The 57671-nt window shown below is 39.1% G+C and carries 51 protein-coding genes and 3 pseudogenes (1 of these 54 running past the window's edge); 31 read left to right on the top strand and 23 right to left on the bottom strand.

Features of this window, described 5'->3' with window-relative positions:
• Positions 1 to 88, bottom strand: partial view of a LysR family transcriptional regulator gene (locus AC1PJ9_RS08045; protein WP_311086953.1) — the beginning only. Its footprint begins 797 nt before the window's first position; the window shows 88 of its 885 coding nt (coding positions 1-88); its start codon is at positions 86 to 88; the stop codon falls past the left edge of the window.
• A 115-nt stretch (positions 89 to 203) separates the two neighbouring features.
• Here AC1PJ9_RS08045 and AC1PJ9_RS08040 point away from each other — a divergent pair, with 115 nt between their 5' ends.
• A complete protein-coding gene (locus tag AC1PJ9_RS08040) occupies positions 204 to 1109 on the top strand; it encodes an AEC family transporter (RefSeq protein WP_311086954.1) in 906 nt (301 codons plus the stop codon).
• A gap of 128 nt (positions 1110 to 1237) precedes the next feature.
• Positions 1238 to 2254, top strand: a complete 1017-nt coding sequence (locus AC1PJ9_RS08035) for a molecular chaperone DnaJ (protein ID WP_311086955.1) — start codon at positions 1238 to 1240, stop codon at positions 2252 to 2254.
• A gap of 117 nt (positions 2255 to 2371) precedes the next feature.
• Here AC1PJ9_RS08035 and AC1PJ9_RS08030 read toward each other — a convergent pair whose 3' ends face one another.
• Together AC1PJ9_RS08030 and AC1PJ9_RS08025 are read right to left on the bottom strand one after the other, a co-directional pair.
• Positions 2372 to 3484 carry a hypothetical protein gene (locus AC1PJ9_RS08030; protein WP_311086956.1) on the bottom strand — a complete coding sequence of 371 codons (1113 nt, stop codon included), beginning with the start codon at positions 3482 to 3484 and terminating at the stop codon, positions 2372 to 2374.
• A gap of 75 nt (positions 3485 to 3559) precedes the next feature.
• Positions 3560 to 3705: pseudogene (locus AC1PJ9_RS08025) on the bottom strand (hypothetical protein); the annotation flags it as partial.
• Between the two features lie 85 nt (positions 3706 to 3790).
• Here AC1PJ9_RS08025 and AC1PJ9_RS08020 point away from each other — a divergent pair.
• A complete protein-coding gene (locus AC1PJ9_RS08020; RefSeq protein ID WP_311086957.1) occupies positions 3791 to 4369 on the top strand; it encodes a class I SAM-dependent methyltransferase in 579 nt (192 codons plus the stop codon).
• Between the two features lie 66 nt (positions 4370 to 4435).
• Here AC1PJ9_RS08020 and AC1PJ9_RS08015 read toward each other — a convergent pair whose 3' ends face one another.
• Entirely contained in the window at positions 4436 to 7333 is a 2898-nt protein-coding gene (locus AC1PJ9_RS08015) for a valine--tRNA ligase (protein ID WP_311086958.1), read from the bottom strand.
• Between the two features lie 196 nt (positions 7334 to 7529).
• Here AC1PJ9_RS08015 and AC1PJ9_RS08010 point away from each other — a divergent pair, with 196 nt between their 5' ends.
• The 3 genes from AC1PJ9_RS08010 to AC1PJ9_RS08000 are packed head-to-tail and all read left to right on the top strand — an operon-like array spanning position 7530 to position 9530.
• Positions 7530 to 8207, top strand: a complete 678-nt coding sequence (locus AC1PJ9_RS08010) for a hypothetical protein (protein ID WP_275289763.1) — start codon at positions 7530 to 7532, stop codon at positions 8205 to 8207.
• A gap of 27 nt (positions 8208 to 8234) precedes the next feature.
• Positions 8235 to 9041 carry an SDR family NAD(P)-dependent oxidoreductase gene (locus AC1PJ9_RS08005; RefSeq protein ID WP_263614470.1) on the top strand — a complete coding sequence of 269 codons (807 nt, stop codon included), beginning with the start codon at positions 8235 to 8237 and terminating at the stop codon, positions 9039 to 9041.
• Positions 9042 to 9095: 54 nt separating this feature from the next.
• Complete coding sequence (locus AC1PJ9_RS08000; protein WP_311086959.1) at positions 9096 to 9530, top strand: nuclear transport factor 2 family protein; 435 nt, start codon at positions 9096 to 9098, stop codon at positions 9528 to 9530.
• Here AC1PJ9_RS08000 and AC1PJ9_RS07995 read toward each other — a convergent pair.
• The 9 genes and pseudogenes from AC1PJ9_RS07995 to AC1PJ9_RS07955 form a co-directional block, all read right to left on the bottom strand.
• Entirely contained in the window at positions 9527 to 9961 is a 435-nt protein-coding gene (locus tag AC1PJ9_RS07995) for a YbjQ family protein (RefSeq protein WP_311086960.1), read from the bottom strand. The genes AC1PJ9_RS08000 and AC1PJ9_RS07995 overlap by 4 nt on opposite strands.
• Positions 9962 to 9968: 7 nt before the next feature.
• Positions 9969 to 10319: a YbjQ family protein gene (locus tag AC1PJ9_RS07990; RefSeq protein ID WP_002051367.1), complete on the bottom strand. Its 351-nt coding sequence runs from the start codon at positions 10317 to 10319 to the stop codon at positions 9969 to 9971.
• Positions 10320 to 10428: 109 nt separating this feature from the next.
• Positions 10429 to 11883: a multidrug efflux RND transporter outer membrane channel subunit AdeK gene (gene adeK / locus AC1PJ9_RS07985; RefSeq protein WP_263614919.1), complete on the bottom strand. Its 1455-nt coding sequence runs from the start codon at positions 11881 to 11883 to the stop codon at positions 10429 to 10431.
• Complete coding sequence (gene adeJ / locus AC1PJ9_RS07980; RefSeq protein WP_263614466.1) at positions 11883 to 15059, bottom strand: multidrug efflux RND transporter permease subunit AdeJ; 3177 nt, start codon at positions 15057 to 15059, stop codon at positions 11883 to 11885. The genes adeK and adeJ overlap by 1 nt, the downstream gene beginning before the upstream one ends.
• Before the next feature lie 12 nt (positions 15060 to 15071).
• A complete protein-coding gene (gene adeI, locus AC1PJ9_RS07975) occupies positions 15072 to 16322 on the bottom strand; it encodes a multidrug efflux RND transporter periplasmic adaptor subunit AdeI (RefSeq protein ID WP_263614465.1) in 1251 nt (416 codons plus the stop codon).
• A gap of 24 nt (positions 16323 to 16346) precedes the next feature.
• Positions 16347 to 16973, bottom strand: a complete 627-nt coding sequence (locus tag AC1PJ9_RS07970; protein ID WP_311086961.1) for a phosphatase PAP2 family protein — start codon at positions 16971 to 16973, stop codon at positions 16347 to 16349.
• 183 nt (positions 16974 to 17156) lie between these two features.
• On the bottom strand, positions 17157 to 19217 hold the full coding sequence (locus AC1PJ9_RS07965; RefSeq protein WP_311086968.1) for a site-specific recombinase: 2061 nt from the start codon (positions 19215 to 19217) through the stop codon (positions 17157 to 17159).
• A 14-nt stretch (positions 19218 to 19231) separates the two neighbouring features.
• On the bottom strand, positions 19232 to 20209 hold the full coding sequence (gene sdsA, locus AC1PJ9_RS07960) for an All-trans-nonaprenyl-diphosphate synthase (protein ID WP_079548933.1): 978 nt from the start codon (positions 20207 to 20209) through the stop codon (positions 19232 to 19234).
• 46 nt (positions 20210 to 20255) lie between these two features.
• Positions 20256 to 20555, bottom strand: a pseudogene (locus AC1PJ9_RS07955) (hypothetical protein).
• Between the two features lie 96 nt (positions 20556 to 20651).
• On the opposite strand from AC1PJ9_RS07955, the gene rplU reads away from it, so the two are divergent.
• The 7 genes from rplU to AC1PJ9_RS07920 all read left to right on the top strand — a co-directional run bounded on the left by rplU (position 20652) and on the right by AC1PJ9_RS07920 (position 26476).
• Complete coding sequence (rplU, locus tag AC1PJ9_RS07950) at positions 20652 to 20963, top strand: 50S ribosomal protein L21 (protein WP_000271409.1); 312 nt, start codon at positions 20652 to 20654, stop codon at positions 20961 to 20963.
• 18 nt (positions 20964 to 20981) lie between these two features.
• On the top strand, positions 20982 to 21239 hold the full coding sequence (rpmA, locus tag AC1PJ9_RS07945) for a 50S ribosomal protein L27 (RefSeq protein ID WP_000201632.1): 258 nt from the start codon (positions 20982 to 20984) through the stop codon (positions 21237 to 21239).
• 240 nt (positions 21240 to 21479) lie between these two features.
• On the top strand, positions 21480 to 22175 hold the full coding sequence (gene lolA, locus AC1PJ9_RS07940; RefSeq protein ID WP_311086962.1) for an outer membrane lipoprotein periplasmic chaperone LolA: 696 nt from the start codon (positions 21480 to 21482) through the stop codon (positions 22173 to 22175).
• Positions 22176 to 22308: 133 nt separating this feature from the next.
• On the top strand, positions 22309 to 23097 hold the full coding sequence (locus tag AC1PJ9_RS07935) for an RsiV family protein (protein WP_086496276.1): 789 nt from the start codon (positions 22309 to 22311) through the stop codon (positions 23095 to 23097).
• A 118-nt stretch (positions 23098 to 23215) separates the two neighbouring features.
• A complete protein-coding gene (serS, locus tag AC1PJ9_RS07930) occupies positions 23216 to 24487 on the top strand; it encodes a serine--tRNA ligase (RefSeq protein WP_004705874.1) in 1272 nt (423 codons plus the stop codon).
• A 67-nt stretch (positions 24488 to 24554) separates the two neighbouring features.
• Positions 24555 to 25928, top strand: a complete 1374-nt coding sequence (gene cysG, locus AC1PJ9_RS07925; protein WP_311086963.1) for a siroheme synthase CysG — start codon at positions 24555 to 24557, stop codon at positions 25926 to 25928.
• Between the two features lie 74 nt (positions 25929 to 26002).
• Positions 26003 to 26476, top strand: coding sequence for a tRNA (cytidine(34)-2'-O)-methyltransferase (locus AC1PJ9_RS07920; RefSeq protein WP_002051239.1), 474 nt, complete (start codon positions 26003 to 26005; stop codon positions 26474 to 26476).
• Between the two features lie 58 nt (positions 26477 to 26534).
• Here AC1PJ9_RS07920 and AC1PJ9_RS07915 read toward each other — a convergent pair whose 3' ends face one another.
• Positions 26535 to 26915 carry a winged helix-turn-helix transcriptional regulator gene (locus AC1PJ9_RS07915; RefSeq protein ID WP_032010152.1) on the bottom strand — a complete coding sequence of 127 codons (381 nt, stop codon included), beginning with the start codon at positions 26913 to 26915 and terminating at the stop codon, positions 26535 to 26537.
• A gap of 115 nt (positions 26916 to 27030) precedes the next feature.
• Here AC1PJ9_RS07915 and AC1PJ9_RS07910 point away from each other — a divergent pair, with 115 nt between their 5' ends.
• Positions 27031 to 27591, top strand: coding sequence for a flavodoxin family protein (locus AC1PJ9_RS07910; protein WP_002051305.1), 561 nt, complete (start codon positions 27031 to 27033; stop codon positions 27589 to 27591).
• A gap of 38 nt (positions 27592 to 27629) precedes the next feature.
• Here AC1PJ9_RS07910 and AC1PJ9_RS07905 read toward each other — a convergent pair whose 3' ends face one another.
• From AC1PJ9_RS07905 to rpoD, 6 genes are all read right to left on the bottom strand, one after another.
• Positions 27630 to 29015 (bottom strand): APC family permease, encoded by a 1386-nt coding sequence (locus AC1PJ9_RS07905; protein WP_080961315.1) that lies wholly within the window; start codon positions 29013 to 29015, stop codon positions 27630 to 27632.
• A gap of 264 nt (positions 29016 to 29279) precedes the next feature.
• Positions 29280 to 30464: an iron-containing alcohol dehydrogenase gene (locus AC1PJ9_RS07900; protein WP_004705881.1), complete on the bottom strand. Its 1185-nt coding sequence runs from the start codon at positions 30462 to 30464 to the stop codon at positions 29280 to 29282.
• Between the two features lies 1 nt (position 30465).
• The gene (locus tag AC1PJ9_RS07895) at positions 30466 to 30999 is read right to left on the bottom strand and encodes a hypothetical protein (RefSeq protein ID WP_002051257.1); all 534 of its coding nucleotides are present in this window, start codon (positions 30997 to 30999) and stop codon (positions 30466 to 30468) included.
• A gap of 80 nt (positions 31000 to 31079) precedes the next feature.
• Positions 31080 to 31733 (bottom strand): lipoyl(octanoyl) transferase LipB, encoded by a 654-nt coding sequence (gene lipB / locus AC1PJ9_RS07890; RefSeq protein ID WP_107972837.1) that lies wholly within the window; start codon positions 31731 to 31733, stop codon positions 31080 to 31082.
• A gap of 183 nt (positions 31734 to 31916) precedes the next feature.
• Positions 31917 to 32204, bottom strand: coding sequence for a YbeD family protein (locus AC1PJ9_RS07885; protein WP_200001848.1), 288 nt, complete (start codon positions 32202 to 32204; stop codon positions 31917 to 31919).
• A 97-nt stretch (positions 32205 to 32301) separates the two neighbouring features.
• Positions 32302 to 34188: an RNA polymerase sigma factor RpoD gene (rpoD, locus tag AC1PJ9_RS07880; protein ID WP_311086964.1), complete on the bottom strand. Its 1887-nt coding sequence runs from the start codon at positions 34186 to 34188 to the stop codon at positions 32302 to 32304.
• A gap of 358 nt (positions 34189 to 34546) precedes the next feature.
• Here rpoD and AC1PJ9_RS07875 point away from each other — a divergent pair, with 358 nt between their 5' ends.
• Entirely contained in the window at positions 34547 to 34753 is a 207-nt protein-coding gene (locus tag AC1PJ9_RS07875; protein ID WP_000099358.1) for a PA3496 family putative envelope integrity protein, read from the top strand.
• 73 nt (positions 34754 to 34826) lie between these two features.
• Positions 34827 to 35351 (top strand): YecA/YgfB family protein, encoded by a 525-nt coding sequence (locus AC1PJ9_RS07870; protein ID WP_001274941.1) that lies wholly within the window; start codon positions 34827 to 34829, stop codon positions 35349 to 35351.
• 121 nt (positions 35352 to 35472) lie between these two features.
• Here AC1PJ9_RS07870 and trhO read toward each other — a convergent pair whose 3' ends face one another.
• Positions 35473 to 36405, bottom strand: coding sequence for an oxygen-dependent tRNA uridine(34) hydroxylase TrhO (trhO, locus tag AC1PJ9_RS07865; RefSeq protein ID WP_311070066.1), 933 nt, complete (start codon positions 36403 to 36405; stop codon positions 35473 to 35475).
• A gap of 111 nt (positions 36406 to 36516) precedes the next feature.
• Between trhO and AC1PJ9_RS07860 the strand changes: the two genes are divergently transcribed.
• Positions 36517 to 37002, top strand: coding sequence for a DUF1289 domain-containing protein (locus AC1PJ9_RS07860; RefSeq protein WP_311086965.1), 486 nt, complete (start codon positions 36517 to 36519; stop codon positions 37000 to 37002).
• Positions 37003 to 37072: 70 nt separating this feature from the next.
• Here the strand turns inward: AC1PJ9_RS07860 and gltA are convergent, their stop codons facing one another.
• Positions 37073 to 38347 (bottom strand): citrate synthase, encoded by a 1275-nt coding sequence (gene gltA / locus AC1PJ9_RS07855; protein WP_001287579.1) that lies wholly within the window; start codon positions 38345 to 38347, stop codon positions 37073 to 37075.
• Between the two features lie 954 nt (positions 38348 to 39301).
• Between gltA and sdhC the strand changes: the two genes are divergently transcribed.
• The 10 genes and pseudogenes from sdhC to sucD all read left to right on the top strand — a co-directional run bounded on the left by sdhC (position 39302) and on the right by sucD (position 50960).
• Positions 39302 to 39703 (top strand): succinate dehydrogenase, cytochrome b556 subunit, encoded by a 402-nt coding sequence (gene sdhC / locus AC1PJ9_RS07850; protein ID WP_001984863.1) that lies wholly within the window; start codon positions 39302 to 39304, stop codon positions 39701 to 39703.
• Complete coding sequence (gene sdhD / locus AC1PJ9_RS07845) at positions 39703 to 40068, top strand: succinate dehydrogenase, hydrophobic membrane anchor protein (protein WP_000833672.1); 366 nt, start codon at positions 39703 to 39705, stop codon at positions 40066 to 40068. The genes sdhC and sdhD overlap by 1 nt, the downstream gene beginning before the upstream one ends.
• A gap of 12 nt (positions 40069 to 40080) precedes the next feature.
• Positions 40081 to 41916: a succinate dehydrogenase flavoprotein subunit gene (gene sdhA, locus AC1PJ9_RS07840; protein ID WP_227062829.1), complete on the top strand. Its 1836-nt coding sequence runs from the start codon at positions 40081 to 40083 to the stop codon at positions 41914 to 41916.
• A gap of 14 nt (positions 41917 to 41930) precedes the next feature.
• Positions 41931 to 42641, top strand: a complete 711-nt coding sequence (locus tag AC1PJ9_RS07835) for a succinate dehydrogenase iron-sulfur subunit (protein ID WP_004705893.1) — start codon at positions 41931 to 41933, stop codon at positions 42639 to 42641.
• 283 nt (positions 42642 to 42924) lie between these two features.
• A pseudogene (locus tag AC1PJ9_RS07830) lies at positions 42925 to 43053 on the top strand (hypothetical protein).
• Positions 43054 to 43210: 157 nt separating this feature from the next.
• Positions 43211 to 46051 carry a 2-oxoglutarate dehydrogenase E1 component gene (locus tag AC1PJ9_RS07825; RefSeq protein ID WP_263614459.1) on the top strand — a complete coding sequence of 947 codons (2841 nt, stop codon included), beginning with the start codon at positions 43211 to 43213 and terminating at the stop codon, positions 46049 to 46051.
• Positions 46051 to 47244 (top strand): 2-oxoglutarate dehydrogenase complex dihydrolipoyllysine-residue succinyltransferase, encoded by a 1194-nt coding sequence (gene odhB, locus AC1PJ9_RS07820; RefSeq protein WP_200027436.1) that lies wholly within the window; start codon positions 46051 to 46053, stop codon positions 47242 to 47244. Before AC1PJ9_RS07825 ends, odhB begins: the two co-directional genes overlap by 1 nt.
• Positions 47245 to 47306: 62 nt before the next feature.
• The gene (gene lpdA, locus AC1PJ9_RS07815; protein WP_002051272.1) at positions 47307 to 48740 is read left to right on the top strand and encodes a dihydrolipoyl dehydrogenase; all 1434 of its coding nucleotides are present in this window, start codon (positions 47307 to 47309) and stop codon (positions 48738 to 48740) included.
• A 148-nt stretch (positions 48741 to 48888) separates the two neighbouring features.
• Positions 48889 to 50055 carry an ADP-forming succinate--CoA ligase subunit beta gene (gene sucC, locus AC1PJ9_RS07810; RefSeq protein WP_001048573.1) on the top strand — a complete coding sequence of 389 codons (1167 nt, stop codon included), beginning with the start codon at positions 48889 to 48891 and terminating at the stop codon, positions 50053 to 50055.
• Positions 50056 to 50069: 14 nt separating this feature from the next.
• On the top strand, positions 50070 to 50960 hold the full coding sequence (gene sucD / locus AC1PJ9_RS07805) for a succinate--CoA ligase subunit alpha (protein WP_000114637.1): 891 nt from the start codon (positions 50070 to 50072) through the stop codon (positions 50958 to 50960).
• A gap of 411 nt (positions 50961 to 51371) precedes the next feature.
• Here the strand turns inward: sucD and trpS are convergent, their stop codons facing one another.
• Entirely contained in the window at positions 51372 to 52385 is a 1014-nt protein-coding gene (gene trpS / locus AC1PJ9_RS07800) for a tryptophan--tRNA ligase (RefSeq protein ID WP_000072941.1), read from the bottom strand.
• Positions 52386 to 52591: 206 nt separating this feature from the next.
• Between trpS and AC1PJ9_RS07795 the strand changes: the two genes are divergently transcribed.
• The 4 genes from AC1PJ9_RS07795 to AC1PJ9_RS07780 form a co-directional block, all read left to right on the top strand.
• Positions 52592 to 53515: a DUF808 domain-containing protein gene (locus tag AC1PJ9_RS07795; protein ID WP_311086966.1), complete on the top strand. Its 924-nt coding sequence runs from the start codon at positions 52592 to 52594 to the stop codon at positions 53513 to 53515.
• Positions 53516 to 53544: 29 nt separating this feature from the next.
• Complete coding sequence (ypfJ, locus tag AC1PJ9_RS07790) at positions 53545 to 54444, top strand: KPN_02809 family neutral zinc metallopeptidase (protein WP_311070069.1); 900 nt, start codon at positions 53545 to 53547, stop codon at positions 54442 to 54444.
• Positions 54445 to 54679: 235 nt separating this feature from the next.
• A complete protein-coding gene (locus AC1PJ9_RS07785; RefSeq protein WP_002051161.1) occupies positions 54680 to 56182 on the top strand; it encodes a cation:proton antiporter in 1503 nt (500 codons plus the stop codon).
• 456 nt (positions 56183 to 56638) lie between these two features.
• The coding region (locus AC1PJ9_RS07780) for a BapA/Bap/LapF family prefix-like domain-containing protein (RefSeq protein ID WP_479761876.1) at positions 56639 to 57671 on the top strand (1033 nt) is incomplete at its 3' end.

Below are 57671 nucleotides of genomic sequence, written 5' to 3'. Positions count from 1 at the left end.
ACTGTGAAATTCCCAGCTTTTCTGCGGTAGCTGTAAAGCTTTTCAGTTCGGCAATGAGTGCGAAAATTTCAAGTTGGGTAAAGGTCATGGGGTATTTGTTATGAGTAAAAACTCATTTTATCATGAGTTTTCATTATCTTTAATATATGAGTAAGCCAAGCTAATTGCCAAACAGCAAGCCCTAACAAAACTTGAGTAAAGAAATGAATAGCATTGTTTTATCTCTTTTTCCCTTAGTTGCATTAATTGCATCGGGATACTTATTTAAAAAATATCGTTTTTTTAGCGATGAGTTTTGGGCTGGGGCAGAGAAGCTCAATTACTATATTTTATTTCCTGCTTTGCTTTTTAGTACGCTATCGACTGCAAAAATTGACTTACAAAGCTTAAGTGCTGCCATTATTGCAATGTTGATTGTGGTTTTAGCAGTGACCGCCTTTTTATACATACTCCGAATGTTTTGGCACATACCACCTGCACGTTTTGGTGTGCATGTACAAAGTATGGTTCGCTTTAATACCTATATTGGTTTGGCTCTAGTCACTGCGCTTTTTAAAAGTGAAGGAATGGCAATACTGGCGATTTTATTGGCGCTTTGCATTCCACTTGTGAACGTTATTTCGGTGCTTGCTCTAACTTCTAAAGAACATATGGCAATTAAACCTGTTTTGATTGCACTGCTCAAAAACCCTTTAATTGCATCATGCATAGTCGGTGCAGCAGTCAATGCACTTCACATCCCGATTTGGGAAGGCTTTACCCAGTTTATTAAGCTTTTTTCAGTGTCGAGTTTGCCACTAGGTTTGTTATGTGTGGGTGCAGCTTTACAGTTTATGCAAATTAAAAAAGATATTGTGGTATTGGCAGCAGACACGTTTGCTCGGCTTTTAGCAGTACCTGCTTTGGCTTACGGGGTCTGCATGTGGTTTGGTTTACCAAGTTTGCAAACACAAATTTTAGTCATTTTCTTTGCGTTACCGACTGCTTCCGCATCATATATTTTAACTAAGGTTTTGGGTGGCGATAGTCAGCTCATGGCAGCCGTGATTAGCTTTCAAACTTTATGTGCCGCTGTAACCTTGCCATTAGTGATTTGGTGGATTTCTTAAAATATAAAGTTTGGGCAAGTCACATTCTATTTTCTAAAAATGAATAGGCTGATTCTGACTTAAAGAATGCTTAGCTACCTTCCTCATCTGATTATTGCTACACTTTTTTCTTTTTCAGGTGGATGAGTATGTCCTTTGATCTCAAAGTGAGCTTGCAGCAAAGGTCTGAGCCGTCTGCACAGCAGAAAAAACTGAATCGCCTGATTGATAAAATAGAACAGCAAAAAGTTAGCCTGAGCACATGGCAAAATGCACAAGCTGAGATTCAGCAGCACATACGGCAAAAACTGATGCCTGTGTATAGCGATTTACATGAAGTGCTATTTCAGCAGTTAGATCAACTTTGGAATATGTTGCATAGTCATGAGTTTTCCAAAGCAGACATGCAACAACTAGATGAAAAAAATGCCCAGCTTGCACAAATGTTGAAGCGCTCCAAAATGCTATCTGCTGAACAGTTGGAGTTAGTGAGGCAGATCGATACCTTTTATCAGCAACATACTCAAGAGTTAGTAAAAAAGAATAAAAAAGCTCAGCCAATAAAATCTGAATATGAAGAAAGTGCTGAGCAAAGTGCAGAGTTAGAAGAAGACTTTGAACAGTATGCTGCTGAGCAACAACAAGCGCGAGAACAAGCTAAACAGGAAAGGCAGCAACAGAAACGTGAACAAGCCGAGCAAATGGCAACGCAGTCACTCAAAACAGTTTATTTAAAAATTGCTGCGATGATTCACCCAGACCGTGAACAAGATGAAACGAAGAAAGATGAAAAAACTGAGTTGTTCCAACAAGCAAGTCAGGCCTATGAAAAACAGGACTTGTTCTATTTACTGAAACTCCAGTTACAGCTTGAACAGAATAAAGGGCTAGGCGCTAAAGAGTTATCTGCTGAGCAGTTGCGGTTTTATAAACTGGCTTTAGATGCACAAAGTCAGCAGCTTGAAAGCCAAATTGCTGAGATTTTGGATTCTTTTCAGTTAACCAAGAATGTGAAAGCAGGGCATGTACATATTAGTGATGTTTATAAAGCTATAGATGCGGATTGTGCCGAGTTAAAGCAGCAAGTGAAATGGGAAAAAGAGCGTTTAAAGCATATGAAAAAGGTGAGTGGGGTGGAGATGTTGTTGGGGCATGGGGTGCTTTAAAGCTTTTTTGCCTATTCCTTTGGAAGAGGGAATATATCGAATAGGAAATGAAGTTCGAAATACTCTCTTCCAATAGGTTAGATAAACATATTTATTCTATAAAAAAGACTAAAATATTTATTCATATAAATCATGAGTTTTTATAAAGAGGGCAATATCAGGTGATTGTATTAAGTTAATACATTTTCTTAATATAAAACCAAATAAAATAACTATAATGCAGAATATAACAATAGCTAAAAACTCTGAAATAAAAAAGAATATAAGACTACACCCAAGTAAACTAATCAAAATATAAAGAAATAAAGTAAAATATTTTTTCTCTATTTGTTTAATTTTAGATTTACGCTGTGCTTGGTTTAAAATAGGTCTAGGAGATTGCCAAATTGTATGTGAATGAGCCAAAGCTTTATTTTTAAGTTCCTGATAATAGTTTTGGTCAATAGCGAAGAAATCTAAAAATGTCTGTTCTGCAACATAAAAATTTTGCATGGATTCAGATAAAATAAAATTATTAAATTCAACTTGTTGAAAATGAATTTCGAGAAATTGATTATCAGAATTACGTAAAATTTTTATTTTTTCAACTGCATTGAAATAAAGAAAATTTGAGTTTGTTAAACCATAAATATTACATAAACCAACAAGGATTTTTGGATTAGTTCTTGCTTGTTTGAATTCAATTAGTACATTATGTGGTTGGAAGTTGATTACTTCAATTAGCAGTAAAGTATAAGAATGTGGTAATAAATAAAGTTTAACTTGTTGCCCGATTAATTGGTGAGGTACGAGGTTGTTTTTACTGAGATTGATTTGAGGATAATCAATTTTAAAATCTTTCTCTAACGTTCTATTATTTATATCCTGATATTTTATTGTAATAATGAGGGAAAGTTTTTTCTTATTCCAATGTTGGATTTTTTTGATAACACCATATGTTAAAAGATATTTTTTAATTTGGGCTTCTTTGCGTAACTTTTTTTGTTTTTGATAATCAAAATAAAGAAATAGAGTAGAAGATAATAGCCCAATAGCACACAAAGTATAAAGAATAATAATAAATATTTGATTATCTATTTTTTTCCAGACTGCTAAAACTAAAAAAAGAATAAGAATAGCTTTAAGCAAGTTTTGTAGCCATTGTGGTGACAGGCTTAGAGGGAAATATTTCGTCAATTGTTTTTTAGAATTGACTATTTTGAGCTGGGGGGGATGATTGGTTGTATTCATTATTTTTTATCTATGAATATAAAGGCCTGATAAATCAGCCCTTTATACTACAGATTAAATTGGAGGCTATAAAGATTAAAGTGCAACAATCTGCTCCGTATTCGCTTTAATTTTCTTAACTGAGCAACAAATTAAGCAAGCTTTGCTTTTTCACCCTCAACCACCGCTGCTGGTGCTTTAGACATAAAGCCTTCATTTGCAAGTTGGCCCGCGATTTGGTCGGTAGCTTCTAAAATAAGAAATCATTGAGGTTATATTCTTTATAAAATATAGTGTGAAAATTATAAAAATTAAAAGATCGGATTTATGAATGAAAAATTTATTCAATTATCAAGAGAACTTAAACATAGACCTATTTTAGAAAAGGCTTTAGGTTATTTTTCTAACTTACCTTTAGTTGCTATCGATTGTGGTTGTGGCGCTGGCAATGAATCTGCTTATCTACTCTCAAAGGGATTTAATGTTCATGCTTTTGATATTTCAATTGATGCACAAAAAGCTTGTACTGAGCGATTCAAAGATGAGTCTAGATTTAGTTTCTATCATGAATCTTTTGAAGACTTTAATTTTCCACCCGTAAGTTTAATTATTGCTTCATCAAGTCTATTCTTTTGTGAGCCAAGCTATTTTTATAGTGTAATTAAACGAATGATAAATGCACTTCCTGAAGGCGGAATCTTGGTAGTTGATTTATTGGGGACTCAAGATGAATGGGTTGCTAGAGAACCTGCAAAATTTATAGGATTTACTTATCAAGATATAGTTGATCTATTCTTATATGATTTTAATTTATTGTTTCATAAAGAAATGAGTGAAAATCTTCCTTTATTGAGTGGTCATATAAAATCATGGCATCTCCATATGCTGATTCTACAAAAAAAGTAATTTTTAAAATATAGAAAAACCCAGAACCTGTTTGCACAGATTCTGGGTTCGTTTACTTAAAAAAGATTAAAGCGCAGCAATTTGCTCCATATTCGCTTTAACTTTCTCTAACTGAGCAGCAAATTCAGCAAGCTTCGCTTTTTCACCTTCAACAACCGCTGCTGGTGCTTTAGATACAAAGCCTTCGTTTGCAAGTTTGCCCGCGATTTGGTCGTGTTGCTTTTGGATTTTATCTAAGTCTTTTTGCAAACGAGCAAGTTCAGCTTTAGGGTCGATTAAGCCTTTCATTGGTACAAATACCGATGCATGGCTAACAACGCTAGAGCAAGATAAAGGTGGCTCTTGGTCTTTATTCAAGAACTCAATGCTTTCAACTTTAGCCAATGCTTTGAATAATGCTTCAATACGAATAATTTGTTCGCGTTCAGCATCAGAAGTGTTTTGAAGTAATACTGGCAACAAGCGTGCATTACCTAAGCCTAACTCACCACGAATATTACGTACCGCACCAATCAAGCCTTGAAGCCATTGCATATCTGCTTCAGCTTGTTCATTGATTTTTGCTTGCTCAGGAATAGGGTATTGAGCAGTCATAATCGTTGGGCCGCCTTGACCAAGCATTGGTGCAAGAGTCTGCCAGATTTCTTCTGTCAAATACGGCATAAGCGGATGAGCTAAGCGTAATGATGCTTCCATTACTGCAAGCAATACACGGCGTACTTCAGCTTTACGCTCTTCTGAAACTTCTGCATCGTTTAGAACTGGTTTAGTTAACTCAACGTACCAGTCACAGTATTCATTCCAAATAAAGTCATAAATCGCTTGAGCAGCAAGGTCTAAACGATACGTTGCAAACGCTTGGTGTACAGCAGCTTCTGCTTTTTGCAGACGGCTCATAATCCATTGTTCTGGAAGTTCCCATAGATCAGGACGAGCTTGTTGACCAACAGTTTGACCTTCAACATTCATCAGAACGAAACGAGTTGCGTTCCAGATTTTGTTACAGAAGTTACGGTAGCCTTCAACACGTTTTAAGTCGAACTTGATGTCACGACCAGTGTTTGCAAGGGCACAGAACGTGAAGCGAACTGCGTCAGTACCGTAAGCATTAATACCTTCTGGAAACTCTTTACGCGTTGATTTTTCAATCTTCGCTGCATCTTTCGGGTTCATTAAGCCGGTCGTACGTTTTGCAACTAAGCTTTCTAAATCAATACCGTCAATCAAGTCTAATGGATCAAGTACGTTACCTTTAGACTTCGACATTTTTTGACCTTCACCATCACGTACCAAGCCGTGAACGTAAACAGTCTTAAATGGAACTTGAGATGAACCATCTTCATTTTTCATGAAGTGTAGGGTCATCATGATCATGCGGGCAACCCAGAAGAAAATGATGTCAAAACCAGTCACCAACACATCTGTTGGGTGGAAGGTTTTTAAGAAATCATTTGCTGCATCTTTTTGTGCATCGCCAGTCCAACCTAAAGTTGAGAATGTCCAAAGTGCAGATGAGAACCATGTATCAAGAACGTCTTCGTCTTGTTTAAGTTCAACGTCAGTAGCGATGTTATTTTTCGCACGTACTTCTTCTTCGTTACGGCCAACATAGATGTTGCCATTTGCATCGTACCAAGCTGGAATACGGTGACCCCACCAAAGCTGACGTGAAATACACCAGTCCTGAATGTCACGCATCCACGCCATGTACATGTTGCTGTACTGCTCTGGAACAAACTTAATACGGCCATCTTGAACTGCTTCAATTGCAGGCTCAGCAAGCGGAGCAATTTTTACGTACCATTGGTCAGTCAGTAACGGCTCAATGATCACGCCTGAACGGTCACCGCGTGGCGCTTTTAAGTCATACGGTTGGATTTGATCTAACCAGCCTTCAGCTTCAGCTTGGGCAACTAGTTTTTTACGTGCTTCAAAACGTTCTAAACCAGCATATTCCGCAGGTGCAGTAATGGTTTTAGAAATCTGTTCGCCAGCTTTTGCAATATATTCAAACTCACCTAAAACTTCGGCGTTTTTGTTGAAGATATTAATGATTGGCAAGCTATTGCGTTTACCTAGGTCATAGTCATTGAAGTCATGAGCAGGGGTAATTTTTACACAGCCAGTACCAAAGTCTTTTTCAACGTAGTCGTCAGCAACGATCGGAATTAAACGACCAGTAATTGGCAATACGATGTTTTTACCAACAAGGTGTGCATAACGCTCATCTTCAGGATGAACAGCAACCGCAGTATCACCGAGTAAAGTTTCAGGACGAGTTGTTGCAACGACTAAATAGTCTTTGCCGTCTTGAGTTTTAACTGATTTATCTTCAAAGAAATATTTAAAGTGCCAAAGTGAGCCTTTTTCTTCTTTGCTTTCTACTTCAAGGTCAGAAAGTGCGGTTTGAAGTTTAGGGTCCCAGTTTACAAGGCGCTTACCGCGGTAAATTAAACCGTCTTCGTGCAAACGAACGAATACTTCTTTAACTGCGTTTGATAAACCTTCGTCCATCGTGAAGCGTTCACGTGACCAGTCTACAGATGAACCTAAGCGACGGATTTGTTTCGTAATTGTGCCGCCAGATTGCTCTTTCCATTCCCAAACTTTTTCGATGAACTTTTCACGGCCTAAGTCGTGACGAGTTACACCTTGTAAGCCAAGTTGACGCTCAACAACCATTTGAGTTGCAATACCAGCATGGTCAGTACCCGGTTGCCACAACGTGTTTTTACCCATCATGCGGTTATAACGGGTGAGGGCATCCATAATGGCATTGTTAAAACCATGGCCCATGTGCAAACTACCAGTGACGTTTGGTGGTGGAATCATGATACAGAATGATTCACCGTGACCAGAAGGTTTGAAGTAACCTTGTTCTTCCCACGTTTTGTACCACTTCTTTTCGATCTCGGTTGGATCGTATGTGGTTGCAATATTTTGAGCGGTTTGAGCGTCAGTCATAGTAGCTTAGATCGAATATGCATAAAAAATTGCATCTATTGTAGCAAAAAAATGCCTCGAAATTAATGTGCTGAAAACAGATAAACGGTTTTGTATTTTTTTCAAAAAACGGTAGATTTATGAAGCATGGATCACAATTTAATCGTGTAGCGGCACGGCACAAAAATTACAAAAGAATTGATAAGGGATGCGACTCATGAGCTACAAAGTTTTTTTGAAAATTTCCGACTCGACCTATACGCAATTTGCTGCGATTCGAGAGAAATTGCACGCTGGGGTAAAAGAAAGCCAATCCAAAGTATTAGGTAGTGTTCTTTCCGATTTATCTTGCGAAATTATTGAGCAAGTGTTCTCCGTATTGTTACAAGGAGAGCAAGGTAACTCGACTATGACTGAAAAGCAGCGCCAAGAGTCTGAGAAAGTTCTTCAACAAATTTTAGATACTTTCCGAAAGTATATGCCTTGGTCAGTTTCTTTTTTTGGTAATGAGCGACTTTTACCTTTAGTTGATTATATGACCTCACTCATGAAAGAACGTGAGCAAGATGTTTATATTACGTACCCAATCACACCTCAACTTGTGCAACAAGCCCAAACACTGACCGAGCAAATACGTGCAGGCAATATGCAAAGCGTAGAAGAAGCTTTTCAAACCTTGATTCAAATTGTGGATTTAGGCGTAACAAGCCTAGTACGTGAACCTAAAAAACGTTTAAAATTTAATTTAGTTGTCGATAAAACCCTAAATGGGGTCATTAATATGACAACGCATTTGGGCTATAAACGTTTGGAAAAATTGGGGACGCAGGTTGATCAGACCACAGCAACTCACTATATCAATCACTTTTTGGCCTTCATGCATCAAGCAGCATAATTTAAAAAGATAATAGGAATTTAAAGCATGGCCAAACTTGATACTTTGCAAAATAAAGTGGTGTGGATTACCGGTGCATCTTCTGGTTTAGGGAAAGCTTTAGCTGGTGAGTTTGCTCTGCAAGGTGCTCAAGTGATTTTAACTTCACGCCGCTTTGAAGAATTAGAAGAAGTTCGCGTTGGTTTACTCCATCCAGACCAGCATTTGTCGGTAGTTGCAGACATTACCAATCAACAGCAAGTTCAAGAAGCGTATGAGCAGATTTTAAAAGCTAAAGGTCGAATTGACTGGCTCATTAATAATGCAGGTTTAAGTCAGCGTGCTTTGATTCAGGACACCACAATGGAAACTGAAAGAGCCATTATGGAAGTCGATTATTTCTCGCAAGTGGCATTAACCAAAACTGTGCTGCCGACCATGCTCAAACAAAAGTCTGGCCGAGTTGTATTTGTCTCTAGTGTAGCAGGGTTATTAGGTACGCAGTATCGTGCAAGTTATTCGGCTGCTAAAGCTGCAATTCATATGTGGGCCAACAGTTTACGTGCTGAAGTTTCAGATCAGGGCATTGAAGTTTCTGTGATTTTCCCAGGCTTTGTAAAAACCAATGTTTCATTTAATGCGTTAAATGGTGCAGGGCAGCCTCAAGGCCATCAAGACGAAGCAATTGAAAATGGATTAGAAGCAGATGTTTTTGCAGAACAGTCAGTTAAGGCGTTAATGCAAGGGCAAGAGTATATAGTAGTGGGCGGAACGAAAGAAAAATTAGGTGTAATGGTTTCCCGTATGTACCCGAAATTACTCTATAAAATGATTCGAAAAACAAAAGTGAAATAAAAAAGAGATTTCGCCGTGCTAAATTGATGGAAAAACCCACATAGAAGGTTCACCATGGATCAAGACTACCATTGTATCTTAGACGTTGTAACGCGTTTTCAATTGGTCTTTGACCAGAAAAATTGGGATGCGTTTGATGAGTTATTGGCCGATCAACTTGAGGTGGACTATTTCCAGTTTAGAGGAGAACCTTTATGTGTGGTGTCTTGTCATGAATATAAAGGTTCGCGGCAACAAGCTTTGTCGCATTTGCGATTACAGCACAATTTGAGTAATCCTCTTATTCGGATTGAACAAGACCGAGCATGGCTAGAGTGTAATTATCAAATTTACCGTTTTTCGGAAAATGATTATTTTCATTCTTTTGGTCGCTATTATTTTACTTTGGCAAAACAACAGGACAAATGGAAAATTACCGGAATTTGCCAACACTTAACTAAAAGTATTGGCAATCCGCGTATACATTTTTCTGCTATGGGGCAGTGCTAGTCTTTGACTGCTGTACCATAAGCAAAAACTTCAACCATTCCGCCTTGCATACCGAGTTCGGTTGTACTCAGCCGAACTCCCATAATATGGTTAGCACCCACACTATGTGCTTGTTGTTTTAAACGAATAATCGCTTCACGACGAGCACGTTCAACAATACTTTCATAACTGCTAAGACGACCACCTAAAACATTTTTTATAGAAGCCAGTACATATTTAAAATAGTCATGGGAAATGACCACATTACTGTTAATAAAGTGGCCTAACTGATCACTTGTTGTAAAACGATTGGTATCAATTCTGATATGGGCAAATTGTTGCTCTTTTTCTAGAAGTTCATTCAAATGTTTTTGTTCAATATGACGGCCAAAAGCCCAACCGATACTGAAAAGAATGAGAAAAACAACAAGCTGAAAAATAAGATTGTCCATTTTCTACCTATGCATTAAATGGGTCTGGTAGATGTGGAGCTTGCGGTTGCACCACGACTGCTGTGCCATATACAAATAGCTCGGAAGCGCCTTGGGCAATGTTTGAAGTTGAAAAACGAATACCGACAATTGCATTCGCACCAAGCTGCTGGGCTTTGGCAATCATACGATCCATGGCTTCTTGGCGGGATTCTTCTAAAAGTTCGGTGTAGCCCGTGAGTTCACCACCTACAATATTTTTTAAACTTGCCATGAGGTCACGGCCCACATGTTTGCTACGAACAGTGCTTCCATAAACAACATCGAGTTGCTTTAAAATTTGATGACCTGGAACGCTTTCTAAATTACTTAATAACATTGTTTTTTATCAATCTAAATTTCTTAAGGTTTCAAGATAAAAAATATTCACATCAGTTGCAATAAAAAAGCCCACCGAAGTGAGCTTTTATAAGAACATGATTTAAAGCTTATTGCTTTTTAAGTTCAGCACTTGATGGTTGGTGTGCCACTGTATCTGAAGTATTTGCTTTTAAACCACCACCTAGAGTTTTATATAACTCGATTTGGTTGTTTAAGTTTGCTTGTTGAAGCAATAACAAACCTTGTTCAGCTGAATAAGATGAACGCTGTGCATCAAGAACCGTCAAGTAACTATCAATACCAGCACGGAAGCGAGCATTTGAAAGTGTGTAGTTGCGGTTAGTTGCTTCTACCAGACGTTGTTGCGCTGTTAAACGGTCACCAATGTTGGCACGCGTAGCAAGCGCATCATTCACTTCACGGAACGCAGACTGAACTGATTTTTCATAGTCAGACAATGCAATTTTCTGATCAGTTTCAGAAATTTTCACATTGGCACGACGAGTACCCCAGTCAAAGATTGGTAAATCTAAGCTTGGACCAATTGACCATGCAAAACCACCCGACTTAAATAGATCACTTAAGTCAGTTGATGCATAACCTGCTGAACCCGTTAAGCTAATGGTTGGGAATAAACGTGCTTTTGCAGCACCAATATTCGCACCCGCAGCGCTTAAGTTATATTCAGCCGCTTTTACATCTGGACGGTTGTTTAACAAGTCACTTGGTAAACCAGCAGTGAATACATTTTGCTGAGCAATACGTTTCACAGGTTGTGTTGGCAACAAGTTTTGTGCAACTGGTTGACCCACAAGTAAGTTCAACAAGTTTTGTGCTTGAGCAATTTGAGTCTTGTAGTTCGCTACATCATTACGCGCAGTTTCTACAGAAATCTGTGCCTGACGTAACGGAACTTCACTGTCGATACCTACATCAAAACGTTTTTTGTTGAGATTGTAAGAATCTTGCTGTGCTTTAAGAGTTTGCTCTGCAAGTCTTAAATTTGCTGTTGCAAACGAATAATTCAACCATGCTTGAGCAACTTGGCTGATCAAGCTGATCTGAGTCGAATCACGCGCACTTTGTGTTGAGAGGTAATTATCTAAAGCAGCATCTTTTAGACTACGAACACGGCCCCAGAAATCAAGCTCATAAGCAGTTACACCCAAACCTACTTGGTAAGTAGAGTAGGGGTTATTCGGGTCACGACTTGGCGTAACCTGACGAATTGCACTACCACTTGCTCCAATCGTTGGAAGCTGGTTGTTCTTCGTAATCTGATATTGCTCTTGAGCACGTTCAATATTGAGCGTTGCTTTACGTAAATCACGGTTATTCGCAAGAGCCAAGTCGATTACTTCCAGCAAACGCGGGTCAGCAAAGAACTGTTTGTAGCCCTGTTCAGCAATAGATGTACCAGAAGCGCTGTTATATGCATAGCTCTGTGGAATATCGGTTTTCACGACTGGTTCTGGGCCGCGCATGCTTTGACAAGCTGCCAAAGCAAGCGCAAGTGCAGATACCGCAATGCTACGACCTGAAATAGACCATACTTTTTGCATCACGATTTATGCTCCTGAGTGTTTATGGTTTTTGGTTTGTACTTAAAGATACTACGAATCCACACATAGAATACAGGGATAAAGAAGATACCTAAGAATGTCGCGCTGAGTACGCCACCAAGTACACCGAAGCCTACTGAGTGCTGACTTCCTGCACCAGCACCTGTTGAAAGAGCAAGTGGAAGTACACCAAAACCGAAGGCAAGGGTCGTCATGATAATTGGACGTAAACGCATTTTTGCAGCATGTAAGGTTGCATCAAGCAGATCTTCACCTTTTTCCTGCAATTCTTTTGCGAACTCAACAATCAAGATCGCATTTTTTGCCGAAAGACCGATCACCGCAATAATCGCCACCTGGAAGTAAATGTTATTTGAGAGATTTGGATCTCCTTTAATAATCATGCCCAAGTAGGTCAATACAAGTGCACCAATGACACCAAGTGGTACCACAAGTAAAACCGAGAACGGAATAGACCAGCTTTCATATAATGCAGCTAAGCAAAGGAATACGATTAACAATGAAAGTGCGTATAAGAATGGAGCTTGAGCACCAGACTCACGTTCTTCAAGTGATAAACCTGTCCATTCATAGTCGAAACCTTGTAAGCCCATAGACGGTAACTTACCAATAATTTCTTCCATTGCTTTCATCGAGTCACCAGAGCTCACACCAGGTGCAGGAGTACCTTGAATGTTAACCGATGATACGCCGTTATAACGTTCAAGACGTGGAGAACCATAAGTCCATTTACCTGTAGCAAATGCAGAGAATGGAACCATCACACCTTTGTTATTACGTACATACCACTTGTTTAAGTCTTCAGGCATCATACGAGTATCCGCATCGCCTTGAACATAAACTTTTTTCACACGACCACGGTCAACGAAATCGTTAATGTATGAACCACCCCATGCAATACGCATTGTATTGTTGATGTCAGCAATGCTAACACCCATCGCGCCAGCTTGGGCTTGATCTACATTAATTTGATACTGAGGCGTATCTTCCTGACCATTTGGACGTACACCCATCAGGCGTTTATCTTGTGATGCTAAGCCTAAAATGGTGTTACGAGCTGCAATCAGTTTCTCATGGCCTTGACCACTTGAATCTTTAAGCTGCAAGTTAAATCCGGCAGTTACACCCAATTCAGGCATTGCAGGAAGCTGTAATGGCATAACGTATGATGCATCTTTAATGATCATGTTTAATGCCATACCACGCTTAATTAATGCGCCGATTTGAGTTTCTGGTGTTGTACGTTTGCTCCAGTCTTTCAACTTAACGAAGCCAATACCAGCATTTTGACCCACACCCGTGAATGAGAAACCAGATACGGTGAAAATAGATTCCACAGTGTCTTTTTCATTCATGAAGAAGTTAGTCATGGTGTCAATCACTTTACCTGTACGGTCAAGCGTTGCATTTGGTGGTAATTGAACAAGTGTCATCACCACACCCTGATCTTCTTCTGGTAAGAATGAAGATGGGAGTTTTTGGAACAAGAATACTAAAAGGGCAACTACAACAGCATAAAGCACGCCTGAGAAGATTTTGCCTTTAAGCATGCGGCTAACACCATTTTGGTAGCTATGCGACATACGGTCAAAACCGTTGTTAAAGCTTCTAAAGAAACGCGCAAAGATATTATTGCTTGGTTCTTTATTTGGATCATGCTGTTTTAAGATTGTTGCACAAAGAGCAGGGGTGAAGGTTAACGCCACAATTAACGACAGAACCATTGCTGTTACAAGGGTAATCGAGAACTGACGGTAAATTACACCTGTTGTACCACCAAAGAATGCCATTGGTACGAATACCGCAGTCAATACGCTAGTAATACCCACTAACGCACCAGAAATCTGCTGCATTGAACGAGAAGTTGCTGTAACCGGATCGGTATGGTCCTCACTCATTACACGTTCAACGTTTTCGACTACAACAATGGCGTCATCGACCAGAAGACCGATTGCCAATACCATAGCGAACATGGTTAAAGTGTTAATTGAGAAACCAAAGATATTAATAACTGCAAATGTACCTAATACAACTACTGGAACTGCAAGCGTTGGAATAATCGTTGCGCGCCAGTTTTGTAAAAATAGGAACATAACAATGAATACCAAAATCACGGCTTCAATTAGCGTGTGTACAACACTTTCAATTGAAAGACGGATAAATGGAGTCGTGTCATAAGCGAGTTTATCTTGTAAACCTGCTGGATAGTTCTTACGTAATTCAGACAAACGTTGTTCAACAGCTGCTGCTGTATCAAGTGCGTTCGCACCAGTTGCAATTTTAATTGCAAGACCAGCCGCTGGTTTGCCGTTAAATTTCGAATCGAACTGATAGTTATCAGAACCTAACTCTACACGAGCAACATCTTTTAAACGAACCTCAGCACCTGATGCTGTGTTCTTTAAGAAGATATTTTTAAACTGTTCAGGTGTCTGTAATAAGCTTTGCGCATTTACAGTTGCGTTAAGCACTTGACCTTGTACAGCAGGTGCACCACCTAACTGACCTACAGCAACTTGCGAGTTCTGCGCTTGTAACGCAGTTGCAATATCGCTAGGTGTGAGTTGGTAACTTGTTAATTTAGCTGGATCGAGCCAAATACGCATCGCGTATGAACCACCAAAGACTGTTACTTCACCAACACCAGCAACACGGCTAAGCGGTTCTTTAATTGATGAGTTTACATAGTCTTTAATGTCTGAGTCTGAAAGGTTGTTATCTGGTGAATAGAATGCAATAACTTGCAAGAAGCTCGCACCAGATTTAGTTACTGTCACACCTTGACGTTGTACATCTTCAGGTAAAAGTGCAGTTGCAGATTGCAATTTGTTTTGAACTTGAACCTGTGCAATATCAGGGTCAACACCTTGTTCAAAGTTTAATTGAATAGATGCTTGACCGTTACCTGCACTGTTAGAAGAAATATAACGTAAACCATCGAGACCATTCATTTGTTGTTCAATGATCTGGGTTACGGTGTTTTCAACTGTTTCAGCCGACGCACCAGGATAAGTCGCAGCAATTGTGACTGTCGGTGGTGCAATCGTTGGATACTGTGCAATAGGCATTTTTGTTAGCGTGAGAATACCCGCCAACATAATGACTAATGCAATCACCCACGCAAATATGGGGCGATGAATAAAAAATTGTGCCATTCAATCTACCCCTTATGCATTTGAAGCTGCTTTCTGTTCTGCTTGAGGTTTACCTGATTGAGCCGGTTTCGCAGCATTTGGCGCTGCACCTTGAGGATTTGCTGGTTGAGCTTGATAAGGTTTTGCTGTTACTTGTTGCCCTTCTTTAACTTTGGCAACGCCATCAACAATGACTTTATCGCCAGCTTTTAAGCCGTTAGTCACAATCCAGTTTTGTCCTTGAACCCCTGAGGTTTCAATTGGACGACTCTCAACAGCCCCTTTGGCATTAACAAGCATTGCTACAGCTTGACCTGTAGGTAAACGTGTAACGGCAGCTTGTGGAATCAGATAAGCATTTGGAACAACACCCTGAACAATTTGTGCAGTGGTATACATACCCGGAAGCAATAAATGATTCGGGTTAGAGAATACGGCACGTAACGTAATTGTTCCTGTATCTTGGTTTACAGAAGCGTCAGAGAAAGCAAGTTGCCCTTCGATTGGATAGGTAGAACCATCTTCAAGCTTTAATTTTACTTTCGTATTGTTACTGTTGTTTAAACTGCCTTTACTTAATTGCTGACGTAAACGTAACAACTCGGCGCTAGACTGATTAATATCAACATAGATTGGATCTAACTGTTGAATCGTTACTAACGGGTCAGTCTGGTTTGCAGTAACTAAAGCACCAGCCGTTACTGAAGAACGCCCAGATTGTCCAGAAATAGGAGAGCGAATTGTAGAATAACCAAGATCTACATTTGCATTTGTTACTTGAGCCTTAGCAGCAGCAACTTGTGCTTCTGAGACATTGACTTGACCAAGTAAGTCATCATATTCCTGTTTAGACACAGCATTACTAGAAACAAGTTGTTTATAACGATTTAACTTGGTACGTAGTGAAGCTAGATTTGCCTGTTGTTGTAGGAGTGATGCTTTTGCATTTTCTAACGTTGCGCGGTTCGTTCTAGAGTCGAGCTCATAGAGCGCTTGACCTTCACGAACATAGCTTCCTTCAGCAAATAAGCGTTTTAAAATCACGCCACTTGTTTGAGGACGAACTTCAGAAATTTGATATGCTGAAGTACGGCCTGAAAGCTCAACGCTTTGTTCAACACTTTGTGGTTGAGCAACAATAACACCTACTTCTGCAGGCGGCATTTTCTGAGCAGCAGCAGCTTGCTGTTTCTCATCGGAGCCTTTGCTACAACCAACAAGCGCGATACTTGTTGCTAATGCGCAAGCAGTAAGGGCTGGTGCCCAAAGCTTAGCCGACATCATTGTTCCACCTCGTTTAGATAAAATCTAAAAATATATTTGTTTTCTACTTAACCTACTTTGTGTTTGTAATAACCAGAGCCAAAGCAGTGCAATCCAAATAAAACCAATACCCCAACCAGCGAGTACGTCTGTTGGGAAATGAACTCCTGCATATATTCTTGAAAGCCCCATACACACAAACCAAAGACAGGAGATCAAAACAATATAAGGAGAGTTAATGTTGTGCTTACGGCATAACATAATCATTGCCAGACAAGCCAGTGTTGATGCATAAACACTATGTGCACTTGGGAATGATGCACCGTAACTTTCAACGATATGATATGCCTCAGGAGGTCTAGGCCGGTTAACACACCACTTGAGCAGCCAACCAATGGTGATACTGCCAATAACTCCCAAGCTAATGAAAATAACAGTAATATATTTTTTATACCATGCTAAATATACACATACTAGAAAGGATAAAAAACATACAAAAGGCATGCCGCCTACGCGTGCAAGAAAGGCAGTTATAGTATTAAGATAATCTAAACGATGGTGACTCAATGTTTGAACGGTGAGCAAGTCCAAAGATTGAAGACTTGGTACAACCAGACCAAGAACACCTAATCCTAAAAAAACGAAACCAATACAAAGCAATAGATAGGGCATATACACACCTTTGCTTATTCATGTAGTTTTTTACTACTGAATGCCGTTGAAAGTGTACTTGCCAGTACACTTTTTTTCAAGCCTGATAGATCATCGTAAATTCATTTTGAAATTTTTTTAACATTTGGAAAAACAATCACAACAAAATTGACGGAATTCACAATTTGTGTACAAAGCAAAACGCTAGTGTTCTGTTTTTTTCCCGCCACTTGTTTGGGTATTTTCTTCTAATTCTAAAGGCTGTTTTGGGGGCCAGAAGAAGTCACTTGGTCGGGTAAGAAAATGGGTCATCACCAGTTTGGCTAAAGGTTTCCATTGTTCAAAGCGAACACGACGTGCACGTAGAGCCACAATAATCGTTAAGGTGAAACTTACGAATAGGTTCGTAAGGCCAATACAGAGCACACCTAAAAATGAAACAATAATCAAGCCAATATCTGGACTACCGTTAATAGTCATTAAACCTTGAATAAAGTTCGCTGATGCAAAGGCAATATGACGAATATCTAAAGGTAAACCTAGAATAAAGCCGATTGTTCCCATACTTCCTAGCATGACACCGAACAGGAAGTTACCAGCAAGCGCACCTAAATTACGTTCAATATATTCAGCAAAACGGTTTAGGCGTTCTTGCCCAAATAAACTGCGTAAACGTCGGTGTGCTTTTAAACGAGGTCCTACTTTTCTATAAACAGCCATGTTGTCGAAGTAGCCTGCAATAAGACCCGACAAGAACAAACATACGCCTGCAATTGCTGCATGTGGAACGGCTAAAGATGTAAATGGATTTAAGCTGTGTAAAAGAGAAGTGGCTTTGGTATGGGTTAATAAAGGTTCATCTAGATAAAACTGCCAAGCAAAGGTAATAAGTGCGGCAGTAGGGATTGCAATCGAGATATTACCCAAAATAGCAATAAACTGAGTTCGAATAATATTGATAATGAGTGCTGCTAACTCTGCAATTTGTGCAGTTTTAGAGCCTTTACGTTGCTGAACAGTGGCTGCAAGGGCAGCGGCTGTCATTGCTGGTTGTTTTGTCGCAACAGTAAAGTGCAATACGTGAATCAGAATAAAGCCGAGTGAATAGTTCATGCTGAACGTAAAGGCTTGCATAAGCGGGGCCATCGTCATACGTGCAGCAAGAATTTTTAAGGATGCCATACAGGCAATAATCACGCCTGCACCAGCAGCGGCTTTATACATGCCCCAAAAGCCTTTGGTATCTGTACTCACATAGTGCTCACCAGTACGGCTTGCATTTTCCGTGACCTGAAAGGCGATGAGTTCACTGGTCGTACTTAATAACGAGCGAACACTTTTTTCGCTGTAATGTGCTTTAGTTAAGTCCGAAATTAAATTCCCTAAAGAAATATAGCGTCCTTCACTGTCGTCTACGACCAAGTAGAGTAATAATTCAATTCGATCTAAACATTGCTCAAGCAAAGACAGTAAATAAGTCAAACTTAAACTAACACCGATTCTTTTGGTGGCCCGACGTATTTTTAAAACCACGTCACGGCATTGCTCCAACATTACAAATGCTTGAGATGCATCTGGAGGGGGAACAACTGCAATGTCATTGCTAGAAATATCTTGTTTTTTATACTTTTCAATAAACTCAATAATTTCACGATTTTGTACTAAAAACGGTGATTCATATTCAGTTAACTCAGGCTGAGCATTAATAAACTCAGGATAAAGCCCAATACCACTAATACGATAAGATAAGACAGTAATCGCCTTGATCATTTCTCGCTGAATGGCATGTTTTTCATCGACATTACTGTTACTTTGCCCAATTAGACCAAATAAGGTTGCCCAATCCTTATCATCAACATTGTTTAACCAGACTGAATCACTTTCTAAATAGAAAATTTTTCCAATCAAAATTTTGAGCTGGTTGGCATCTTCAATGAGTGGCAGAAAATGGCCACCGAGTCTTTGTCCAAGTTGGTTCCAGAAACCATCTAAAGACAAAATGCCGCTATCTGCATATAAGCTCACTTGCTTATATTGATTAATTAAACGTAATAAAAAGGTTTGTAAAAGGGCTGGAGCGGTAGGAGTAAGTAATAAACTGTCAATAAATGCTTGTATTTTTTGCTCTATCTCATCCGTATCGTGAGGATCGGATGGCCGTAAAGCATTGACTAGGTCAATGAGAATATTTTCGTCGATAACAGCTTGAGGATTTTCAAGCTGTTTCTGGATTTTTAAAAAATGATCTGAAAAATTTATATGCATAGGCAAAATAATATCTACTGTATTCGATGTAATGCAAGCCGAGTCAGGTTAATTAATGCCTGACGATAAGGTGTATCAGGCAAGATTGATAAGGCTTGCAGTGCTGCTTCTGTTTCTTCTTGGGCACGGCGCTGGCAATAATCTAAAGCACCAGACTTTTGTACAATTTCAATAACTTTGGATAATTGGTCAACCCCACCAGTCGCAATGCTACGACGAATAATGGCGTGTTCTTCACCAGTTGAATGTGCTAATGCTGAAATTAACGGTAAAGTCGGTTTACCTTCCATCAAATCATCACCAATATTTTTACCTAATGTTTCAGCATCTGAAGTGTAGTCTAAAATATCGTCAATAATTTGGAATGCATTTCCAAAATGACCTGCAAATAATCTTAAAGGTTCACGGTAGGCTTCTTGCCCAGCCAAAATGGCAGCACCTTCAGTTGCAAGTTCAAATAAACGAGAAGTTTTCCCGTGAATAATTTTTAAATATGTTTCTTCGGTTGTATCCGGTTGATGCTGAGATTGAAGTTGTAGTACTTCTCCTTCAGCGATTTCACATGTACCTGTTGAGAAATCTTTTAATAAGGTCATGTTGTTTAAATCAACCAATAGATCAAAAGCGCGAGCAATAAGGAAGTCACCTACTAACACAGCAGTTTGGTTGTTCCAAGTTGCGTTGGCAGTAGGGCGGCCACGGCGAAGCCCAGATTCATCGACCACATCATCATGCACTAAAGTTGCGGTATGAAGCATTTCAATAATGGCAGCCAGACGCTGTGCATTTTGCATGTTGTCTAGACCACAAGCTCGTGCTGCAAGTAAACACATGATCGGGCGCATACGTTTGCCGCCAGCTTCAACAACATGTTTACTGACCGACATGACCAAGCCGACTTTTGAGCTAATTCCTTCATTAATCAAGTGATCCATCGCAGCAAAGTCTGTAGCAACAGGAGCGAGAATGTCTTGCTTAAAATCGATGACCATATGAAGAAAAACCCCGTATTGGTGATAAGTGGCGTTAGTGTATCAATTAAAAGTGCATTAAACAGGGAAACAAGCAATTGATATTAATCATTTGTAGGTTCATGAAGAGTTCTTTGTTCTTTATTTCGGCAAAACGATGTGTTTCCGACAAAACAATAAATTTTAATAACGTCAACATGAATACAGCTTGTTCTTGTTGCAAGTTGTGTTTGGAACTGTATTTTAAATTCCATTCAGAATCAATGAAAAGTACTAAATTCGAATTGAAGCTGTTTTTATTATGTAAGAATAATGGTCTCTATTGCTTAGATAAAGATAAAGCACTTGTCGTTTGATCAAATTTCACTTAAAATCTGTCGCCTTGTATAACCCCAGTGGCGTTCGTTTTAAGATCGATATATCCCTTTATCGACACGACGACACGGGCTGATTGGAGTACATTATGTACGCAGTAATCCAAAGCGGTGGTAAACAGCACCGTGTAGTTGAGGGTGAAACCCTTAAAGTTGAATTATTGAAGGCTGAATCTGGCGCAACTATTACATTTGATGATGTATTAATGGTTGTAAACGGTGACAACATTCAAATCGGTGCTCCAGTTGTAGCTGGCGCTAAAGTAACTGCAGAAGTGATTGGTCATGGTCGTCACGACAAAATTCGCATTATCAAAATGCGTCGTCGTAAACACTACCGTAAGCAACAAGGTCACCGTCAATGGTTCACTGAGTTGAAAATTACTGGTATTTCAGGCTAATCACGAGGAGTAAGAGACATGGCAACTAAAAAAGCCGGTGGATCGACGAAGAACGGTCGTGATTCAAACCCAAAAATGTTAGGTGTTAAAGTTTACGGTGGTCAAACTGTAACTGCTGGTAACATCATCGTTCGTCAACGTGGTACTGAATTCCACGCTGGTGCAAATGTTGGTATGGGCCGTGACCATACTTTATTTGCTACTGCTGACGGCGTAGTAAAATTCGAAGTGAAAGGTCAATTTGGCCGTCGCTACGTAAAAGTTGAAACTGTTTAAGTTTTAGCTTAAGAAAAAGCCCACATTTTGTGGGCTTTTTTTATGGAATTTCATTAATTTTATCTTCATCATGATGAATGAAATTCTACAAACAATATGAATAACATAACAAAATATCTTATTTTCTCAATGATTAGCACAGAGTTTGTCGGTTAATATGAGTCTTGAATGAAGAGCTTGTTTGGCTTAGTGAAATTAAAAGCGAACAAGTTATCTTACAGCAACTAAAAAGGTGATGACATGAATATGCTTCGTAAAACCATGTGTGCTATTACACTCAGCGCGTCAGTGCTTGCTCCTGTAATGAGTACTACAGCGTTTGCTGCACCCGTAGCAGCACCGGAGCAACAGGCGATTGGGAACCTGGTAAATCAGTTATCAGGATTACAGCGTTTAACTGCCGATTTTGAACAAACAACCAAAGCAAATACAAAAGCTGTAGCACAGAAAAAAGGTCTAGGTGCTCAGCATATGAACCAGACATTTAAAGGCTCAATGAAAGTTGAACGTCCGGGGAAATTTTATTGGGAAACTGTGAGTCCGTCTAAACAAACTATTGTGACGAGTGGTAAAACGGTCTGGATTTATGACCCTGATTTACAACAAGCTGTACGACAAAGCTTAGATTCGCAAGTAGCAGATACTCCAGCTTTATTGCTCTCTGGTAATACTAATCAAATCATGAAGTCTTACCGAGTGACTCAGCCAGATAAATCTAAATTATATTTCACGTTGTTCCCGAAAAAAGAAGATGGTGCCTTCCAAAGCTTAACGATTAGTTTTGGTGCTAACAAAGCACCGACATTAATGGTGTTACAAGATTCTTTGGGTCAAACCACTTACGTGAAATTTAATAATGTAAAAGTGAATGCTTCAATTCCAGCTTCAACTTTTAATTTTACGCCACCTAAAGGCACAGATATTATTGACCAATAATTATTGAGCCTCTTTAAGAAAGCCACCTGAAAAGCGTGGCTTTCTTTTTATATATCAATCACAGATACATTTTTTAACCCCGTCTTATTCTTACGCTTTGTATAGTGATAAAAGAGAATACACGGGGATTAACATGCGACTTTACGATAAGAAAATTATTTTCATTCTTCCTATGGTAGCTGCCATGGTGGCAGTAAGTGGCTGTCAGCCAAAATCTGCAGCTAAAGATGAGCAACCCGCATCTAGTGCTTCAGTAAAAGAGCAAAAACAAGCAGAAGTTCCTGTTATTCAGGCAAAAGTAATTCCGGTAAAATTACCAAAGTCTAAAGTTTGCCTTGAAGATGGCTGTACTGAATATGACTTTCAGACAGTACAAACTAATCAAAAGTGGATTAATGATTATTTTACAAACCGTATAAAAAAAGCAGACCCGAATGCTTTTGCAAACTTGGCTGATAAACCTGTTGAAGTACCAGAGGGGGAGCCTCGTTCAAGCCAAAGTGCAATTTATGTCCGTTATTTGGGACAAAATTATAATCTAGCAACCTTTGCCTTACAGACATACTCATACTCTGCAGGTGCAGCACATGGCATGTCACATCAAGAATTTGTAAATTTCGATTTATTAAATAAAAAGCACATTACTGTTGCTGAACTGATTAAGCCAGATGTAGAAAAACAACTTGTTGATGCACTTTTTGATGCGAATACCAACTGGCTTCAAGACCACAATATTACCCGTGAAAAACTGCAGTTAAGTGATAATTACTACTATGGTGCCAATGGGATTGTTTTTGTTTATCCAGTTTATGAATTGGCTTCTTATGCAGAAGGGATGACTGAATTAACACTGCCGTATTTTGAGGCAGCTAAGTTCATTAAACCTGAGTACTTACCAAGTGTGCCAAACTACAACATGTAAAATATGTGGTCTCTTCTTAGAATTGTGTGAAAGCTATTCGATATGAAGATGATCACTATATTTTTTAGTGCTAAGGGCTTACACTATAGCCAGTTTTTTACCCATATTATGATTAATTATGATCGACCCTAAGTTACTCAGAAATAATATTGAAGTCGTTAATGCAGCTTTGGCAAAACGTGGTGTTCAGCTAGATGTCCAAGAATGGGCATCTTTAGAAACTCGCCGTAAAGACTTGCAATCAAAAACTGAAAAGTTACAGGCAGAGCGAAATGCCGGTGCTAAACAAGTGGGTCAGATTAAAAAATCCGGTGGCGATGCTTCTGAAATCATGGCACGTATGCAGGCCATTGGTGATGAGATTAAAGCTGCTGAAGTTGCTTTATCAGAACTACAAAACGAGATTGAACAAAAAGCACTAAGCATTCCTAACTTACCAGATGAGTCTGTTCCAGTTGGTAAAGATGAAAGTGATAACGTTGAAATCTCAAAATGGGGTACACCTCGTCAGTTCGATTTTGAAATCAAAGATCATACTGATTTAGGCGAATGGATGGGCGGCCTAGAGTTTGAAACTGCGACTAAACTTACCGGTTCACGTTTCAGCGTGTTGAAGGGGCCTTTAGCGCGTCTACAGCGTGCTTTAACTCAGTTCATGCTTGATACCCATACTTTAAAGAATGGCTATACTGAAGCTTACGTGCCTTATTTGGTTAATGCTGACTCACTTCGTGGGACAGGACAATTACCAAAATTTGAAGAAGATTTATTTAAACTTCAAGGCGAAAAAGAATACTACCTTATTCCTACAGCTGAAGTTCCTGTCACAAACTTTGTTCGTGACGAAATCATTGATGCAGACCGTTTACCATTAAAATATGCAGCGCATACACCATGTTTCCGTAGTGAAGCTGGTTCTTATGGACGTGATACACGTGGCTTAATCCGTCAGCACCAATTTGATAAAGTTGAAATGGTGCAAATCGTTAAACCTGAAACATCTATGCAGGCACTTGAAGAACTCACTGCACATGCTGAGGGCATTTTGCAGGCACTTGGTTTGCCATACCGCAAAATTTTGCTCTGTGGTGGTGATATGGGCTTTGGTGCGATGAAAACTTACGATTTAGAAGTATGGGTTCCAAGCCAAAATACATATCGTGAGATTTCAAGCTGCTCTAATATGGGTGATTTCCAAGCACGTCGTATGAAAGCGCGCTTCCGTATGGATCAGAAGAAGACTGAATTAGTGCATACGCTAAACGGTTCAGGTCTTGCAGTAGGACGTACTTTGCTTGCGGTAATGGAAAATTACCAACGTGAAGACGGCTCAATCGAGATTCCAGAAGTATTACGCCCATATATGGGTGGTGTAACGTTTATTGACTAAACTTTGCATCTAAATTGTGCACGTTTTTTGCTTAAACATAATCAGATGATTGATGTAGAGGTTTAAGGTGGATATTTTTCCAATCTCTTTGAAGTTGCAGCAGCAACGTTGTCTGATTGTGGGCGGAGGGCATATTGCTTTACGCAAGGCAACCTTATTAGCTAAGGCGGGAGCAATAATTGATATTGTTGCTCCTGAAATTGAAGAACAACTTCTGCAATTAGTAACAACAACAAATGGTCAGCATTTTGTTGAAGTTTTCTCTGAGAAGTTTTTAAGTGCACCATATCGACTCGTCATTGCCGCGACCAATGATCCGCAAGTCAATAAAACAGTTTTCGAGCAATGCGAAGTACGTAATTTACTCGTAAACAGTGTTGACGATATTCCGCATTGCCGCTTTATGGTTCCTGCGATTATTGACCGTTCACCTTTAGTGATTTCGGTTGCTTCAAATGGGACATCTCCTGTTTTATCTCGACAAATCCGTACACAGTTAGAGACATCCATTCCGCATGGAATGGGAAAGTTAGCTGAGTTTTCAGGAAAATGGCGAAATCAGGTTAAAGAAAAAATTTCTAATCCCGATGAACGCCGTATTTTTTGGGAAAACTTGTATGCAAGTCCTTTAAAAGAGCAGGTTTTTAACGATAATCTAGATGTTGCAAATAGCATGCTTGAACAAGCATTGCAGGAGTGGAAAGCACCTAAAGGTGAAGTTTATTTAGTGGGCGCAGGTCCTGGTGATCCTGAACTGCTTACCTTAAAAGCTTTACGTTTAATGCAGCAAGCTGATGTAGTCATTTATGATCGTTTGGTATCTCAACCTATTTTAGAGTTATGCCGTCGAGACGCGACAAAAATATATGTCGGAAAAGCTCGCTCAAATCATTCGGTTCCCCAAGATGGGATCAATGCTTTACTCGTTGAATATGCTCAACAAGGAAAGCGTGTTTGTCGTTTAAAAGGCGGTGATCCGTTTATTTTTGGGCGTGGTGGTGAAGAGATCCAAGAATTATTCCAAGCTGGTGTGCCATTTCAGGTGGTTCCGGGTATTACAGCAGCATCTGGCTGTTCAGCTTATGCGGGTATTCCGCTCACTCATCGTGATTATGCGCAGAGTGTACGTTTTCTAACTGGCCATTTAAAAGAAGGCTCTCCTGAGCTTCCTTGGAATGAGTTGGTATATGAGAACCAGACTTTAGTTCTTTATATGGGCTTAGTGGGCTTGGAACGTATTTGTGAGCAATTAATCGCTCACGGACAGCGTCCAGATATGCCAGTTGCATTAATTTCAAAGGGTACAACCCCTGAACAAAAGGTTGTGGTGGGGTCACTTGCTGATATCGCATCTAAAGTGACAGAACATCAAATTCATGCGCCGACTCTCACGATTATTGGTGAGGTCGTACGTCTGCGTGAACAGTTACAGTGGAACTAGTGGGCTAATAATTATCTTCGATCAAGTTAATGATTGCCTGAGCTAACCAACAAGTAATTTAAGTGAGTAATTAAGTGATTCATGTTGTTCTATACGAGCCTGAGATTCCTGCAAACACAGGAAATATTATTCGACTATGTGCGAATACAGGGGCTCAATTGCATTTGGTTAAGCCTTTAGGTTTTGAGCTTGATGATAAAAAGCTTAAACGTGCAGGGCTTGATTATCATGAATGGGCAAGAATGCAGATTTGGGACAATATTGAAGCATGCCTCGCAGACTTAAAGTCAAAAGGTGTTGAGCATGTCTTTCCTCTAACGACGAAGGGTTCTGCAACTCCGCATACAGTTGATTTGAATCGACCTGTGGCTTTACTGATGGGACCAGAAACACGTGGCTTGCCTGAACATGTGCGTTTGATGTTCCCTCAAGAGCAGTGGATTCGCTTACCAATGGCTGAAAATTCTAGAAGTTTAAACTTATCTAATGCAACGGCAGTGATTGTTTATGAAGCATGGCGTCAGCAAGGCTTTAAAAATTTAGGTTAGTTTTATAAATACAAAAAATAAGGCCCTTGGTGGCCTTATTTTTTGATCTAATTTTAATTTAAGCTTGTTCTAGTACTTTTTCATCATAGATGATTTGTGCTGCTAAAACCTGCTCAATGTTTGTTTCAGCCCATTCTTTTAATTGGAAGGCCATTGAAGCGACATTTTGGCCTAATGGTGTAAGTGAATAGTCAACACGAATAGGTGAAGTGTCTTGAATTTTACGTTCGATAAAGCCATCTCTTTCTAGCATTTTTAACTTTTGTGACAAGACCTTAGGGGAAATACCTTGAATATTCTTTTTGAGCAAGTTGAAGTGCTGCGTTTCTTCTTCAAGAATATTTAAGATGAGTAAAACCCACTTATCTGCAATTTTTTCAAAAAATAAACGAGCAGGGCAATGTTGTTGAAAAATATTATATTTTAGGCATTCATTCATACCATTTACCTACTTATTTAAAAAAAAAATATACTAGTTACCAAATGGTAACTAATTGACACCTAGTTTCTAAAATATATCATAAAATGGAATTTAATAAAACACAGGTTCTTCCATGTCTAATTCTAATATTGCGGTTGTATATTTCTCTGGTTATGGCCACACGAAAGTAGTTGCTGAAACTTTTGCTAATGAAATTAATGCTCAACTTATCCAGATTGATCAGGAAGGTAATATTACTGAGCAAGATTGGGAAACATTAAACAATGCAAAAGGTATTGTTTTCGGTGCTCCAACTTATATGGGTACAGCACCATGGCAGTTTAAAAAATTTGCTGATGCAACTTCAAAAGTTTGGTTTACACGTGGTTGGGAAGATAAAGTATTTGCAGGCTTTACCAACAGTGCAAGTCTAAATGGCGATAAGCAAGTTACGCTTATTCAATTACAAACTTTAGCATCACAACACGGTGGTATTTGGGTGAGCTTGGGTCTATTACCAGCAAATACTAAAAATGCAAAACGTGAAGATGTAAATAACTTGGGTGGTTCAGTAGGTCTACTTGTTCAGTCGCCATCAGACGCAAGTGTAGATGAGATTCCAACAGGGGACTTGGAAACAGCAAAACTTTATGCTAAACGCGTACAAGGTATTGTAAATAAAATATTTGGATAATAATTCCATAAAAAAAGGCGCTTTAAGCGCCTTTTTTATTATTCATGCTCGTTGTGTTGAGGAGCATTGTATTTAAAGCCTTTGGTCTTGTAAGCAAGATAACCTACACCAACCACTGCCCAAGCTAAGCCAATTTGTAAAGCAAGCTTGTCAATTTCCAACCACATTAGGAACACACTGGCAAAGCCAAGCGTTGGTACAATAATGTAATTAATAATATCTTTAATAGATTTGTTTTTACCATCTCTAAGCGCATAACGTGAAATGACAGAGAAGTTCACAAAACTAAAAGCAGTTAAGGCCCCGAAACTAATTAAGTTAACAATATGTTCAAGATCTAAAAAGCCTGCAGACAACGCAACTACACCAACAATAAGAATGTTGTAAGTTGGGGTATGTAGTCTTGGGCTGATATGACCAAACAACTTTTTATTGATAACGCCATCACGTCCCATTACATACATTAAGCGAGATACGCCAGCGTGTGCCGAAATACCAGATGCCATTACTGCAACCACAGCAAAGTATAAAACTAATGTTTTAAAGGCAATGCTACCAATTGCTGCAACCATCACAGGTTGTGATTCATCTAACGGTTTAAAGTAAGTCGTTGGGTTGCTTGGGAAATACAACTGGATAAAGTAAGTACTTATGATGAAAATGACACCAGCAAGCAATGCTGTTGAAAAAATCGCTTTTGGAAGTGTTCTTTCAGCATCTTTTGTTTCTTCGGCAAGTGAAGATAAAGCATCAAAACCTGTAAAAGAGAAACAAAGTACCGTTGCACCACCAATCAAAGCACTAATAGAAGTCATATCATTCCAAAAAGGAGTGAGTGACCATAATTCAGCTTTATCCGGATTTAGCGTACCATCGGCATATACACCTTGGGTCAGCAAGGTATATACTTGATAAACAAAGTAAAAGATTACACCAAGTTGAATAACTACAATTGTGCTGTTAAAGCGAGCAACAAAACGTGCGCCGAATAAGTTAATAACAGTCATTAATGCAGTTAGGCCAATTACCCATAACCAATTATTTACTTCTGGAAACAATGCTCTTAAATAAATATCGGCCAAAATGATATTGACGAGTGGTGAAAGTAAATAGTCTAGCCAAGATGACCAACCCACCATAAAACCAACATTAGGGTGAATTGACTTTTGGGCATAGGTATATGCTGATCCTGAAGAAGGATAGCGTTTGATCATGTGTCCATAACTGATTGACGTCAATAAAATCGCAACTAACGCAAAAATATAAGAAGTAGGTACATGACCACCACTTCGTTCTGATACTAAACCAAAAGTATCAAATAAAGTTAATGGTTGAATATAAGCTAAACCAATAATAATGATGTGCCATAGCACAAGATTCTTTTGGAGCTTAGCTGTTGGTTTAGTCCCAGATAAGTTTGTCAACGGCGTTATCCTCATAATCGTTGATCAAGGATCAGCTTGGTGTTAAGGATCGTTTGAGACGAACGATCCCCCCTACATAAAAGATAAAGTGCGCCAATCTATCCTAAATTGATGCAAATTGTCAGTACTTTCGTGGAATTTTTAGCAAATTTTTTGCCATATTTCCAAAGAAAATGATGAATAAAAATTCATAGATATAAAAAAGGTCTGATTTATCATAAAAATCAGACCCTTAGATTTTTCTTTAGATAGCTAAAACTTAAGTTACCAAGCTTTTTGTAAGATCTCGCGTATGTCTTTTAAGCTTGCTTCCTTAGGATTATAAATAATAGAGCCATCATTTAGTGCTTTTTCAGCAACTTCATCAAGCTGGGCTTCAGTAACCTTACCAGTTTCACGCAAGGTACGTGGTAACTTGGTTAGGCTAAACAAGCGATCACGCATTGCTAAAATAGTCGTAATTGCTCTATCTGCACGTTGGGTTGCTGGAGTTTGGGCATAAATATCTGCACCAGCTAAAGGTAATAGTAACTCACCAATTTTTTGACCATTGACTTGTTTGTTGTATTCAAGCACATAAGGTAAGAATAGGTTCATACATAAACCATGGGGTAGGTGAGCGACCGCACCTAATGCATGTCCTAAAGAGTGTACAAGACCTACCATCGAATTAGAAAATGCGATACCTGCCATTGTGGAAGCTTGTGCAAGCTCTAAACGACCTTGTGAATCATTTGGATTTTCTAAAACGTTAAATAGATTTTCACTAATCTTTTTAATACCAGCACTTGCATAAGCATCGCTGAGTGGATTGGCTGCCATACAGGTATAAGCTTCCACACAGTGTGTTAACGCATCCATACCAGTCATTGCGGTTAAGTGAGGCGGCAATGTTAATGTCATGCGTGGATCCAAGATCGCAGCATGTGGCATTAAATAGTATGAAGCAAAGGCCAATTTAACATTCTTTTGTGTGTCGGAAACCACAGCAACCATAGTCACTTCCGAACCTGTACCTGATGTGGTCGGAATCACAAAAAATGGCTTTAACGGTTTTGGTAGGTTATGAGCGCCAGAATATTGAAGAAGGTCATTTCCACCTTCAGAAACTAAAATATTGGTTGCTTTGGAGGTGTCAATAACAGAGCCACCACCAACAGCAATAATCGCATCACATTTATTTGTGCGATAAGCTTCAGCAGCAAGACGAACCACTTCAAGACTTGAGTCTGGTGGAACATCATCAAAAACATGACCAATCACAGCATCAGTCGTGCTAAATGCAGCTTCAATAGGGTTGAGTAAGCCATTTGCGCGAACGCCTTTATCTGTAATGATAAGCGGACGCTTTGCACCTAAAGTCGCAAGTTCAAACGGAATATGTTCTAAAGCAGCATTACCGGCAATGACTTTTACAGGACAAAAGAATTCGTAATATGGTTTAGCCATGTTATGCGCTCCGCTTGAAGTAAGACTTAGCTACTTTTAAATAAATATTTGCAGCTTCGTTGAATTTTTCTTTTAGGGTGAGTTCGGTTGGGTATTCTTTAACTGCGAGTGAAGCTACCAATTTCGGTAAAATGAGAGATTCCATTTTGTTTAGGCAGCGTACTAAACGAATTGCTGCGGATACGTCACCATCGGCAATCATTCGATCATTTGCAAATGCTTGAGCAGTGCTTTCCTGAAATGAGAAAACCAGAAATGCATGGGTTACATGCTTAAATGTAATGGTTAAATCAGGCTTTTTTTCTGCTCTTTTCAGCAGTTCTAATTGTTTGTTCTCTGTCACTCGGGCAAAAAATGCTGGTCCATTTGGGAAGACATTCATTGAAAGTACAAAGTGAACAGGAAATTTAGATACTTCCTCTTGTATTTCACTATCTACCTGACTCGCCATGACTAAGCCACGACCAACAACATCCATCATGAGCTTAACGTAGGCAAGTTGCAGAGTGGGCTTTACAGCTTTTGTCGAAATCACTTGCTATCCCTTCTTAAAATTATGCAAAAGCAAATTTAGAGTAATTACTCTAATCTATTTTTATTCCATCTCAAAATCATTTATTCAATTTTGACTTCAGGGTCATTAAAGTACCCAGAGGCCTTAATATACTCAATAAAGTCCTGACAAAGTTGTTCAAATGATGGATATGGAGTCACCAAATCTTGTATGCGGACCATTTCTAAACCTGCATAACCACATGGGTTAATGGTTTGAAAACCTGTTAATGCACAGTCTAAGTTTAGGGCTAAACCGTGATAACTACGTCCACGACGAATTTTGAAACCTAGGGAACCAATCTTTCTATCATTTACATATACGCCTGGAGCATCTGGTTTTGCATATGCTTCAATATTATATTTCTTTAAAACATCAATCATAAATTGTTCAGCAAAACTAACCAATGTGCGCACATTCCACTTTAGCCGGTTAAGATCAAACATAAAGTAAGCCACCAGTTGACCAGGGCCATGCCATGTCACTTGCCCACCACGATCAGTTTGAACTACAGGAATATTAGATGGAATTAGAATATGCTCTGGTTTTCCAGCTTGACCTTGAGTTAATACTTCATGATGCTGAAGCAACCACAGCTCATCTGCTGTGTTTTCATCACGTTGATTGGTCAAGTTCTTCATCAATTCGAATTTGCTTTGATAATCTTGTAAATCGTTCCACTGACGAATAATCAAAGTGGGTTTATCAAGGCTCATTAAACATTTTCCTGTGCGATGTACTAAACAGAAGGGCAGTCTCTCAACTTTGAGTTATGAGAGTATGCTCTTGATGAGTTTAAAGTATTTTGCTTAAACGGTTCTAAATATTTGTAATTATTTATAATAAGCTTGATAGAAATAAAAATGCCATGACACGAAATTTGTCATGGCATCTTAAAATTAAAGTGCAGTTCTGATCTGCGGGCATGCAGCCAAGTCTGCATACAAAGCATGAACTTGTTCCAATTCATCAAAACGTAATTGCGCGGTTAATGAATGGTATTTGCCTGTACGAGATTCTTGTACTTTTAACGTTGAGTGGTCAAAGTCAGGAAAATGTTTCACTAGAATATCAACTACAGCTATACGTAATTCTTCACCCGCATCGCCAATGAGTTTAATTGGATAGTCCATTGGAAATACCCAAAGGTCTTCACGGAGTTCGCGAGATGGAGTGCGGTCTAACATAAGTAACCTCATCATGTGAAACGCCTGCATCATCGCAGGCGTTTGTAGCTCTTTCTATTAAATGGGGACTAGTACCGAAATTTCAAGATTTCAGAACTTAGTCATTCTCTAAGAAAGAACGCAAGTGTTCAGAACGAGAAGGGTGACGTAATTTACGTAATGCTTTCGCCTCGATTTGACGAATACGTTCACGCGTTACATCAAACTGTTTACCAACTTCTTCTAAAGTATGGTCGGTTGGCATATCAATACCAAAACGCATTTTCAATACTTTAGCTTCACGCTCAGTTAAGTTTTCTAGAACTTCACGAGTGGCTTCTTTTAAGCCTTCTGAAGTCGCAGCATCAATTGGAGAAGTGATGTTCTGGTCTTCAATAAAGTCCCCAAGATGCGAATCTTCATCATCACCGATTGGAGTTTCCATTGAAATTGGTTCTTTAGCAATTTTAAGAACTTTACGAACTTTAACTTCATCCATTTCCAAACGTTCACCTAACTCTTCTGGAGTAGGTTCACGACCCATTTCCTGCAATAACTGACGAGAAACACGGTTAATCTTGTTAATCGTTTCAATCATATGTACAGGAATACGAATTGTACGTGCTTGGTCTGCGATAGAACGGGTAATTGCCTGACGAATCCACCAAGTTGCATAAGTCGAGAATTTATAACCGCGACGGTATTCAAACTTGTCTACAGCTTTCATCAAGCCAATGTTCCCTTCTTGAATCAAGTCAAGGAACTGTAAACCACGGTTGGTGTATTTCTTCGCAATCGAAATTACCAAACGCAGGTTAGCTTCTACCATTTCTTTTTTAGCACGACGAGCTTTGGCTTCACCAATCGCCATACGTTTAGAAATATCTTTAATTTCAGCAACGCTTAAATTAAGTTCTTTCTCAATATCTGCAATCTTTTGCTGGAATGCTAGAACATCTGGACGAACTTTTTCTAAATGCGCCTTAATTTCAGCAGGAGCTTTAGCAATTTGTTCATCTAACCAAGCTGGATTAGATTCTTGTTTTGGGAAAGATGTACGGAATTGAGTACGATCCATACGACCACGACGTACTGCATAACGCATAATTTCACGTTCATTCGCACGAATTTGTTCGTGAGTTCCACGAATCATTTCTGAAATGATGTCAAATAAACGTGGAGTAAATTTAAACATCATGAATACAGTTGCCAAAGACTCAAGTGCTTCATTTGCTTCACGGCTATTACGGCCATGTTTTTCAATAATAGCTTTTGTTTGAGTCCATGCTGCTTCTAATTCAGTAAAACGAACTTTTGCAACTTCTGGGTCAGGACCTGAATCACCTTCAGAGTCATCATCACCTTCAGATTCTTCTTCCTCATCGTCATCATCAAGCTTAACTTCTTTTGTTGATTTTGAAGATGATTCGTCTTCTTCCTCAAGCTCCTCAACGTCTTCCAAAACTTCAGGAATATCTTCATCAGTTTCAGGATCGAGGTAACCAGATAAAATATCTGCAAGACGACGTTCGCCAGTTAAAAAATCATTATATTCTTTTAATACAACTTCAACAGCATTTGGCCAGTAAGCGATTGAGTTCAGGACATCACGAATCCCTTCTTCAATACGTTTGGCAATGCTGATTTCACCTTCACGGGTTAATAGTTCTACTGTACCCATTTCACGCATGTACATACGTACAGGGTCTGTCGTACGTCCAGGCTCATTTTCAACAGATGCAAGTACGGCAGCAGCCTCTTCTTCAGCAACTTCGTCAGTTGCATCAGCTGATTCGCCGAACATGGTATCGTCAGATTCAGGTGCACGCTCGTGTACAGGAATACCAACGTCTTGAAGCATCTGGATGATGTCTTCAATCTGTTCGCTTTCAGTAATCGAGTCCGGCAGATGATCGTTAACCTCAGCGTAAGTTAAGTAACCTTGTTCTTTGCCTCGGCTAATCAGAGCCGCTACTTGAGAAGTAGGGGAATGCATATCGCTCATCTTTGCTTACTCTTTGTTGAATCTGTGGCAGTGAAAAACCGTGCATGATAGCACAATTTGCTTGAAATGTTTCGGCTTTGATCGGTGACCGTTAAATAAAAAATATCTTTGAATTCACGACTATTTTTTGAATATTGGGCTAAAATCATTTTTTTCAAGTTTAAATCATAGAAAAATTTGTAGAAATCTTCGATTATCAAAAGACTGTGCTGTTTTATAAATACACAATTTTTTGGGCGAAAAAAAGTACAAATGAGCAATTAAATGAAAAAAATATAAATAAAACTTGACAAGGAAAAGTAAGACAGATAAATAGCGGCTAGACCCATTCACATTTTTTCATTATGAGGTAGTTTTAGTGTCTTCTACAGATTTTGAACTAGATGATAACTACGGCGATGATGATGATGTCGGTTTTGATGAGTCATCAGGCAAAATCAGTGCAAAAGAATCGTTGGAAAAACGTAGATTAATTGATGATCTATTGGCACAGCGCCGTTTAGAGCGTGAGTTGAAAGATTTCGATTATGATTTAGACGACGATGATCTTGATGATGAAGACTGATCAAAACTAAATAGGGCATCGTCGGCTTAAGTGCTATGCTATCGTCAATTTCTTTTTAAAGTCAGGTAACACAATGAGTGCATTAGATTTAGACCAGTTAAGTGAATATCTAGATGGAGACCACAATGAGTATGGTCTAGACTTTGCTGCAACTCATGGTTTTTTGTGTGCAATTGCAGTAGGTCCTCAGTTTGACCGCTGGTTAGATGAATTGTTCGAAGGTAACCAGAAAAAGGTTCCGGCAGAAATTATTCAACAAATCAAGGTTTGGCTAGAGTCGATTCGTCAAGATTTAGCAAATGAAAATGGGATTGAATTTCCATTTGAAGTTGAAGAAGCTGATGTTGAATCAAGCCTAGGCGATTGGAGTGTAGGGTTTGTTGACGCAATGTTCTTAAACGAAGAGGCGTGGTTTGCTCCAGAGTATGAAGAACAATTGGTTGATTTAACTTTACCGATCATGGTTTTTAGTGGAATTGATGAAGAAGATCCACAGATGGAATCTTTCCGTCGCAATGGACAGTTAATGGATGAACTGGCAGAAGAAATTCCAGATAATTTGAATGAATTATATTTGATGTACCATACTCCAAATTAATTTATTAGAAGAAATAATAAATAACGTCCTTTCTAGGGCGTTTTTTATTGTCAGTGTCTATTTAGAAGAAATAAAAAAGGCATTTAGAAAACTAAATGCCTTTTGAAAATACTTTTCAGTTTTATAGGCGTTTACGCTTAGCTGCAGCAATTTGTGATTGACGCATACGGAAACCAGCTTTTTGTTTCTCAGTTGTTTTGTCGATACAGTACACGCAAGAAACACCATGTTCATAGCTTGGTAGAGCAGACTCTTCAGGAGTTAAAGGCCAGCCACAAGCATGACATTTAATGTTTGCACCTTCTTCGACACCATGAGTTACAGCAGTACGTCCATCAAATACGAAACATTCACCTTCCCAAAGACTTTCATCTGCTGGAGTTTCTTCTAAGTATTTAAGAATACCGCCTTTGAGGTGGTAAACCTCTTGAAAGCCTTCCTGAAGAAGTAAAGAAGTCGATTTTTCACAGCGAATACCGCCTGTACAGAACATCGCGATTTTCTTGTCTTTATGCTGTTCTAACTCTTTTTTAACGTACTCAGGAAACTCGCGGAATGTTTCAGTTTTAGGATCGATCGCGCCTTTGAAAGTACCAGCTTTATATTCATAGTCGTTACGCGTGTCGATTAGGATTACATCATCACGTGCAAGAAGCTCATTCCATTCTTTAGGATCAAGATAGTGGCCTACTAAATCACGAGGTTTTACTTCTACGCCTAAAGTTACAATTTCTTTTTTAAGTTTAATTTTCATTTTACGGAAAGGTTTGTCAGAGCTATGGGACTCTTTATATTCCATAGCGTTAAAACCTTCGTTTAACAAAAATTGATGAATTTTATCAATTGCCTCACGGTCGCCAGCAACGGTACCATTAATTCCTTCACCTGCTACAATCAGAGTTCCGCAAAGGTTAATTGTTTTCACTAAGTCTAAAAGACGTTGTTGAAGATCAGCAGGATCTTGAACTTCTTTAAATTGATATAGTGCTGCAACAACCCAACCCGCGGTCGCTTGCTGTTCTACAGGTGCAAGCTGTTCTACAGTAGCGTTCATGGAAAACTCCAAATGTATTAAGATAGAAATTTAAGGCGCGTATTTTAGCGCGAAAATTTGTAATAAGCGAGAAAACCATAAAAAGTATATGGTTTATTTAAGGAGTCTGTTTTGAGTAATGATCATCGAACGCTCTCTCTCACCCCATGTGCAGGGCGTTGTTCAACAGTTTTTGGTGATCAGGTATGTCGTGGTTGTCGCCGTTTCAACCATGAAGTGATTCAATGGAATACTTATACAGCAGAGCAGCGTTTAGCTGTCTGGAAGCGCTTAGATGATCAATTAGACCAGATTTTGGTACCTATGTTGCCACAGGCGAATTTGCAGCATGTGGAAGGCTTTATCTTAAGCAAGCGTGTTCGTTTAATGGAAGGGGCGAGTAAAGGTCGTAAACTTTACCATGCCTTAAAAATATGTGAAAAAAATAAACATCTTGCATCTGAAAGTGGTTTAGGGGTTTCAGAAGCACAAGTTAAAGAGATATGGGCTGAATTTGAAAGACGTGTCTTGGCTTTGGCTAAAGCAAGTTATGAGTTGGCTTGGTTAAGAGCGGATGGTATTAGTCATCACTTGTTAAATATGTTTGAAGAAGAGTAACTTTTAAAAAACTTATTTATAAAAAAAGCTGCCATAAGGCAGCTTTTTTACATTAATGTTCTTTCGAATATTAACGCTTGATGTCACGTTGAACTTCACCAGTGTAAAGTTGACGTGGACGACCAATTTTGTAAGGACCGCTGTGCATTTCTAACCAGTGGCTGATCCAGCCAACTGTACGTGCAAGAGCGAAGATTACAGTAAACATTTCTGTTGGAATACCAATCGCTTTAAGGATGATACCAGAGTAGAAGTCTACGTTAGGGTAAAGTTTACGTTCAACAAAGTACGGGTCGTTCAACGCAATACGTTCAAGTTCCATAGCAAGCGCTAATTGAGGATCATTGATACCTAAAGCTTCAAGAACTTCGTCACAAGTTTGTTTCATAACTTTAGCGCGTGGGTCGAAGTTTTTGTAAACGCGGTGACCGAAGCCCATAAGCTTAACTTCTTTGCGTTTAACTTTTTCCATGAACTCAGCAACATTTTCAACGCTACCGATTTCATCAAGCATTTTAAGAACTGCTTCATTCGCGCCGCCGTGTGCAGGTCCCCAAAGTGCAGAGATACCAGCAGAGATACATGCATATGGATTCGCACCAGTAGAACCAGCAAGACGAACTGTAGAAGTAGACGCGTTTTGTTCGTGGTCAGCGTGAAGCGTAAAGATACGATCCATTGCACGAGCAAGAACAGGGTTTACTTTGTAGTCACGATCTGCAGGAGTCGCAAACATCATGTGTAAGAAGTTTTCCGCGTAATTTAAGTCATTACGTGGATAGATGAATGGCTGACCTACAGTATATTTGTAGCTCCAAGCAGCAAGCGTTGGAATTTTAGCAATCAAACGAATCGCAGTAATTTCGCGGTGATTGATGTCTTCAATGTCAAGGTTGTTGTGATAGAACGCAGATAATGCGCCAACTACACCAACCATGATTGCCATAGGGTGAGCATCACGACGGAAACCATTGAAGAAACGGCTAACTTGATCGTGAACCATAGTATGAGCACGAACTTTCGCATCGAACTCAACTTTTTGTTCAGCAGTTGGTAACTCGCCATTTAATAATAAATAACAAGTTTCAAGGTAGTCTGCTTGAGTCGCTAACTGGTCAATCGGGTAACCGCGGTGTAATAAAATACCTTTGTCACCATCGATAAATGTGATTTTAGACTCGCATGAAGCTGTCGCCATAAAACCAGGATCAAAAGTAAAGTGACCTGAGGCCAATACATCTTTAACGTCGATTACATCGGGACCTAATGTGCCACTGTAAATTGGTAATTCAATTTCTTTGCCATCAAGATGTAATACGGCTTTTTTGCCAGTTGCTTCAGACATTCAATAGATCTCCTGTCCTGGTGAATGATTATCTGACTCGAAATCCTAATTTTCTCATGTGCGAATCAGACGGTGTCAAAATTTGCTATAAGATTAGTGAGTACTGAAATTTTGTCAATTATACTTATGGATAAAAAATGACGTTCCCACAGAGAGTTAGTCATCAAGACCCGAGCAAAAAAAGTCAGTAAAATCACTGCATCGGGATGGTATCATAAGTCAATTCAAGAAGAACGTGCAGAAAAAAAATGAAGCGTGAGTACAATTGTAAGCAAATTTTTAAATAAAAATTAAGAATTCATAGTGGTCATAAAATGCCAATCGGCTTAAAAAAATCATAAAACTCAGTCTGTAATTTTAAATTGCGATTCAAAAATTGCTTCATTATCACCATTTGATAATCCCAAAAATTGTACTTTTTTTGAGTTTAATTGTCTAAAAAATAGCTTGTTGATCATGCTTGAAAAATTAAAAAGCTTTTTTTGTAAAAATACTGCTCACTGTTAAGAGTCAAGTAGCTCTTTATTACTTTTAAGATAAGTATAGAGAGTTACCATTTTAAAAATAAAAATGATCAAAATTAGTAAGTAAGAATAATTTTAGTTTATGCTTTCGATTAGACTTGATGATTTATTAACTTTATCTTTAGTCTAAAACTCACTTATTTTAAATAAAGCAGTAGAAAAGATATTTTTTATAAAATATGAGGTTAAACAAGCACATGTTTTGTTTTATCTTAAGTTTTGGATAGGGAAGACTGCTGTTTGGCTATGTGAATGATTCTTATTTGATGAGTTTTTGCGGAAAAGGCAAAGTGGATTGTTTGTATTTTGATATTTCGCGTTTTATAATTCAGTGTCGTTTATAGGTTAGGCATGAGCTGTGCTTGCCTAACAATGCCAGCTTTCCTTGGAATTAATTCAACAAACTCCGGTCGGAGTTTCTACCTACAGGATGCCCGCTGTGAAAAGCAACAGACCTGTCAATTTGTCCATGGGTCAGGTGTTAGCGGTAAATTTACGCTCACCCGTGGCTATTGCATCAATTTTACACCGTTTATCAGGTGTCATCGTTTTCTTATTAGTACCAGTTCTCTTATGGATTCTAGATAAATCATTATCTTCACCAGAAGGATTTGACTACGTTAAAAATGTCGTTTTTGGAAATATCCTTGTACGTTTTGTCGTGTGGGTATTTGTAGCCGGCTTAATTTTCCACTTTATTGCTGGGGTTAAGCATTTGCTTGCAGATCTAGGTTTTGCCGAAGAACTGCAAAGCGGTCGTATTGCAGCGACAATTTCATTGATCTTATCTGTGGTAGCCATTATCGCAGCCTTTGTATGGATTATGTTCTAATGAAAAGTGCTACAGGTTTAACAGGTTCAGGTTCTCGTGATTGGTTTATCCAGCGTGTAAGTGCTGTGGTATTAGCAGCTTATACTGTTGTTCTTTTTGGTTGGATTCTCTGCAAAGGCGGATTTGACTATCAACAATGGGCTGGTTTCATGATGACATTACCAATGAAGATTTTTTCTTTATTGGCAATTTTATCGCTTATCGCACACGCATGGATTGGTATGTGGCAGGTTTTCACTGACTATGTCACTACTCGTCAAATGGGTCCTTCAGCGAAAGGTTTACGCCTTGTACTGACGACGGCTGTCATTATTGCAGTGTTTGTGTACGCAATCTGGGGTATCCAGATTTTCTGGGCGAATTGATAGGAAGATATCATGGGCGCGATAACCCCTAAAGAAGATTATTCAAATATTCAAAACCTCACTTTCGATGCAGTTATCGTTGGTGGTGGTGGTTCTGGTATGCGTGCATCTTACCAACTTGCTCAAGCAGGTTTGAAAGTTGCAGTACTTACTAAAGTTTTCCCAACACGTTCACATACAGTTGCTGCTCAAGGCGGTATCGGTGCGTCGTTAGGTAACATGCAAGAAGATAACTGGCATTTCCACTTTTACGATACAGTAAAAGGTTCTGACTGGTTAGGTGACCAAGACGCAATCGAATTTATGTGTCGTGAAGCACCAAAAGTTGTGTATGAACTTGAACACATGGGTATGCCGTTTGACCGTAACGCTGATGGTACAATTTACCAACGTCCGTTCGGTGGTCACTCTGCGAACTATGGTGATAAACCAGTTCCACGTGCTTGTGCTGCTGCTGACCGTACTGGTCACGCATTATTGCACACGCTTTATCAAAGCAACGTGAAAATGGGTACTCAATTCTTCGTTGAATGGATCGCTCTTGATTTGATCCGTAACGAAGCAGGTGATGTACTTGGTGTAACTGCAATTGACCAAGAAACTGGTAACATCGCAGTATTCCAAGCAAAAGCAACATTGTTTGCGACTGGTGGTGCTGGTCGTGTTTACCGTGCATCAACAAATGCTTATATCAACACTGGTGACGGTCTTGGTATGGCTGCTCGTGCTGGTATTCCATTACAAGATATGGAATTCTGGCAATTCCACCCTACGGGTGTTGCGGGCGCAGGCGTATTGTTAACTGAAGGTTGTCGTGGTGAAGGTGCGATCCTTCGTAACAAAGACGGCGAACCGTTCATGGAACGTTATGCACCGACTTTAAAAGATTTGGCTCCACGTGACTTCGTATCACGCTCTATGGACCAAGAAATTAAAGAAGGTCGTGGTTGTGGTCCAAAAGGTGATTATATCTTACTTGATATGACTCACTTAGGTGCTGACACAATCATGAAGCGCTTACCATCTGTATTTGAGATCGGTAAAAAATTCGCAAACGTAGACATTACTAAAGAACCAATTCCAGTAGTACCAACAATCCATTATCAAATGGGTGGTATTCCTACGAATATGCATGGTCAAGTGTGCTTACCAGAACCTGGTACAGACAACTACACTAAACCTGTAAAAGGTTTCTATGCAATTGGTGAATGTTCTTGCGTATCAGTACATGGTGCAAACCGTTTAGGTACTAACTCACTTCTTGACTTGGTTGTATTTGGTAAAGCTGCTGGTGAGCACATTATCGACTACGTAACTAAGCATCATGGTGATGAATATGCGCCACTTCCAACAAACGTGCTAGAGCAAACTTTAGATCGCGTACGTAAATTGGATGAATCAACTTCTGGTGAAAATGCACAAGAAGTTGCTGACGCAATTCGTGATATCGTTCAAGACCACGCTGGTGTATTCCGTACCCAAGCATTGCTTGATAAAGGTGTTAAAGAGATACTTGCTCTTGAACCACGTGTGCGTAACATTCACTTGAAAGATAAATCTAAAGTATTTAACACTGCGCGTGTTGAAGCGCTTGAAGTTGAAAACTTATATGAAGTTGCAAAAGCTACATTAATTTCAGCTGCTGCGCGTAAAGAATGTCGTGGTGCGCATACGGTAGTTGACTATGAATTACCAGCTGATCACCCAACTTATTCATACGGTCGCCGTGATGATGAGTGGATGAAACATACTTTATGGTATTCATCAGATAACCGTTTGGAATATAAGCCAGTGCGCTTCAAACCGTTAACTGTTGATCCAATTCCACCAGCACCACGTACATTCTAATCGGGAGTATAAAGATGAGTAGAGGTACTCGTACATTCGAAATCTACCGCTATGATCCTGATAAGGATAAAGCGCCGTACATGCAAACTTTCAAACTTGAATTGACTGATAAGCACCGTATGTTGCTTGATGCATTGCTTGCTTTGAAAGTTCAAGACGAAACGTTAACATTCCGTCGTTCATGCCGTGAAGGTATCTGTGGTTCGGATGGTGTGAACATCAATGGTAAAAATGGTTTGGCTTGTTTATGGAATTTAAACGACCTACCTGAGAAAATTGTAATTCGTCCATTGCCAGGTTTGCCGGTTATTAAAGATTTGGTTGTTGATATGAACCAATTCTATGATCAATATGACAAAATTCAGCCATTCTTGATCAATAACCAACCAGCTCCACCTAAAGAGCGTTTACAGTCTCCTGAAGAGCGTGAACACTTGAATGGTTTGTATGAATGTATTCTTTGTGCATGTTGTTCAACTTCATGCCCATCATTCTGGTGGAACCCTGATAAGTTCTTGGGTCCTTCAGCATTGTTGAATGCATACCGTTTTATTATCGACTCTCGTGATACTGCGACTGCAGATCGTTTGGCTCGTCTTGACGATCCATTCAGTTTGTTCCGTTGTAAAGGTATTATGAACTGTGTGTCAGTATGTCCTAAAGGTTTGAATCCAACAAAAGCTATCGGTCACATCCGTAACATGTTGTTAGATCAAGCGGGTTAATTCTGCACAAATAGAGAACGCACATCCTTGATGTGCGTTTTTTTTTAACTTTATAATAGGCGTCTTATACTTTAGTCGCTAAAAGAGGGGTTTTTATATCAAGCACCATATATTAATAGATAAAATTGGATATGTATTTCGCCAATTTATAGATGGTATGTGTCAAAAAAATCAATCGTTCGTTAAGAACATGATACGATTTGCCACAAAGTTGTAGGTGAAAAAAGCGTATACTAGTGAAATTAAATTAAGTGGCACGATCTTAGATCAGTGCTTAATTTTTATGGTCAAAGTCATTTTAGAAAAGTTAATTGTGTAGTTAATTTTTCTAAAAAGATTTGCAAAAAATTGCTCGGTTTTAATCGAGTATAAGGTGAGTGATGATGCCATTGAGGGCGTTGTGATTCATTAATTACCTATGGAGTTTTCTCTCTAGGTAGTATGACGCCCCATGGTCTTGAAGACCTGTTGGGTAAGTAGTGTCATTTTTACCAATTTGACATTATGCATCATGGGTGTGCTTAAAAGGCAGCCTGTAATATTTTTTGCAATAGGAAATGGGTCCACAAATGCAAGAAGTTGCTGACGCATTGCGTCTTGACACTGAACTTTCCGCTGATAGTGCAGCGTATATTGAAGAACTTTACGAGCAGTACCTGACTTCCCCAACCTCCGTCGCTGAGGACTGGCGCCAATATTTCGATAAATATCCAAAGGGTGACCAACCACACAGCGCTGTGCGTGAGCAATTCCTATTACTAGGACGTAATGCTAATCGTGTTCAACCTGTTGTACAAAGTACTGTAAGTACTGAGCATGAGCGTCGTCAAATTGGCGTTTTACAACTTATTGCTGCTTATCGCAATCGCGGACATCAAAAAGCTAAATTAGATCCATTAGGTCTTGCTAAGCGTGAAGATATTCCTGATTTAGATCTTTCAGCACACGGTTTAACCAAATCAGATTTAGACACAGTATTCAACACAGGCAATCTTGAGATTGGTAAGAGTGAAGCAACTCTTGCTGAAATGATTGAAGCAATGGAAGCAATCTATTGTGGTTCAATCGGTGTTGAATACATGCATATCGTGGACACAAAAGAAAAGCGTTGGATTCAACAACGTCTTGAAAGTGCCCGTGGTAAATTCAATTACTCAAATGATCAAAAGAAAGGCTTCTTGGAGCGTTTAACCGCTGCTGAGGGTCTAGAAAAATATCTTGGTAATAAATACGTCGGTGCTAAACGCTTTGGTGTTGAAGGCGGCGAATCTTTTATTCCTATGGTAAACGAGATTATCCAGCGTGCTGGTGCTGTAGGCTGTAAAGAAGTTGTTATCGGTATGCCACACCGTGGCCGTTTGAACCTTCTTGTTAACATTATGGGTAAAAACCCTGCGGACTTATTTGGTGAGTTCGAAGGTAAATCAATTCATAAGAAAGGTTCAGGTGACGTTAAATACCACCAAGGTTTCTCAAGTAATGTAATGACTCCAGGTGGTGAAGTTCACTTGGCATTGGCATTTAACCCATCTCACTTGGAAATTGTTGGTCCTGTAGTTGAAGGTTCTGTACGCGCACGTCAAGTACGTCGTAGAGACATCGGCGGTGATGACGTATTGCCAGTTATTGTTCATGGTGATGCTGCATTTGCAGGTCAGGGCGTGAACATGGAAACCTTCCAAATGTCACAAACTCGTGGCTATACGGTTGGTGGTACAGTTCATATTATTGTGAACAACCAAGTAGGTTTCACAACTTCTGATCCACGTGATGCACGTTCTACAGAGTATTGTACAGACGTTGCTAAAATGATTCAGGCGCCAATTTTCCATGTAAATGGTGATGATCCTGAAGCAGTTATCTTTGCTACTCAATTAGCACATGATTTCCGTCACGAATTCCGTAAAGATGTTGTTATCGATTTGTTCTGTTATCGTCGTCGCGGCCATAACGAAGCAGATGAGCCATCTGGTACACAACCATTGATGTATCAAGTAATTGCGAAGAAAGCAACTACTCGTACACTTTATGCTGATCAACTCGTACAAGAGAAAGTACTTGATCGTGCTGAAGCTGATCAAATGGTTGAAGATTACCGTTCTGATTTAGAAGCGGGTAATCATGTAGCAAATGCATTGATTCTTGAACCAAATACCAAAATGTTTGTTGATTGGACTCCATATTTGGGCCATGACTATACAGACGATTGGGATACTTCATTTGACTTGAACCGCCTTAAAGAATTAGGCGAGGGCATGAGCAAACTTCCTGAAGGGTTTGTAATGCAGCGTCAGGTTCAAAAAGTAATTGAAGATCGCGTGAAAATGCAAACTGGTGAAACTCCTTTAAACTGGGGTGCAGCAGAAACTTTAGCTTATGCAACTTTATTAGATGAAGACTATCTAGTTCGTATTACTGGTGAAGACGTAGGTCGTGGTACCTTCTCACACCGTCATGCGAAATTGCATAACCAAGTTGATGGTTCAACTTATATTCCTCTTTGTCATGTTAAAGAGAACCAACCACGTTTTGCGATTTACGACTCTCTTTTATCTGAAGAAGCAGTTCTTGCGTTCGAATATGGTTACGCAACTACAATTCCTAAGAGCTTGATTATTTGGGAAGCACAATTTGGTGACTTCGTAAACTGTGCTCAAGTTGTGATTGACCAGTTTATTGCTTCTGGTGAGACTAAGTGGGAGCGTGTTTGTGGTTTAACAATGTTGTTACCACACGGTTTCGAAGGTCAAGGTCCAGAGCACTCTTCAGCTCGTTTAGAACGTTTCTTACAGTTATGTGCTGAAGACAACATGCAAGTGATCACTCCAACGACACCTGCACAGATTTTCCATGCATTACGTCGTCAGGCTGTACGCCCAATTCGTAAGCCATTGATCGTAATGTCACCGAAATCTTTACTTCGTCATAAACTTGCGACTTCTACTTTAGAAGAGCTAGCACATGGTTCATTCCAAACTGTAATTGACGAAATCGATCAAATTAACAAGTCAGATGTAACTCGTCTTGTACTTTGTGGCGGTAAAGTTTATTACGACTTACTCGAAAAACGTCGTGAACAAAACTTAACTAATGTTGCAATCGTACGTATTGAACAGTTGTATCCATACCCAGAGCAACGTCTTGCGGAAATCTTGGCTGCTTATCCAAATGTGAAAGAACTCGTTTGGGCGCAAGAAGAGCCGAAGAACCAAGGCGCTTGGTTGTTTATCGCACCGCGTTTATATGACGATATCTTAAAATCTGGCAAACAAATCCGTATCAGTTTTGCAGGTCGTGAAGCTTCTGCTGCACCAGCTTGTGGCTCACCGTACTTGCATGCAAAACAACAAGCTCAGCTAATTAATGATGCATTGGCAATCGAAGCTGAACAATCAGGAGATTCTCAATAATGGCAACCGAAATTAAAGCACCGGTATTCCCAGAGTCTGTTGCAGATGGCACCATCGCAACTTGGCATAAAAAGGTGGGTGAACCTGTATCACGTGATGAAGTAATCTGTGATATTGAAACCGACAAAGTTGTTTTAGAAGTTGTTGCTCCTGCAGATGGTAGCTTGGTTGCAATCATTAAAGGTGAAGGCGATACAGTTCTTTCTGACGAAGTTATTGCTCAATTCGAAGCTGGTGCTGGCGCAGCTGCTGCTCCTGCAGCGGTAGAACAAGCAGTTGCTCAAACTCAAGCTGGTGCAGCTCCTGTTGTTGAACGTACAGAAACTGTATCTGATCAAGCTCCTGCAGTTCGTAAAGCATTAACTGAATCTGGTATTGCTGCTGCTGATGTACAAGGTACTGGCCGTGGTGGTCGTATCACTAAAGAAGATGTTGCAAACCATCAAGCTAAACCAGCTGCTAACGTTACTCCGTTAAGTGTTGCTGTTGGCGAGCGTATCGAAAAACGTGTTCCAATGACTCGTTTACGTAAGCGTGTTGCTGAGCGTCTTCTTGCTGCAACTCAAGAAACTGCAATGTTAACTACATTTAACGAAGTTAACATGAAGCCAATCATGGAATTGCGTAAGCAATATAAAGATGCTTTCGAAAAACGTCATGGCGCTCGTTTAGGCTTCATGTCATTCTTCGTTAAAGCAGCAACTGAAGCGCTTAAACGCTACCCAGCTGTAAACGCTTCAATTGATGGCGACGATATCGTTTATCACGGTTACTATGACATCGGTGTTGCAGTATCTTCTGATCGTGGTCTTGTTGTACCAGTATTACGTGATACTGACCGTATGAGCTATGCAGAAGTTGAAGCAGGTATTGCTGCTTATGCTGGTAAAGCACGTGACGGTAAATTATCTATCGAAGAAATGACTGGTGGTACTTTCACAATCACTAACGGTGGTACTTTCGGTTCATTGCTTTCAACTCCTATTTTGAACCAACCGCAAACTGGTATCTTGGGTATGCACAAAATCCAAGAGCGTCCTATGGCGGTAAATGGTCAAGTTGAAATCTTGCCAATGATGTACTTAGCGCTTTCTTATGACCACCGTATGATCGATGGTAAAGAAGCTGTAGGTTTCTTAGTAGCAATCAAAGAATTGTTAGAAGAGCCAGCTAAACTCATCCTTGATCTTTAATTTCTTCGAATAAATACCTACCAGGGTAGAGCGATCCTCTATCCTGGTTTATGGAGATAAAAATGTCTCAACAATTTGATCTTGTTGTCATCGGCGGTGGTCCTGGTGGTTATGAAGCTGCAATTCGCGCTGCTCAACTAGGCTTCAAAGTCGCTTGTATTGAAAAACGTATTCACAACGGTAAGCCTTCTTTAGGTGGTACTTGCTTAAACGTAGGTTGTATCCCTTCTAAAGCTTTGCTTGATTCTTCTCATCGTTATGAAGATACAGTGCATCACTTAGCTGATCACGGTATTACAACTGGTGAAGTGAATTTCGATCTTGCAAAACTTCTTGCTCGTAAAGACAAAATTGTTGACCAATTAACTGGCGGTATCGATCAATTGCTTAAAGGCAACGGTATTGAGTGGTTAAAAGGTACAGGTAAATTACTTGCTGGTAAAAAAGTTGAGTTCGTTTCTCATGAAGGTGAAACTCAAGTTTTAGAACCTAAATACGTGATTCTTGCGTCTGGTTCTGTGCCTGTAAATATTCCTGTAGCTCCTGTAGATCAAGATATTATTGTTGATTCAACTGGCGCATTAAACTTCCCAGAAGTACCTAAGCGTTTAGGTGTGATTGGTGCTGGTGTAATCGGTTTAGAACTTGGTTCAGTATGGCGTCGTCTTGGTGCTGAAGTTGTTGTATTTGAAGCAATGGATGCATTCTTGCCAATGGCTGATAAAGCTTTGGCAAAAGAATACCAAAAGCTTTTAACTAAGCAAGGTCTTGATATTCGCGTTGGTGCTAAAGTTTCTGGCACTGAAGTTAATGGTCGTGAAGTGACTGTTAAATACACTCAAGGTGGCGAAGAAAAAACTCAAACTTTTGACAAATTAATCGTTTGTGTTGGCCGTAAAGCATATGCAGAAGGTTTATTGGCTGAAGATTCAGGCATTAAATTAACTGAACGTGGTTTAGTTGAAGTAAATGATCACTGTGCAACTTCTGTAGAAGGTGTATACGCGATTGGTGACTTGGTTCGCGGTCCAATGCTTGCTCATAAAGCAATGGAAGAAGGTGTAATGGCTGTTGAGCGTATTCACGGTCACGCAGCTCAAGTGAACTATGACACAATTATTTCTGTTATCTATACACACCCTGAAGCGGCGTGGGTAGGTTTAACTGAAGAGCAAGCTAAAGAAAAAGGTCATGAAGTAAAAACTGGACAATTCGGTTTTGCTGTAAATGGTCGTGCTTTAGCTGCTGGTGAAGGCGCAGGTTTTGTTAAGTTCGTTGCTGATGCAAAAACTGACCGTTTATTAGGTATGCATGTCATTGGACCTGCTGCATCTGATATCGTTCACCAAGGTATGATCGCTCTTGAATTTGTATCTTCTGTTGAAGATCTTCAGTTGATGACTTTTGGTCACCCAACATTCTCTGAAGTTGTTCATGAAGCTGCACTTGCTGTAGATGGTCGTGCAATTCACGCGATTCAACGTAAGCGTAAATAAAATTAAAGAGCGGTTCTCCGCTCTTTTTCACATTCGATGGTGTGATTAAAAAATCATCAAGTTGATAGACGTAGACAGCAATTTGCATATACAACATGAGAATGTTGCGCAAATTGAAGACAACAAACAAAGTTAAGTAGGTAACTAAATGAACTTACATGAGTATCAAGCTAAAGCGTTATTGAAAGAATATGGTATGCCGGTACAAGAAGGTATCTTGGCAACCAATGCAGACGAAGCAGTTGCTGCATTTGAACAGCTTGGTGGTAAATTCGCTGTAATGAAGGCGCAAGTTCATGCTGGTGGTCGTGGTAAGGCTGGTGGCGTTAAAGTTGCAAAATCTAAAGAAGATGTTATCGAATTTGCAAACAATATCATTGGTACTCGTCTTGTAACGTATCAAACTGATGCAAATGGTCAACCAGTAAACAGCATCATTGTTGCTGAAGACGTATATCCAGTTGAGCGTGAGCTTTACTTGGGCGCGGTTGTAGACCGTTCTAGCCGTCGTATTACTTTCATGGCTTCTACAGAAGGTGGTGTAGAAATCGAGAAAGTTGCTGAAGAAACTCCAGAAAAAATTATCAAAGTTGAAGTTGATCCATTAGTTGGCTTACAACCATTCCAAGCACGTGAAGTTGCGTTTGCTTTAGGTTTGAAAGACAAACAAATCGGTCAATTCGTAAAAATCATGACAGCTGCTTACCAAGCATTTGTTGAAAACGATTTTGCTTTATTTGAAATTAACCCACTTTCAGTTCGTGAAAATGGCGAAATTTTATGTGTAGACGCGAAAGTAGGTATCGACTCTAACGCGCTTTACCGTTTACCTAAAGTTGCTGCTTTACGTGACAAATCTCAAGAGAATGAGCGTGAATTAAAAGCATCTGAATTTGATCTTAACTATGTTGCTTTAGAAGGTAACATCGGTTGTATGGTTAACGGTGCTGGTCTTGCAATGGCAACTATGGACATCATTAAACTTTATGGTGGTCAGCCTGCAAACTTCCTTGACGTTGGTGGCGGTGCAACTAAAGAGCGCGTAATTGAAGCGTTCAAAATCATCCTTGCTGATACTTCTGTACAAGGTGTTTTAATTAACATCTTCGGTGGTATCGTACGTTGTGACATGATTGCTGAAGCAATTATTGCAGCGGTTCAAGAAGTAAACGTAACTGTTCCAGTTGTTGTTCGTTTAGAAGGTAACAACGCTGAGTTAGGTGCTAAATTACTTGATGAATCTGGTTTGAAATTAATTTCTGCGAACGGTTTGTCTGATGCCGCAGAAAAAGTTGTAGCTGCAGTTAAAGCGTAAGGGGAGTATCAATCATGAGCGTATTAATTAATAAAGACACTAAAGTATTGGTACAAGGTTTTACTGGTAAAAACGGTACTTTCCACTCTGCACAAGCTTTAGACTACGGTACAAAAGTTGTTGGTGGTGTTACTCCAGGTAAAGGTGGTACAACTCACCTTGACTTACCAGTATTCAACACAATGAAAGAAGCTGTACGTGAAACAAATGCAGATGCATCTGTTATCTATGTACCAGCTCCATTCGTTTTAGACTCAATCGTTGAAGCGGTTGATTCAGGTGTTGGCCTAATCGTTGTGATCACTGAAGGTGTTCCAACAATCGACATGCTTAAAGCAAAACGTTATTTAGAAACTAACGGTAACGGTACTCGTTTAGTTGGTCCTAACTGCCCAGGCGTGATCACTCCGGGTGAATGTAAGATCGGTATTATGCCTGGTCACATCCACCAACCAGGTCGTATTGGTATTATCTCACGTTCAGGTACATTGACTTATGAAGCTGTTGCTCAAACAACTAAGCTTGGTTTAGGTCAGTCTACTTGTATCGGTATTGGTGGTGACCCAATCCCAGGTATGAACCAAATTGAAGCTCTTCAATTGTTCCAAGACGATCCAGATACTGATGCAATCATCATGATCGGTGAGATCGGTGGTACAGCGGAAGAAGAAGCTGCTGAATTCATCAAATCTAACGTGACTAAGCCTGTAGTAGGTTACATCGCTGGTGTAACTGCTCCTAAAGGTAAGCGTATGGGTCACGCTGGTGCGATCATTTCTGGTGGTCAAGGTACTGCTGAAGAGAAATTTGCTGCATTTGAAAAAGCAGGTATGGCTTACACTCGTAGCCCAGCTGAGCTTGGTTCAACTATGTTGCAAGTATTAAAAGAGAAAGGTTTAGCTTAATAGCTTCCTTGAATCTTTAAAAAATACCGCATCTGAAAAATGATGCGGTATTTTTTTGCATCATTGAAAAGTAGCATAAAATGAAATAAGAAATAATAAGGCGAAAAAAAGACAAAAAAATACGCAATGATTGGGGTGATCATTGCGTAGAACAACGAATCTGTTAAAAACAGTTTCGGCTTAAGGAGAAATGTCGTGAGGTTCATATCAACCTACTTGAGCTATATTAGTCAGGTGTTCATATTTGTTCATTAAGGTTCACGTTAATTAGTGTTACTTCACGTTAAAAGGGTAAGAGCGTGTGAATCATAATAAATATATAGAAATTCTAATAAATTAAATTATTGAAGTTAAATGTAATAATAAAAAAAGCCCCGTAGGGCTTTTTGAATTATATTCTTGATGTAAGAATTAAAATTTAAATAAGCCTAAGCCATCTTTAACTTCATCTAAAGTTTGCTGAGTAATGATTCGACATTTATCAGTGCCTTGACGTAAAACATCCATAATGTAATCAGGATCTTTAGCGAGTTCTTCACGACGTTCACGAATAGGTGTAATTAATTCTTTTAAAACACCTTCAAGACGTTTTTTAACAGTACCATCACCAAGACCACCACGGCGGTAGTGAGCTTTTAATTCTTCAACTTCTTCTTTATTTGGATCAAATGCATCTAAATAAGTAAATACAATGTTTCCTTCAACTTGACCTGGATCTTCGATACGAAGATGATTTGGGTCTGTGTACATTGCATTTACCGCTTTCTTAATGTCTTTGTCAGAAGCATTTAAAACAATGGTATTGCCTAATGACTTAGACATTTTTGCTTTACCATCAAAACCTGGTAAACGAGCCATATTAGAAAGCAATGCTTTACATTCTGGTAAAAGGTCTTGACCAATTTGACGATTCACACGACGTACAATTTCATTGGTTTGTTCAATCATTGGAATCTGATCTTCACCCACTGGTACTACAGTTGCTTTAAAAGCCGTGATATCAGCTGCCTGTGCAACAGGGTAGCAAAGGAAACCAGCCGGAATGTCACGTTCAAAACCACGCATTTGAATTTCAGATTTGATGGTCGGGTTACGTTCTAAACGAGCTACAGTTACAAAGTTAAGATATAACATTGTAAGCTCATTCAATGCCGGTAAACATGACTGTACGCAAATGGTTGTCTTAGTTGGATCAATACCAACTGCTAAATAATCTAGAGCAACTTCTAAGATGTTACGGCGTACTTTATCCGGATTATCAGCATTGTCTGTTAATGCTTGAGCATCTGCTAATAAGAGATGTTGATGATGGCTATCCTGTAAACCTACACGTGAACGCAAAGAACCGACAAAATGCCCAAGGTGAAGTTGTCCGGTAGGGCGGTCGCCTGTCAAAATAATTGGACGCTGATCAACATTACTCATTATTTATTCCACTATCGTATTGGCTTAATCAGGGATAGTAAGCCCTGTAATATAAAAGATTGGCATTATTGTACGGGAAATAAAATTTTTTCGTCAGCGATTGGTTAAACTTTCTTAAAATAATATTGTGAATTTATTCAGTAAAATTACAGAAATTGGAATATTTCATCTTACAATAGTCAGATAAATACAAACCTGGATAAGAAATGGCAAGTGGCTTACTTTTATTACTAGATGATATTGCAACAATTTTAGATGATGTCGCTTTAATGAGCAAAATGGCAGCAAAGAAAACTGCTGGTGTTTTAGGTGATGATTTGGCTTTAAATGCACAACAGGTAACAGGTGTGCGAGCAGATCGTGAATTGCCTATTGTGTGGAAGGTCGCAAAAGGTTCTTTAGTTAATAAGCTTATTTTAGTACCGTTAGCTTTATTAATTAGCGTTATTGCACCTTGGTTGATTAATCCGCTCTTGATGTTAGGTGGCTTATTTTTATGTTATGAAGGCGTTGAAAAAGTTCTTCATACAATTACGCATAAAAAAGCTTCGACCTCAGAGGAAGCAGAAAAAGAATTTAACAATGAAGAGCTAGATATGGCTACTTTTGAGAAAGAGAAAGTAAAAGGGGCTATTCGTACAGATTTTATTTTATCAGCTGAAATTGTCGTGATCTCGTTAGGTACGGTGGCGACTGCTACGTTATTAACTAAAGTTAGTGTTCTTAGTATTATTGCAGTTGTGATGACACTTGGCGTTTATGGCTTGGTTGGCGTGATTGTTAAGATTGATGATTTAGGATTATATTTAACAAAACAAGCTGCTTCTTTCAAACAAACTCTAGGACGTGGTTTACTTGCTTTTGCTCCTCTTTTAATGAAGCTACTTTCTATTGTTGGAACTATTGCAATGTTTTTAGTAGGTGGAGGGATTATTAATCATACGATTCCTTTACTTCACCATGTTACTGAAGATACGGTTGATCAGGTAGAAACTATACCAGCAGTAGGAAATATTATTGGTGCTTTAACACCGACATTAATGAACTTTGCGATTGGTATGATTGCTGGTGCAGTTGTGTTGCTTGTGGTGAGTTTAATACAGAAAATGTGGCCAAAAGCTTCTGACTAATCAGGCCATTTAAAAAGAAGAGGGAAGTTATGCGTTGGAGAGATCGTAGAGTCAGTACCAATGTTGAGGACCGTCGAGGTGGGGGCGGCGTTAAAGCAGGTGGTATTAGTATTATTGGTTTGGTTGTAGCATTTGTCGCATGGAAATTTTTTGGCGTTGATCCACAAATGGCTTATCAGGCAACGCAGCAGGTTACTGCTTCACAACAATCAAATGCAACTTCACCAGAAAGTTTAACGCCTGAGCAAAAAGAAGCGTCAGATTTTGTTGGAACTGTGTTAGCTGATACAGAAGATACGTGGACACCTATATTTAAGCAGTTAGGTAAAACTTATACACCGCCAAAGTTGGTTTTATTTAGTGGAGTGACTCGCTCAGGTTGTGGTACCGCTCAATCTGCTATGGGACCTTTTTATTGTCCAGCTGACCAGAAAGTTTATATTGATACCGAATTCTTTAAAGATATGCGTGAGCAAATGGGTATCTCGGGTGAACAAAATAAATCAGAGCTTTCTCGCCAAGATGAGGCAGGAGATTTTGCCCAAGCCTATGTTGTTGCTCATGAAGTCGGTCATCATGTTCAAACCTTGCTTGGTATTTCTTCTCAAGTGCAACAAGCGCGTTCGCAAGTTAGTCAAAGAGAGGGCAACCAGCTATCTGTTCGTCAAGAGTTACAAGCCGACTGTTTAGCAGGTATATGGGCAAATCATAATCAACAGCGTACTCAGTTTTTAGAGTCTGGTGATGTTGAAGAAGCAATGGATGCAGCTCAAAAAATTGGTGATGACTATTTGCAAAAACGTGCAACTGGCCAAGTCGTTCCTGATAGCTTCACCCATGGTACGAGTGAGCAGCGGATGCATTGGTTTCAAGTGGGCTTAAAGTCTGGTGATATCAATCAATGTGATACTTTTAATAATTCTATCTAATGCGAAAGATGAGTTTATTAAAGCATTTTTAATAGACTCATCTTTTTAATACCCCTCTGATTCATAATTAATGTTAAGAAATTTAACTGATCGATAGAATGATTAAAGTAATTCGTTAAACTTATATTTCAATTTTTAACTGTTTGGGCACATATAACGTGCCTATTTTGTCATTCTGTTCAGTTCAGCTGTCTAGGTTTTCTTATTTGGTCATTGACCCAGAAGAAGGGTGTTCATGGGTAATTTTTTCTTATTACAAGCACTTACGGTTGTATTTGCCTTATCAATTGCAACCACTATATTCAATAAGCGTATTTTAGGCTTCCCTCAAGCTATTGGTGTGCCTCTTGTTTCTGCAATTTTTGTCTTCATTTTGCAATGGGGAGCCAGTCTCTTAAATGGTAATCAGTTTATTACTATTAATATTCATAATATTGAAGAAGCAGTACGTCATATCGATTTTTATGACTTTTTAATTAATGGCGTCATCTGTTTTATTCTGACATCTTCTGCACTGAAATTTAAAATTTCAGACTTAAGAAGTTATTGGAGACAAATTAGTATTCTAGCGACTATTGCGCTAGTTATCTGTGCGGTATTGTTTGGTGGCTTACTTTACGGTTTCCAATTGCTGGTTGGTCATCATGTGCCAATTTTAGTTCTTCTATTATTAGGCGCGGCATTGGGTGCAACAGACCCGATCGGTATTAAAGGTGTTTTAAGTTCAATTCGCGCACCCCATCATCTTATTGTCAAATTAGAGGGTGAGTCTTTATTTAATGACGCGATGTGTATTGCATTATTTATGACGTTGTTGAATGTTTTACAAGGTGAACATTTTTCATTAGTTGCTACATTAGAAGCTTTGCTTTATGAAATTGTGGTTGCTGTCGGTATTGGATGGGCATTTGGTATAGGAACATTACGTCTATTACGTGGCAAACATGAAATGGAATCTCTGATCTTAACAACTGCCTTACTTGCTAGCGGAGCATATTTAGTTGCTTTATTTGCTCATGCATCTGCACCGATTGCTTGTGTGATTGGCGGTTTAATCGTTGGTAATAAGTGGAAAGAAATCCGTGAAGAGCGAGAAATTAGGGAAGTTAACCATTTTTGGCATACTGTAGAAGGAATTATTAACTCATTCTTATTTACTTTAATTGGTCTTGAGCTATTTATTCTTGATTTAAACTTTAGCTTGATTTTAGGTGGAATAGTCGCTTTCTTTATTTTGCATATTTCACGCTTTGCAGCAAATTTTATGTCTTTTGCTTTCTTCCCAACAATGCGTAAGACCAAAAGCTACAATGGTAGTTTAACCATTTTGTCTTGGGGTGGGGTACGAGGAGGGATTTCACTTGCTTTAATTTTGGCAGTCGCCAATATTCCAGCACTTAGCCCTTATAGTAGTATTCTGATTGGATATACTTTTATTAGCGTATTGTTATCTGGTGTGGTGTGTGGCCTTGGCCTACCAGCGGTAATGAATGCATTTTATTACAACCCTAATGAAGAAACGGAAGGCCTTAAAGGTTTTTACCAGAAGCTATGTCATAAAATGAACCGCCGTGGCTTTCAATATATCGTAGGGGAAGACGCATTAGGAAGAGAAACGATTACTATCTTTAATCCCGATGTAATCGTTGACCAGAAAACAGAAGATGGTATTGCAACTATGCATGATCCGAATAAGTTGCAAGAAGTAAAACGTTTTGAGAGTCCAGATAATTTTTAAATAAACTTAAAAGTATTTTTATTTAAATTAAAAAATAAGGCTTTAGTGTAATAGTAAAATATTAACTAAAGCCATTTTTCTGCATATTATTAATTAATAATATATTTTATTTTATTAAGATATTGAAACTTGTTATATAAAACTTTTAATTAAAATAATTTTCAACAAATATTGGATAATAAAAAAATTAAATTTATTTTATAAATAATATAGTTAGTTCTTACTCTATAGGAATTATGAAAAACAAAAGACAAAATTTTATTTATATAAAATTTGTATTAATTAAATTTTTTTCTTTAAGGACTTTAGTATTTATTTTTTTTATTTTAAAGTGGGTAATGTAAAAATGATCACATTACTTAATGTTTTTAAGTTGTAGGTCAAAAACTCGAAAACATTAAGTAAAAAGAATTATACAAAAATCATTTAAATCAATAATATAAAAGGAATGAACATATGCCTGATATACAAATTATTGCCAAGGACAGTCACAAAACCTTGGTAACAACAGAGGGAACTTCTGCAAAACTTTCAGAAGCATCAGTTGTGTTGGTAAAAGTGGCTGCCAGTGATGTATTGGTAGTAAATAGGGAGGGTACCAATGCAGTAATTCGCCTAAAAAATGGTGAAACTATTGTTATTGAAGGCTTCTTTAGTGGAACAGCTGAGCCAGCCGATAATAGTCTTGTTTTTCAAGACCAAAATGGCCAACTCATTTGGGCAAAATTTAAAGATGCCGAAAATGATGCGGATGCTGACAGCGATGCAGATGCGGATGCTGACAGCGATGTAGAGCCGCAAGCGCTTTTAGGTGAAGATTTACCAGCAGCTCTACCAGCAGAAGCACCGCAGGCATTAGTGTCTGATGTTATTTACCAACCTATTTCTTCAATTCAGCCATTACTTTATCACGATGCAGGTGTGAACCCATGGTTGTGGGCAGCAGTACCTCTTGTTGCAGGTGGTATCATTGCTGCTGCATCAAATAGTGGTAGCAGTAATGACTCTTCTCCTGCAGATACTACGCCGCCAAATACAAATGGCGTTACTTTCTCTGTTGATCCTGTAACTTCAGATAATATTATTAATTCAACAGAAGCTGCGGGTAATGTTACTGTTACGGGTAGTTTAAAAAATATTCCGACAGATGCTGCAAATACTGTCGTTACCGTAGTTGTTAATGGTGTAACTTACACTGCAAATGTAGACAAAGCAGCAGGTACGTGGAGTGTAGTTGTACCAGGCAGTGGATTAATTGCAGATAGCGATAAAACAATTGATGCAAAAGTTACTTTTACTGATGCAGCAGGTAACAGCAGCAATATTAGTGAGTCAAAATCTTATACAGTAGATACGACAGCCCCAACTGCACCGGTAATTGATCCAATCAATGCGACCAATCCAGTCACAGGTACAGCAGAACCAGGTTCAACTGTTAAAGTGACTTTCCCAGATGGTACGACAGCAACTGTAGTTGCGGGCCCTGATG

This window comes from Acinetobacter sp. 70_2 (assembly GCF_056736115.1).
The sequence above is the reverse complement of the archived record's forward strand: the minus strand, read 5'-3'. Positions and strand labels throughout refer to the sequence as shown.

Excerpts from the sequence above, each read along its gene's own strand:
- AC1PJ9_RS08040 (WP_311086954.1), top strand. The coding sequence starts at position 204 with ATGAATAGCATTGTTTTATCTCTTTTTCCCTTAGTTGCATTAATTGCA.
- AC1PJ9_RS08035 (WP_311086955.1), top strand. The coding sequence starts at position 1,238 with ATGTCCTTTGATCTCAAAGTGAGCTTGCAGCAAAGGTCTGAGCCGTCT.
- AC1PJ9_RS08030 (WP_311086956.1), bottom strand. The coding sequence starts at position 3,484 with ATGAATACAACCAATCATCCCCCCCAGCTCAAAATAGTCAATTCTAAA.
- AC1PJ9_RS08020 (WP_311086957.1), top strand. The coding sequence starts at position 3,791 with ATGAATGAAAAATTTATTCAATTATCAAGAGAACTTAAACATAGACCT.
- AC1PJ9_RS08015 (WP_311086958.1), bottom strand. The coding sequence starts at position 7,333 with ATGACTGACGCTCAAACCGCTCAAAATATTGCAACCACATACGATCCA.
- AC1PJ9_RS08010 (WP_275289763.1), top strand. The coding sequence starts at position 7,530 with ATGAGCTACAAAGTTTTTTTGAAAATTTCCGACTCGACCTATACGCAA.
- AC1PJ9_RS08005 (WP_263614470.1), top strand. The coding sequence starts at position 8,235 with ATGGCCAAACTTGATACTTTGCAAAATAAAGTGGTGTGGATTACCGGT.
- AC1PJ9_RS08000 (WP_311086959.1), top strand. The coding sequence starts at position 9,096 with ATGGATCAAGACTACCATTGTATCTTAGACGTTGTAACGCGTTTTCAA.
- AC1PJ9_RS07995 (WP_311086960.1), bottom strand. The coding sequence starts at position 9,961 with ATGGACAATCTTATTTTTCAGCTTGTTGTTTTTCTCATTCTTTTCAGT.
- AC1PJ9_RS07990 (WP_002051367.1), bottom strand. The coding sequence starts at position 10,319 with ATGTTATTAAGTAATTTAGAAAGCGTTCCAGGTCATCAAATTTTAAAG.
- adeK (WP_263614919.1), bottom strand. The coding sequence starts at position 11,883 with ATGCAAAAAGTATGGTCTATTTCAGGTCGTAGCATTGCGGTATCTGCA.
- adeJ (WP_263614466.1), bottom strand. The coding sequence starts at position 15,059 with ATGGCACAATTTTTTATTCATCGCCCCATATTTGCGTGGGTGATTGCA.
- adeI (WP_263614465.1), bottom strand. The coding sequence starts at position 16,322 with ATGATGTCGGCTAAGCTTTGGGCACCAGCCCTTACTGCTTGCGCATTA.
- AC1PJ9_RS07970 (WP_311086961.1), bottom strand. The coding sequence starts at position 16,973 with ATGCCCTATCTATTGCTTTGTATTGGTTTCGTTTTTTTAGGATTAGGT.
- AC1PJ9_RS07965 (WP_311086968.1), bottom strand. The coding sequence starts at position 19,217 with ATGCATATAAATTTTTCAGATCATTTTTTAAAAATCCAGAAACAGCTT.
- sdsA (WP_079548933.1), bottom strand. The coding sequence starts at position 20,209 with ATGGTCATCGATTTTAAGCAAGACATTCTCGCTCCTGTTGCTACAGAC.
- rplU (WP_000271409.1), top strand. The coding sequence starts at position 20,652 with ATGTACGCAGTAATCCAAAGCGGTGGTAAACAGCACCGTGTAGTTGAG.
- rpmA (WP_000201632.1), top strand. The coding sequence starts at position 20,982 with ATGGCAACTAAAAAAGCCGGTGGATCGACGAAGAACGGTCGTGATTCA.
- lolA (WP_311086962.1), top strand. The coding sequence starts at position 21,480 with ATGAATATGCTTCGTAAAACCATGTGTGCTATTACACTCAGCGCGTCA.
- AC1PJ9_RS07935 (WP_086496276.1), top strand. The coding sequence starts at position 22,309 with ATGCGACTTTACGATAAGAAAATTATTTTCATTCTTCCTATGGTAGCT.
- serS (WP_004705874.1), top strand. The coding sequence starts at position 23,216 with ATGATCGACCCTAAGTTACTCAGAAATAATATTGAAGTCGTTAATGCA.
- AC1PJ9_RS07915 (WP_032010152.1), bottom strand. The coding sequence starts at position 26,915 with ATGAATGAATGCCTAAAATATAATATTTTTCAACAACATTGCCCTGCT.
- AC1PJ9_RS07910 (WP_002051305.1), top strand. The coding sequence starts at position 27,031 with ATGTCTAATTCTAATATTGCGGTTGTATATTTCTCTGGTTATGGCCAC.
- AC1PJ9_RS07900 (WP_004705881.1), bottom strand. The coding sequence starts at position 30,464 with ATGGCTAAACCATATTACGAATTCTTTTGTCCTGTAAAAGTCATTGCC.
- lipB (WP_107972837.1), bottom strand. The coding sequence starts at position 31,733 with ATGAGCCTTGATAAACCCACTTTGATTATTCGTCAGTGGAACGATTTA.
- AC1PJ9_RS07885 (WP_200001848.1), bottom strand. The coding sequence starts at position 32,204 with ATGTTAGACCGCACTCCATCTCGCGAACTCCGTGAAGACCTTTGGGTA.
- rpoD (WP_311086964.1), bottom strand. The coding sequence starts at position 34,188 with ATGAGCGATATGCATTCCCCTACTTCTCAAGTAGCGGCTCTGATTAGC.
- AC1PJ9_RS07870 (WP_001274941.1), top strand. The coding sequence starts at position 34,827 with ATGAGTGCATTAGATTTAGACCAGTTAAGTGAATATCTAGATGGAGAC.
- trhO (WP_311070066.1), bottom strand. The coding sequence starts at position 36,405 with ATGAACGCTACTGTAGAACAGCTTGCACCTGTAGAACAGCAAGCGACC.
- gltA (WP_001287579.1), bottom strand. The coding sequence starts at position 38,347 with ATGTCTGAAGCAACTGGCAAAAAAGCCGTATTACATCTTGATGGCAAA.
- sdhC (WP_001984863.1), top strand. The coding sequence starts at position 39,302 with ATGCCCGCTGTGAAAAGCAACAGACCTGTCAATTTGTCCATGGGTCAG.
- sdhD (WP_000833672.1), top strand. The coding sequence starts at position 39,703 with ATGAAAAGTGCTACAGGTTTAACAGGTTCAGGTTCTCGTGATTGGTTT.
- sdhA (WP_227062829.1), top strand. The coding sequence starts at position 40,081 with ATGGGCGCGATAACCCCTAAAGAAGATTATTCAAATATTCAAAACCTC.
- AC1PJ9_RS07835 (WP_004705893.1), top strand. The coding sequence starts at position 41,931 with ATGAGTAGAGGTACTCGTACATTCGAAATCTACCGCTATGATCCTGAT.
- AC1PJ9_RS07825 (WP_263614459.1), top strand. The coding sequence starts at position 43,211 with ATGCAAGAAGTTGCTGACGCATTGCGTCTTGACACTGAACTTTCCGCT.
- odhB (WP_200027436.1), top strand. The coding sequence starts at position 46,051 with ATGGCAACCGAAATTAAAGCACCGGTATTCCCAGAGTCTGTTGCAGAT.
- lpdA (WP_002051272.1), top strand. The coding sequence starts at position 47,307 with ATGTCTCAACAATTTGATCTTGTTGTCATCGGCGGTGGTCCTGGTGGT.
- sucC (WP_001048573.1), top strand. The coding sequence starts at position 48,889 with ATGAACTTACATGAGTATCAAGCTAAAGCGTTATTGAAAGAATATGGT.
- sucD (WP_000114637.1), top strand. The coding sequence starts at position 50,070 with ATGAGCGTATTAATTAATAAAGACACTAAAGTATTGGTACAAGGTTTT.
- trpS (WP_000072941.1), bottom strand. The coding sequence starts at position 52,385 with ATGAGTAATGTTGATCAGCGTCCAATTATTTTGACAGGCGACCGCCCT.
- AC1PJ9_RS07795 (WP_311086966.1), top strand. The coding sequence starts at position 52,592 with ATGGCAAGTGGCTTACTTTTATTACTAGATGATATTGCAACAATTTTA.
- ypfJ (WP_311070069.1), top strand. The coding sequence starts at position 53,545 with ATGCGTTGGAGAGATCGTAGAGTCAGTACCAATGTTGAGGACCGTCGA.
- AC1PJ9_RS07785 (WP_002051161.1), top strand. The coding sequence starts at position 54,680 with ATGGGTAATTTTTTCTTATTACAAGCACTTACGGTTGTATTTGCCTTA.